At 57.5% G+C, this 56,142-nt stretch carries 59 protein-coding genes (1 of these 59 only partly in view); 31 read left to right on the top strand and 28 right to left on the bottom strand.

Annotated features, from left to right (window positions below):
• A protein-coding gene (locus AAC599_RS17260; protein ID WP_340151651.1) for an ATP-binding cassette domain-containing protein crosses the window boundary here: on the bottom strand, positions 1–421 show its start. 1,400 nt of this gene lie to the left of the window's left edge; 421 of the gene's 1,821 nt are visible here — the first part of the coding sequence; its start codon is at positions 419–421; its stop codon lies beyond the left edge, outside the window.
• Between the two features lie 187 nt (positions 422–608).
• On the opposite strand from AAC599_RS17260, the gene AAC599_RS17255 reads away from it, so the two are divergent.
• Entirely contained in the window at positions 609–1,271 is a 663-nt protein-coding gene (locus tag AAC599_RS17255; protein WP_340151650.1) for a hypothetical protein, read from the top strand.
• A 115-nt stretch (positions 1,272–1,386) separates the two neighbouring features.
• Here AAC599_RS17255 and AAC599_RS17250 read toward each other — a convergent pair whose 3' ends face one another.
• Entirely contained in the window at positions 1,387–1,929 is a 543-nt protein-coding gene (locus AAC599_RS17250) for an ATP-binding protein (RefSeq protein ID WP_340151649.1), read from the bottom strand.
• A gap of 321 nt (positions 1,930–2,250) precedes the next feature.
• Here AAC599_RS17250 and AAC599_RS17245 point away from each other — a divergent pair, with 321 nt between their 5' ends.
• From AAC599_RS17245 to AAC599_RS17200, 10 genes are all read left to right on the top strand, one after another.
• Positions 2,251–2,724 (top strand): SUF system Fe-S cluster assembly regulator, encoded by a 474-nt coding sequence (locus tag AAC599_RS17245; RefSeq protein ID WP_340151648.1) that lies wholly within the window; start codon positions 2,251–2,253, stop codon positions 2,722–2,724.
• Between the two features lie 4 nt (positions 2,725–2,728).
• Complete coding sequence (gene sufB, locus AAC599_RS17240) at positions 2,729–4,198, top strand: Fe-S cluster assembly protein SufB (protein ID WP_340151647.1); 1,470 nt, start codon at positions 2,729–2,731, stop codon at positions 4,196–4,198.
• A 5-nt stretch (positions 4,199–4,203) separates the two neighbouring features.
• The gene (gene sufC / locus AAC599_RS17235; RefSeq protein ID WP_340151646.1) at positions 4,204–4,962 is read left to right on the top strand and encodes a Fe-S cluster assembly ATPase SufC; all 759 of its coding nucleotides are present in this window, start codon (positions 4,204–4,206) and stop codon (positions 4,960–4,962) included.
• 11 nt (positions 4,963–4,973) lie between these two features.
• Entirely contained in the window at positions 4,974–6,272 is a 1,299-nt protein-coding gene (sufD, locus tag AAC599_RS17230) for a Fe-S cluster assembly protein SufD (protein ID WP_340151645.1), read from the top strand.
• A 12-nt stretch (positions 6,273–6,284) separates the two neighbouring features.
• The gene (locus tag AAC599_RS17225) at positions 6,285–7,508 is read left to right on the top strand and encodes a cysteine desulfurase (protein WP_340151735.1); all 1,224 of its coding nucleotides are present in this window, start codon (positions 6,285–6,287) and stop codon (positions 7,506–7,508) included.
• An 11-nt stretch (positions 7,509–7,519) separates the two neighbouring features.
• Positions 7,520–7,975 (top strand): Fe-S cluster assembly sulfur transfer protein SufU, encoded by a 456-nt coding sequence (gene sufU / locus AAC599_RS17220; RefSeq protein WP_340151644.1) that lies wholly within the window; start codon positions 7,520–7,522, stop codon positions 7,973–7,975.
• Positions 7,976–7,978: 3 nt separating this feature from the next.
• The gene (locus AAC599_RS17215; RefSeq protein WP_340151643.1) at positions 7,979–8,347 is read left to right on the top strand and encodes an SUF system Fe-S cluster assembly protein; all 369 of its coding nucleotides are present in this window, start codon (positions 7,979–7,981) and stop codon (positions 8,345–8,347) included.
• Positions 8,348–8,378: 31 nt separating this feature from the next.
• Entirely contained in the window at positions 8,379–8,717 is a 339-nt protein-coding gene (locus AAC599_RS17210) for an iron-sulfur cluster assembly accessory protein (protein WP_340151642.1), read from the top strand.
• On the top strand, positions 8,695–9,150 hold the full coding sequence (locus AAC599_RS17205) for a rhodanese-like domain-containing protein (RefSeq protein WP_340151641.1): 456 nt from the start codon (positions 8,695–8,697) through the stop codon (positions 9,148–9,150). Before AAC599_RS17210 ends, AAC599_RS17205 begins: the two co-directional genes overlap by 23 nt.
• Positions 9,151–9,263: 113 nt before the next feature.
• Positions 9,264–10,556 (top strand): hypothetical protein, encoded by a 1,293-nt coding sequence (locus tag AAC599_RS17200; RefSeq protein ID WP_340151640.1) that lies wholly within the window; start codon positions 9,264–9,266, stop codon positions 10,554–10,556.
• A gap of 3 nt (positions 10,557–10,559) precedes the next feature.
• Here the strand turns inward: AAC599_RS17200 and AAC599_RS17195 are convergent, their stop codons facing one another.
• Positions 10,560–10,889: an NIPSNAP family protein gene (locus AAC599_RS17195; RefSeq protein ID WP_340151639.1), complete on the bottom strand. Its 330-nt coding sequence runs from the start codon at positions 10,887–10,889 to the stop codon at positions 10,560–10,562.
• Between the two features lie 72 nt (positions 10,890–10,961).
• Here AAC599_RS17195 and AAC599_RS17190 point away from each other — a divergent pair, with 72 nt between their 5' ends.
• Positions 10,962–11,642, top strand: coding sequence for a helix-turn-helix domain-containing protein (locus tag AAC599_RS17190; RefSeq protein WP_340151638.1), 681 nt, complete (start codon positions 10,962–10,964; stop codon positions 11,640–11,642).
• 15 nt (positions 11,643–11,657) lie between these two features.
• Here AAC599_RS17190 and AAC599_RS17185 read toward each other — a convergent pair whose 3' ends face one another.
• The 4 genes from AAC599_RS17185 to AAC599_RS17170 form a co-directional block, all read right to left on the bottom strand.
• Positions 11,658–12,452, bottom strand: a complete 795-nt coding sequence (locus AAC599_RS17185; RefSeq protein ID WP_340151637.1) for a GNAT family N-acetyltransferase — start codon at positions 12,450–12,452, stop codon at positions 11,658–11,660.
• Between the two features lie 146 nt (positions 12,453–12,598).
• On the bottom strand, positions 12,599–12,994 hold the full coding sequence (locus tag AAC599_RS17180) for a Rid family hydrolase (protein WP_340151636.1): 396 nt from the start codon (positions 12,992–12,994) through the stop codon (positions 12,599–12,601).
• A gap of 171 nt (positions 12,995–13,165) precedes the next feature.
• A complete protein-coding gene (locus AAC599_RS17175) occupies positions 13,166–13,546 on the bottom strand; it encodes a VOC family protein (protein WP_340151635.1) in 381 nt (126 codons plus the stop codon).
• 204 nt (positions 13,547–13,750) lie between these two features.
• On the bottom strand, positions 13,751–14,470 hold the full coding sequence (locus AAC599_RS17170; RefSeq protein ID WP_340151634.1) for an isoprenylcysteine carboxylmethyltransferase family protein: 720 nt from the start codon (positions 14,468–14,470) through the stop codon (positions 13,751–13,753).
• A gap of 256 nt (positions 14,471–14,726) precedes the next feature.
• Between AAC599_RS17170 and AAC599_RS17165 the strand changes: the two genes are divergently transcribed.
• Positions 14,727–15,905 carry a hypothetical protein gene (locus AAC599_RS17165; RefSeq protein ID WP_340151633.1) on the top strand — a complete coding sequence of 393 codons (1,179 nt, stop codon included), beginning with the start codon at positions 14,727–14,729 and terminating at the stop codon, positions 15,903–15,905.
• 302 nt (positions 15,906–16,207) lie between these two features.
• Here AAC599_RS17165 and AAC599_RS17160 read toward each other — a convergent pair whose 3' ends face one another.
• The 5 genes from AAC599_RS17160 to AAC599_RS17140 form a co-directional block, all read right to left on the bottom strand.
• Positions 16,208–16,978 (bottom strand): hypothetical protein, encoded by a 771-nt coding sequence (locus AAC599_RS17160; RefSeq protein WP_340151632.1) that lies wholly within the window; start codon positions 16,976–16,978, stop codon positions 16,208–16,210.
• A 97-nt stretch (positions 16,979–17,075) separates the two neighbouring features.
• Positions 17,076–19,169, bottom strand: a complete 2,094-nt coding sequence (locus tag AAC599_RS17155; protein WP_340151631.1) for an ABC transporter ATP-binding protein — start codon at positions 19,167–19,169, stop codon at positions 17,076–17,078.
• A gap of 10 nt (positions 19,170–19,179) precedes the next feature.
• The gene (locus AAC599_RS17150; protein ID WP_340151630.1) at positions 19,180–20,064 is read right to left on the bottom strand and encodes an ABC transporter permease; all 885 of its coding nucleotides are present in this window, start codon (positions 20,062–20,064) and stop codon (positions 19,180–19,182) included.
• A gap of 14 nt (positions 20,065–20,078) precedes the next feature.
• Positions 20,079–21,011: an ABC transporter permease gene (locus tag AAC599_RS17145; RefSeq protein ID WP_340151629.1), complete on the bottom strand. Its 933-nt coding sequence runs from the start codon at positions 21,009–21,011 to the stop codon at positions 20,079–20,081.
• A gap of 79 nt (positions 21,012–21,090) precedes the next feature.
• On the bottom strand, positions 21,091–22,767 hold the full coding sequence (locus AAC599_RS17140; protein ID WP_340151628.1) for an ABC transporter substrate-binding protein: 1,677 nt from the start codon (positions 22,765–22,767) through the stop codon (positions 21,091–21,093).
• Positions 22,768–23,496: 729 nt separating this feature from the next.
• Between AAC599_RS17140 and AAC599_RS17135 the strand changes: the two genes are divergently transcribed.
• The 3 genes from AAC599_RS17135 to AAC599_RS17125 all read left to right on the top strand — a co-directional run bounded on the left by AAC599_RS17135 (position 23,497) and on the right by AAC599_RS17125 (position 27,259).
• A complete protein-coding gene (locus tag AAC599_RS17135; protein WP_340151627.1) occupies positions 23,497–24,567 on the top strand; it encodes a hypothetical protein in 1,071 nt (356 codons plus the stop codon).
• A 193-nt stretch (positions 24,568–24,760) separates the two neighbouring features.
• Complete coding sequence (locus AAC599_RS17130; RefSeq protein WP_340151626.1) at positions 24,761–25,918, top strand: hypothetical protein; 1,158 nt, start codon at positions 24,761–24,763, stop codon at positions 25,916–25,918.
• Positions 25,919–26,116: 198 nt separating this feature from the next.
• Positions 26,117–27,259 (top strand): acyl-CoA dehydrogenase family protein, encoded by a 1,143-nt coding sequence (locus AAC599_RS17125; RefSeq protein WP_340151625.1) that lies wholly within the window; start codon positions 26,117–26,119, stop codon positions 27,257–27,259.
• An 18-nt stretch (positions 27,260–27,277) separates the two neighbouring features.
• On the opposite strand, the gene AAC599_RS17120 is transcribed toward AAC599_RS17125, so the two are convergent.
• Both AAC599_RS17120 and AAC599_RS17115 read right to left on the bottom strand, forming a co-directional pair.
• Positions 27,278–27,739 (bottom strand): SRPBCC domain-containing protein, encoded by a 462-nt coding sequence (locus AAC599_RS17120; protein WP_340151624.1) that lies wholly within the window; start codon positions 27,737–27,739, stop codon positions 27,278–27,280.
• Positions 27,740–27,747: 8 nt separating this feature from the next.
• The gene (locus tag AAC599_RS17115; RefSeq protein WP_340151623.1) at positions 27,748–28,080 is read right to left on the bottom strand and encodes a metalloregulator ArsR/SmtB family transcription factor; all 333 of its coding nucleotides are present in this window, start codon (positions 28,078–28,080) and stop codon (positions 27,748–27,750) included.
• Positions 28,081–28,246: 166 nt separating this feature from the next.
• On the opposite strand from AAC599_RS17115, the gene AAC599_RS17110 reads away from it, so the two are divergent.
• From AAC599_RS17110 to AAC599_RS17085, 6 genes are all read left to right on the top strand, one after another.
• Entirely contained in the window at positions 28,247–28,753 is a 507-nt protein-coding gene (locus tag AAC599_RS17110) for a MarR family transcriptional regulator (RefSeq protein WP_340151622.1), read from the top strand.
• A complete protein-coding gene (locus AAC599_RS17105) occupies positions 28,746–29,429 on the top strand; it encodes a GNAT family N-acetyltransferase (protein ID WP_340151621.1) in 684 nt (227 codons plus the stop codon). The genes AAC599_RS17110 and AAC599_RS17105 overlap by 8 nt, the downstream gene beginning before the upstream one ends.
• 116 nt (positions 29,430–29,545) lie before the next feature.
• Positions 29,546–29,866, top strand: coding sequence for an SMR family transporter (locus AAC599_RS17100; protein ID WP_340151620.1), 321 nt, complete (start codon positions 29,546–29,548; stop codon positions 29,864–29,866).
• Positions 29,859–30,557, top strand: coding sequence for an RluA family pseudouridine synthase (locus AAC599_RS17095; protein WP_340151619.1), 699 nt, complete (start codon positions 29,859–29,861; stop codon positions 30,555–30,557). The genes AAC599_RS17100 and AAC599_RS17095 overlap by 8 nt, the downstream gene beginning before the upstream one ends.
• Positions 30,558–30,635: 78 nt before the next feature.
• The gene (locus tag AAC599_RS17090) at positions 30,636–31,019 is read left to right on the top strand and encodes a DUF427 domain-containing protein (RefSeq protein ID WP_340151618.1); all 384 of its coding nucleotides are present in this window, start codon (positions 30,636–30,638) and stop codon (positions 31,017–31,019) included.
• A 45-nt stretch (positions 31,020–31,064) separates the two neighbouring features.
• On the top strand, positions 31,065–32,639 hold the full coding sequence (locus AAC599_RS17085; protein ID WP_340151617.1) for a sulfatase-like hydrolase/transferase: 1,575 nt from the start codon (positions 31,065–31,067) through the stop codon (positions 32,637–32,639).
• Here the strand turns inward: AAC599_RS17085 and AAC599_RS17080 are convergent.
• Positions 32,624–33,571, bottom strand: coding sequence for a bile acid:sodium symporter family protein (locus AAC599_RS17080; protein WP_340151616.1), 948 nt, complete (start codon positions 33,569–33,571; stop codon positions 32,624–32,626). The two genes, AAC599_RS17085 and AAC599_RS17080, sit on opposite strands and share 16 nt — an antisense overlap.
• A gap of 97 nt (positions 33,572–33,668) precedes the next feature.
• Positions 33,669–33,875: a hypothetical protein gene (locus AAC599_RS17075; protein WP_340151615.1), complete on the bottom strand. Its 207-nt coding sequence runs from the start codon at positions 33,873–33,875 to the stop codon at positions 33,669–33,671.
• A gap of 107 nt (positions 33,876–33,982) precedes the next feature.
• Here AAC599_RS17075 and AAC599_RS17070 point away from each other — a divergent pair, with 107 nt between their 5' ends.
• From AAC599_RS17070 to AAC599_RS17045, 6 genes are all read left to right on the top strand, one after another.
• Positions 33,983–34,894 (top strand): BadF/BadG/BcrA/BcrD ATPase family protein, encoded by a 912-nt coding sequence (locus AAC599_RS17070; protein ID WP_340151614.1) that lies wholly within the window; start codon positions 33,983–33,985, stop codon positions 34,892–34,894.
• Complete coding sequence (gene nagA / locus AAC599_RS17065) at positions 34,891–36,024, top strand: N-acetylglucosamine-6-phosphate deacetylase (protein ID WP_340151613.1); 1,134 nt, start codon at positions 34,891–34,893, stop codon at positions 36,022–36,024. The genes AAC599_RS17070 and nagA overlap by 4 nt, the downstream gene beginning before the upstream one ends.
• A 91-nt stretch (positions 36,025–36,115) precedes the next feature.
• On the top strand, positions 36,116–37,150 hold the full coding sequence (locus AAC599_RS17060; protein WP_340151612.1) for an ABC transporter substrate-binding protein: 1,035 nt from the start codon (positions 36,116–36,118) through the stop codon (positions 37,148–37,150).
• A gap of 8 nt (positions 37,151–37,158) precedes the next feature.
• The gene (locus tag AAC599_RS17055; RefSeq protein ID WP_340151611.1) at positions 37,159–37,926 is read left to right on the top strand and encodes an ABC transporter ATP-binding protein; all 768 of its coding nucleotides are present in this window, start codon (positions 37,159–37,161) and stop codon (positions 37,924–37,926) included.
• The gene (locus tag AAC599_RS17050) at positions 37,919–38,734 is read left to right on the top strand and encodes an ABC transporter permease (RefSeq protein WP_340151610.1); all 816 of its coding nucleotides are present in this window, start codon (positions 37,919–37,921) and stop codon (positions 38,732–38,734) included. The genes AAC599_RS17055 and AAC599_RS17050 overlap by 8 nt, the downstream gene beginning before the upstream one ends.
• A gap of 109 nt (positions 38,735–38,843) precedes the next feature.
• Positions 38,844–39,554 (top strand): GntR family transcriptional regulator, encoded by a 711-nt coding sequence (locus tag AAC599_RS17045; protein ID WP_340151609.1) that lies wholly within the window; start codon positions 38,844–38,846, stop codon positions 39,552–39,554.
• Between the two features lie 17 nt (positions 39,555–39,571).
• Here the strand turns inward: AAC599_RS17045 and AAC599_RS17040 are convergent, their stop codons facing one another.
• The 3 genes from AAC599_RS17040 to AAC599_RS17030 form a co-directional block, all read right to left on the bottom strand.
• Positions 39,572–41,320, bottom strand: coding sequence for an ATP-binding protein (locus tag AAC599_RS17040; protein WP_340151608.1), 1,749 nt, complete (start codon positions 41,318–41,320; stop codon positions 39,572–39,574).
• Positions 41,321–41,566: 246 nt separating this feature from the next.
• Entirely contained in the window at positions 41,567–42,787 is a 1,221-nt protein-coding gene (locus AAC599_RS17035) for an alpha/beta fold hydrolase (protein WP_340151607.1), read from the bottom strand.
• Between the two features lie 106 nt (positions 42,788–42,893).
• Complete coding sequence (locus AAC599_RS17030) at positions 42,894–43,409, bottom strand: hypothetical protein (protein WP_340151606.1); 516 nt, start codon at positions 43,407–43,409, stop codon at positions 42,894–42,896.
• 467 nt (positions 43,410–43,876) lie between these two features.
• On the opposite strand from AAC599_RS17030, the gene AAC599_RS17025 reads away from it, so the two are divergent.
• Complete coding sequence (locus AAC599_RS17025) at positions 43,877–44,290, top strand: hypothetical protein (RefSeq protein WP_340151605.1); 414 nt, start codon at positions 43,877–43,879, stop codon at positions 44,288–44,290.
• Here AAC599_RS17025 and AAC599_RS17020 read toward each other — a convergent pair whose 3' ends face one another.
• Genes AAC599_RS17020 through AAC599_RS17010 form a run of 3 tightly spaced genes read right to left on the bottom strand, consistent with a single transcriptional unit; the run spans position 44,291 to position 46,062 of the window.
• Positions 44,291–44,734 carry a YqaA family protein gene (locus tag AAC599_RS17020; protein ID WP_340151604.1) on the bottom strand — a complete coding sequence of 148 codons (444 nt, stop codon included), beginning with the start codon at positions 44,732–44,734 and terminating at the stop codon, positions 44,291–44,293.
• A gap of 10 nt (positions 44,735–44,744) precedes the next feature.
• Positions 44,745–45,443: a glutathione S-transferase N-terminal domain-containing protein gene (locus tag AAC599_RS17015; protein WP_340151603.1), complete on the bottom strand. Its 699-nt coding sequence runs from the start codon at positions 45,441–45,443 to the stop codon at positions 44,745–44,747.
• Positions 45,444–45,447: 4 nt separating this feature from the next.
• The gene (locus AAC599_RS17010; protein ID WP_340151602.1) at positions 45,448–46,062 is read right to left on the bottom strand and encodes a 2-hydroxychromene-2-carboxylate isomerase; all 615 of its coding nucleotides are present in this window, start codon (positions 46,060–46,062) and stop codon (positions 45,448–45,450) included.
• Between the two features lie 101 nt (positions 46,063–46,163).
• Between AAC599_RS17010 and AAC599_RS17005 the strand changes: the two genes are divergently transcribed.
• The gene (locus AAC599_RS17005) at positions 46,164–47,156 is read left to right on the top strand and encodes an aldo/keto reductase (RefSeq protein WP_340151601.1); all 993 of its coding nucleotides are present in this window, start codon (positions 46,164–46,166) and stop codon (positions 47,154–47,156) included.
• A gap of 2 nt (positions 47,157–47,158) precedes the next feature.
• Here the strand turns inward: AAC599_RS17005 and AAC599_RS17000 are convergent, their stop codons facing one another.
• Positions 47,159–48,148 carry an endonuclease/exonuclease/phosphatase family protein gene (locus tag AAC599_RS17000; protein WP_340151600.1) on the bottom strand — a complete coding sequence of 330 codons (990 nt, stop codon included), beginning with the start codon at positions 48,146–48,148 and terminating at the stop codon, positions 47,159–47,161.
• A gap of 136 nt (positions 48,149–48,284) precedes the next feature.
• On the opposite strand from AAC599_RS17000, the gene AAC599_RS16995 reads away from it, so the two are divergent.
• On the top strand, positions 48,285–50,042 hold the full coding sequence (locus AAC599_RS16995; RefSeq protein ID WP_340151599.1) for a chloride channel protein: 1,758 nt from the start codon (positions 48,285–48,287) through the stop codon (positions 50,040–50,042).
• Positions 50,043–50,048: 6 nt separating this feature from the next.
• Here AAC599_RS16995 and AAC599_RS16990 read toward each other — a convergent pair whose 3' ends face one another.
• From AAC599_RS16990 to AAC599_RS16970, 5 genes are all read right to left on the bottom strand, one after another.
• Positions 50,049–51,677 (bottom strand): FMN-binding glutamate synthase family protein, encoded by a 1,629-nt coding sequence (locus AAC599_RS16990; protein ID WP_340151598.1) that lies wholly within the window; start codon positions 51,675–51,677, stop codon positions 50,049–50,051.
• Positions 51,678–51,688: 11 nt separating this feature from the next.
• Positions 51,689–52,936: a hypothetical protein gene (locus AAC599_RS16985; protein WP_340151597.1), complete on the bottom strand. Its 1,248-nt coding sequence runs from the start codon at positions 52,934–52,936 to the stop codon at positions 51,689–51,691.
• A 29-nt stretch (positions 52,937–52,965) separates the two neighbouring features.
• Positions 52,966–54,636, bottom strand: coding sequence for an NAD-dependent malic enzyme (locus AAC599_RS16980; protein WP_340151596.1), 1,671 nt, complete (start codon positions 54,634–54,636; stop codon positions 52,966–52,968).
• A gap of 210 nt (positions 54,637–54,846) precedes the next feature.
• Positions 54,847–55,011: a hypothetical protein gene (locus AAC599_RS16975; protein ID WP_339754906.1), complete on the bottom strand. Its 165-nt coding sequence runs from the start codon at positions 55,009–55,011 to the stop codon at positions 54,847–54,849.
• Positions 55,004–55,948 carry a toll/interleukin-1 receptor domain-containing protein gene (locus tag AAC599_RS16970; protein WP_339754903.1) on the bottom strand — a complete coding sequence of 315 codons (945 nt, stop codon included), beginning with the start codon at positions 55,946–55,948 and terminating at the stop codon, positions 55,004–55,006. The genes AAC599_RS16975 and AAC599_RS16970 overlap by 8 nt, the downstream gene beginning before the upstream one ends.
• Positions 55,949–56,142 lie beyond the last annotated feature (194 nt).

Raw genomic sequence — 56,142 nt, 5'->3', positions numbered from 1 at the left:
CGGAGACGAGCGCCTCGGCCAGGGACACGCGCCGCGCCTCCCCGCCGGAGAGGGTCTCCAACAGCCGGTCGCCCTTGATGCCGACGCCGTCCAGCACCTGATCGACCAGATAGCCCCGCTCCCCCGCCGCATCGCCGCCGGCAAGGCCGCTGGCCACCTGCTCCGCGACGGTGCGGCCGGGCGTGATGAGCGGCTGCTGACGGAGGTAGCTGACCTTCACGCCGCTCTGCTGGAACCGCTCCCCGCCGTCGAGATCGATATCGCCCGCCAGCGCCTTCAGCAGCGTCGACTTGCCCGAGCCGTTCCGCCCCATCAGCGCAACGCGCATCCCCGGCTCGATCCCGAGCGAGATATCTTTGAACAGATCGCCGCCACCAAAGGTGATGCGGGCGTCTTGCAGGGCCAGAATGGGTGCCGCCATGGAAATCACGTGCCAATATGCTGGAATTTTCCGATTGAGAGGCTTCTATCACTGAAGACCCCTCCTTCGCAATCGCCAGTATTAATCATTTCGAAGAAGAGCTGATAAATTAAACGTAGTCGTGGTACTAGTATTCTAAGTTAGCATTTGTATTGCAAAACCGTGAAGGTTGTTTAAGATTTAAGATATGTTTCGGATTATAGCATTTTTTGGCATCATGCTGGCCATAATCGGCTGCTCTTCAATTGGCGGCCGGGTGGAGTCTTTTGCTGATACAGAAAAACTTACAAAGGGAAAAAGTGTCGTCGTTCTTGGATTTCCTAAAGATGTGGATGAAAGCTTGGAATTTGCATCATACAGGCCGATAATCGAGCGACATTTTGCTTCCAAGGGCTTTGTTATTACGAACGACACGACTGGATCTGATCTTGTGGCATTTGTGACGTATGGTATCGATGATGGGCAGGCTTCAACGTCGATTGTTAGCACACCAATCATAGGGAAAACGGGCGGCGGCACATCTACCTTTTCTGGCAGCATTTCATCTTCTACTGGAAGGCCGGTGAGCAGTTTTTCTGGTTCGACATATTCCCCACCAACTTATGGAATTGTCGGGACTGCGACTCGTTCCGAACGAAGTGTCTTTTTTATGCGAATTTTGACGATAACCATTGCAGATCGCCGAAGCCTTCAAGAGGGGACCCCAAAGCTTTATTATCAGGGAACCATAAAGAGCGAAGGGCCGTGCGGCATATTGTCAAAAGTAATTCGTGAAATGGCGGATGGACTGTTTTCTAAGTTTCCCGATCAAAGCGGAACCATAAAGGTTCGCCGGAAAGAAAACTGTTAGACAGTTATTAGGCAAGGGTGACTACCTCAGCGTCCGTTGAGCACGATACCAGAAACCTTGCAGGGCTTCTGGTATCGTGTAAACCGATCCGCAATTCCCGGGACGGCTTCCATCGTTATTTCACATGGCGGATGACGTTGAAGCCTTCTTCCGGCATCGGCGGGATGAAGAAGCGGCTGAACATGTCGAACTCCGCATCGCTCGCCTTGAACGGATGATCGCCGGTCTTGTTCCGCGCCCGCAGACGGGATTTGCAGACCGTGTTCGGGATATCGAGATAATGCAGCTCATGCGCGACATCGGCGGCCTCGAACAGCTCCCGGCCCCAGCGGCGGCTCTCCGGCGTGTTGGCGGGAAAGTCGAGCACGACCGAGGATCCGGCCCTGAGCAGCGCGACGATATGGTCCTTCAGGGCGTATTTCAGCCGGATGGAGGAGCGGATATAGTCGCTGATGTCGTTTATCTCGCCGTTATAAAGCTCGGACAACAGGGTGTCTTCGGACAGCAGAAAGGTGCCCGGCTGCCGCGCGAGGCGGGCCGCCAGCGTCGATTTACCTGCGCCAATCTTGCCGGACAGAAGGTAAAGAACGGGCGCGTTACGCCGTCTGTCCGGCTCGCGGCCGGGCGGTGTGTTTTCCTGGGTGGTCTCTTGTAACATGGGTCGTCTCCTGATTTCGGGCCTTCGGAGACGGTGCAATAAAAAACCGCCTCGAAGGCGGTTGGGTCATTGCCGTTAGGGCATACAGACTTCCGCCATTCGGGGAATGGAGAGAATCTTCACCACAATAATGTTCGCTGTGTATGCCATGGGCGTATTTAAAAAACAGTCAGGGGGTCTTTGTCAAGAAACTTCGGCAAAATGCGCCCGAAGGCCCGAAAAATTTCCTTTACCTTGTTTAGAACTCCTCTATACAAGACCAAATTCGTCTGTTATACAGCCCTTGAAAACAGACCATTTTAGTACGATATAGATAACATCATGATCAAGCTGAGCAAAATGACCGATTATGGCGTGGTGATCATGTCCGAAATGGCGCGTCTGCCGGGACGGACGATGACGGCGCCGGATGTGTCGCTGCATACGGGACTGCCGGTACCGACGGCCGCCAAGATCCTGCGGATACTGGCGAAAAGCCCGTTCCTCACCTCCCATCGCGGGGCGCATGGCGGCTATCAACTGACATACGCGCCGGAGGATATCTCGATTGCCGAGATTGTCCGCGCCATGGAAGGGCCGGTTGCGGTCACTTCCTGCGTCGATGACAGCGTCGAGGATTGCTCGGTGCAGTCCTGCTGCCCCATGCGCGGCGGCTGGGAAAAGATCAACCGGGCGCTCAATACCGCGCTCGAAGACGTGACATTGGCCGACATGTGCGATGACACGAAGAATGTAATGACTGAACGGAGGGGGCCCGAGAGCCTGTCGCCCGCCTCCCAACTTCAAGCGGAGTAAACTTATGGCTATTGCCCGAGAAACCGTCGATCAGGTCGCCGCTGTTTCCGACAAATACAAATACGGCTTTTTCAGCGATATCGCGGCCGATACGGCGCCGATCGGCCTGAACGAGGATATCGTCCGCTTCATTTCCGCGAAAAAGGAAGAGCCGGAATGGCTGCTGGAATGGCGGCTGAAGGCCTATCGCCACTGGCTGACCATGATCGAGCCGGAATGGGCGAATGTCCATTATCCGAAGATCGATTTTCAGAATATCTACTATTATTCCGCGCCGAAGAAGAAGGACCAGCCGAAAAGCCTCGACGAGGTCGATCCGGAACTTCTGGAAGTCTACAAGAAACTCGGTATCCCGCTGAAGGAACAGGAAGTGCTGGCCGGCGTCGAGGGCGCGCACAACGTCGCCGTCGATGCGGTGTTCGACAGTGTCTCCGTCGCCACCACCTTCAAGGACCGGCTGGAGAAGGAAGGCGTGATCTTCTGCCCGATTTCCGAGGCCGTGCGCGATCATCCCGAGCTGGTGCAGAAATATATGGGCTCGGTCGTGCCCTATACGGACAATTACTATGCGGCGCTCAACTCCGCCGTCTTTACCGACGGGTCGTTCTGCTACATCCCGAAGGGCGTGCGCTGCCCGATGGAGCTCAGCACCTATTTCCGCATCAACGCGGCCCAGACCGGCCAGTTCGAACGGACCTTGATCATCGCCGAGGAAGAGAGTTATGTGAGCTATCTCGAAGGCTGCACGGCGCCGATGCGCGACGAGAACCAGCTTCACGCCGCGGTGGTCGAGCTTGTCATCATGAAGGATGCCGAGATCAAATATTCGACCGTGCAGAACTGGTATCCGGGCGATGAGAACGGCGTCGGCGGTATTTACAACTTCGTGACAAAACGCGCCGCCTGCCGCGGGGACAATGCGAAAGTCTCCTGGACGCAGGTGGAGACCGGCTCGGCGATTACCTGGAAATATCCCTCCTGCATCCTGCAGGGCGATAATTCTGTGGGTGAATTCTATTCCATCGCCATCGCCAACAACCTGCAGCAGGCGGACACCGGCACCAAGATGATCCACCTCGGCAAGAACACGTCGAGCACGATCATCTCCAAGGGGATATCGGCAGGGCGCGCGCAGAATACCTATCGCGGCCTCGTCCGCATGGGGCGGAAAGCCGAGAATGCCCGCAACCACACGGTCTGCGACAGCCTGCTCATCGGCGATAAATGCGGCGCCCATACGGTGCCCTATATCGAGAACCAGAGCCGGACCGCCAAGATCGAACATGAGGCGACAACCTCGAAAGTCAGCGAGGAGCAGCTTTTCTATTGCCAGCAGCGCGGCCTCTCGGAAGAGGAGAGCATGGCGCTGATCGTCAACGGCTTCTGCAAGGAAGTTCTGCAGAAGCTCCCCATGGAATTCGCAGTGGAAGCCCAGAAACTCGTCGGCATCAGCCTTGAAGGCAGTGTCGGCTAAGGATATTGAGAGACTATACTATGTTGGAAATCAAAAACTTACACGCCACTGTCGGGGGCAAGGAAATCCTCAAGGGCATCAATCTCACCATCAATGAGGGCGAGATTCATGCGATCATGGGGCCGAACGGCGCCGGCAAGAGTACGCTGTCTTACGTGCTGGCCGGGCGCGACGGCTATGAAGTGACCTCGGGCGAAGTCCTCTATAAGGGCGAAGACCTTCTGGAACTCTCCCCCGATGAGCGGGCCTGCCGCGGCATCTTCCTGGCCTTTCAGTATCCGGTGGAAATCCCGGGCGTCGCTTCGGCCACCTTCCTGAAAACCGCCTACAACGCGCAGCGCAAGTTCCGCGGCGAGCCGGAAGTGGACGCCATGGAATTCCTCAAGCTGGTGCGCGAAAAGACGAAGGAGCTTGAGATCAAGGACGACATGCTGAAGCGCGCCGTCAATGTCGGCTTCTCGGGCGGCGAAAAGAAACGCAACGAGGTGTTGCAGATGTCGCTGCTGGAGCCGGATCTGATGCTGCTCGACGAGACGGACTCAGGCCTTGATATCGACGCGCTCAAGATCGCGGCGGACGGCGTGAACCGTCTGCGCAGCCCCAAGCGCGCCGGGCTGATCATTACCCATTACCAGCGCCTGCTCGACTATATCGTGCCGGATTTCGTCCATGTCCTCGCCGACGGGAAAATCGTCAAGTCCGGTGACAAGAGCCTCGCGCATGAACTGGAGGAAAAAGGCTACGCGGCGCTGAGCGCGGCCTGATTGGAAGATTGATGAGTGAAATGAAAAGCTTAACGCCTTTAGCTCAGAATTACGTTGACCGCTTCGATGCGCTCAGGGCGACCCTGCCCGGCCATGGCAATCCGCTGGTGGCCAGCGCCCGGGAGGCTGGGCTTGCCCGCTTCGCCGCGCTTGATTTTCCGGGCCGCAAGGTCGAGGAATGGCGTTTTACCAACCTCACCCCGCTGACCAAAGGGATCGAGCAGGCGGAAGCCCCGGCCGCGGACAGTGTTCCCGCGCCGGAGTTTGACACACCCCATGTGATGACCTTTATCAATGGCCGGTTTTCCGCACACGACAGCCATCTTGATGATTTGCCGCAAGGCATCAGACTTGCCTCCCTCGCGGCGGAGCTGGGCGCGGGCAACAATGCCCTGCCGGACAGCGCGGCGGAAGAAAGCCGCGCCGTCGTCGCCCTCAATACCGCCTTTATGGAAGATGGTTTTGTGCTGACGGCCGAGCCCGGCGTAACGATCGAGGAGCCGATCCTGATCCGCTTCCTGAGCCAATCGGGCACGGCGGACAATGCGCGGCATATGCGCAATCTCATCCGCCTGGGCGCAGACGCCGAGGTGACCTTGCTTGAAGAGCATCGCGGGATGAGCGGCCATGCCTATTTCGCCAATCCGGTGACCGATATCGCCCTTGAAGACGGTGCCGCGCTCCATCACTACAAGCTGCAGGCCGAAAGCGATGCGGCCTTTCATCTCGCCAATGTCGATTGCGACATTCCGAAAGGCGCGACCTATGAGAATTTCAGCCTCTCTACAGGGGCACGGCTCAGCCGCAACGAGCTGGCGACGCGCATCACCGGATCGGGCGCGACCAGCATTCTCAACGGTGCCTATCTGATGCGGGGCAAGCAGCATTGCGATACCACCACCGTCACCCGCCATCTGGTGCCGGAGAATGACAGCCGCCAGATCTACAAGGGTATTCTCGATGATGACGCGCAAGGCGTCTTTCAGGGCAAGATCCATATCGCCCCGGATGCACAGAAAGTCGCCGGTGACCAGCTAAGCCGGGCGCTGCTGCTCTCCGAACGGGCGTCCGTTGCGGTCAAGCCGGAGCTTGAGATTTACGCCGATGACGTGAAATGCAGCCATGGCGCTTCCTCCGGCGAGCTTGATGCCGATGCCTATTTTTACCTGCAATCGCGCGGGATTGACGAGAAGACGGCGCGGAAAATGCTGATCGACGCCTTCCTTGCCGATGTGCTGGAGGAAGTCTCGAACGAGGCCGTGCGCAGCTATTTCGCGGATGTCACCGCCCGCTGGATGGATGAGGTATAGACCATGAATGACATGGCGACATTCGATGTGGAGAAAGTCCGCCGGGATTTCCCGGTTCTGGGCCGTGAAGTCCATGGCAAGCCCCTCGCCTTCCTCGACAGCGGCGCCTCGGCGCAGAAGCCGACCGTGGTGCTGGAGGCGGTACAGCGCGCCTATGCGGAAACCTACGCCAATGTGCATCGCGGCGTTCATTACCTGAGCCAGGCCTCAACTGATCTCTATGAAGGCGCGCGGGAGACCGTGCGGGCGCATCTCAATGCCGCCAGCGTTGACGAAATCATCTTCACCAAGAACGCGACGGAAAGCATCAATCTGGTCGCCTATTCCTGGGGCTGGACCAACTTGAAACCCGGCGATGAAATCCTGCTCTCGACGCTGGAGCATCACTCGAACATCGTGCCCTGGCAGCTGATTGCCGAAAAGACGGGCGCCGTCGTGAAGGCTGTCCCCATCGATGCGCATGGGGAATTCATGATGGAGGCCTATCATGACATGCTGGGCCCGAAGACGAAGATTGTCGCCGTCACCCATATCTCCAACGCCATTGGCACGATCACGCCGGTGAAGGAGATCATCAGTGCCGCCCATGATGCGGGCGCCGTTGTCCTGATCGACGGCAGCCAGGCCGCGCCCCATATGAAGATCGATGTGCAGGATCTGGGCGCGGATTTCTATGTCTTCACCGGTCATAAGGTCTTCGGCCCAACAGGTATCGGCGTACTTTATGGCCGCGAGGAGTTGCTGGAGGCCATGCCGCCGTTTCTCGGCGGCGGCGATATGGTCGGGCGGGTCACCTTCGAGAAGACGACCTACGCCAAGGGCCATTCGAAATTCGAGGCCGGGACACCGCCGATCGTGCAGGCCATTGGGCTCGCGACCGCGATTGACTATATCAATGACATCGGGTTCGAGAAGATCGGGGCGCATGAGCAGGCCCTGCTCGCCTACGCCACCGAACAGCTCGGCCAGATCAATAGCCTGCGCATCATCGGTCAGGCCCGGCACAAGGCGCCGATCATCTCCTTCACGCTCGACGGGGTGCATCCGCATGATATCGGAACCATCGTCGATCGCGGCGGGGTGGCCATTCGCGTCGGCCATCACTGTGCCCAGCCGCTGATGGATCATTTCGATGTGCCGGCGACGGCCCGCGCCTCAATGGCGCTTTACAACAACCGCGCCGATATCGATGCCCTGGTGGAGTCGGTGAAATCGGTACAAGAGATTTTTGGCTAGGACAGATCGCTATGATGGATGAACTAAGAGAGCTTTATCAGGAAGTGATCCTTGATCACAGCAAGAACCCCCGCAACTTCCGCCATCCCGAAGATGCGAACCATGAGGCCCATGGCTATAACCCGCTCTGCGGCGATACGGTGAATGTCTATCTCAAGATGGGCCATAACGGCCTGATCGAGGATGCGGCGTTCGAGGGCAAGGGCTGCGCCATCTCGCTCGCCTCCGCCTCGATGATGACGGATATCATCAAGGGCAAGACCGAGGCCGAGGCGCGGGAAATTTTCAGCGGCTTCAAAAAGCTGGTGACCGGCGAGGAAAATGATTTCGACGCCGGAGAGGATACGGACCGGCTGATGATGCTGGCGGGGGTCAAGGAATTTCCCATGCGCGTCAAATGCGCAACCCTGCCCTGGCACGCCATGACCTCGGCCATGGATGACAAGCCGGAAATCTCGACGGAGTAACAAATGACGGCAATGGATAAAATAGAGCGCCCCGTCGCTACCGGCCCTTTTGAGGAAGGCACGACCGGCTCCCCGCTGGAAGAGCCCATCGTGGCGGCGCTGCGCGAAGTGTATGATCCGGAAATCCCGGTCAATATCTTCGATCTCGGCCTCATCTATGTGATCGATATCGGCGAGGACGGCGATGTTTTCGTCGGCATGACCCTGACCGCGCCGGGCTGTCCTGTCGCCGGGGAAATCCCGATCTGGGTCCGCGATGCCGTGATGCCGGTCGAGGGCGTGAAGAATGTCGAGGTGGAAATCCTCTGGGATCCGCCCTGGACACCTGATAATATGTCCGAGGCGGCGAAACTCGACCTTGGAATGTTTTAAGTCGTTATTATATATGGTCTATAGGTGATATATGACTGATACACAGATTATGACATTGACGGACAGCGCCGCGAAGCGCGTGAAATCCCTGCTCGGCAAGGCGAGTGAGAAACCGCTTGGCCTGCGCATCGGGATCACCAACACCGGCTGCAACGGCCTGACCTATACCATGGATTACGCGACGGACCGGAAACCGGACGATGCGATCGTGGACACGGGCGATATTACCCTGCTGATCGACCATGACGCCGTGCAATATGTCGCGGGCACCGAGATGGACTGGCTCGAAGAAGGGCTGCAATCGCGCTTTACCTTCGAAAACCCGAACGAGAAAGGCCGCTGCGGCTGTGGCTCCTCCTTCCACGTCTAGGAATTCCAAAAAAACAGGTCTGGTTCTGGCCGGGATCGTGCTGGCAGCCCTGTCGTCGGCCCTGATTGCCATGACCCTCGTTCAGGCGAACGACAGCTATAAGGAGTTTGGATACCGTATGATTACCCCGCTTGAGACCGAGGCGCTTTTGAAACAGCAGCCGGACGTCGTCGTCCTTGATATCCGCACACCAGGAGAATTCAACGCGGGCCATATCGCGGGCGCCGTCAATATCGATTATTATGCCGATGATTACGAGGCGCGGATTGCCGCACTCGATCCCTCCAAAACCTATATCCTGCATTGCAAGTCCGGTGGCCGCAGTGACCGCTCCCTCCCAATTATGCGCGCCAACAATATTACCAACGTGCACCATCTGGAGGCCGGATTTGACGGCTGGAAAGCCGCCGGTCTGCCGATCTCACGCCCCTGAACAGCCGGCTTCCCGCCTTTTGATTGCCGCCCAAAAATCCCGTTCGTGACATAAAGTGGCCGAATTGCTAGTCTTATCTCTCACTTCAGCACAAGAACGGGGATTGAGACAAGATGCAGGACCGGTACGGTAACGAGGTCAGCACAGGATCGCGGGCGGCGCTTGACGCCTATATCGAGGGGGTGGATCATTTTCTGGCCGCCCAGGTCGCGGCGGAAGAGGCACTGAAGCGCGCTGTGGCGCATGATCCGTCCTTCGCCCTCGCCCATGCCGCCCTCGCCCGCTATTACCAGATGACCGCCCAGCCGACGGAGGCGCTGAAATCCATGATCTCGGCGCGGGAACTCGGCGCCGGTTTCACCCCGCGCGAACGCGCCCATGTGGCGATTGTCGGCCAGCTTATCGATGGCAATGGCGCGGCGGCCTACGCGGACATCAAGCAGCATGTTGCCGATCATCCCCGCGATGTGATGATGCTGCAGCCCTGCGCCGGGGTGTTCAGCCTGATCGCCTTCAGCGGGCGGCCCTCGCGCGATGCGGAAACCTTCGCCTTCTTCGACAATCTCAAGCAGCATTATGACAAGGACTGGTGGTTCGACTGCGTGATGGCCTTTGCGCTCTCCGAGATCGGTCGGCTCGAGGAAGCGAAACCGATCATCGAGCGTTCGTTCGACAACAATCCCGCCAATGCCAACGCCGCCCATTACAAGGCGCATTTCCTCTATGAATGCGGGGCGCATGAGGAAGGCCGCAGCTTTATCCATGACTGGCTGAAAGGCTATCACCGCAGCAGCCTGATGCATTGCCATATCAGCTGGCATGATGCCCTCTGGTCACTGGAGCTTGGCAAGCGCGAGGAGGCCTGGGCTATTTTCGAGGAAGCCGTGCGCCCGGGCGGCGCCTGGGGTCCGCCCATCAATGTGCTGACCGATATGGTGTCTTTCCTGCTCCGGGCGGAGATTGCCGGGGAAGAACGGCGGCGCGACCTCTGGCAGGAGGCCAGCAACTACGCCAGCATCCATTTCCCTGGTCCGGGGATCAGCTTCGTCGATGCCCATTCCGTTATCGCCCATGCCATGGCCGGGGAAGACGAACTGCTCACGGAACTGGGGGAGACTTCCTCGGGGACGGCAAGCGACATGGTCAACGCCCTCGCCGGTGTCTATCGCGCCTATGCCGCGGGCAAGTGGCAGGCGGTGATCGACCGGCTGCTCCCCGTGATGAGCAATCATGAACGCCTCGGCGGCAGCCGGGCGCAGCGCGACCTTCTGGAATTCACCCTGCTGCATGCCCTGCTCAAGCTTGGCAAGCGGGAGGAAGCGGAACGCCTTTTCCTCCTCCGCCGTCCGACCCTCGCGAAAGACGGCCTGCCCCCGTCCCTGTTCCCGGAGACGGTCGACGCCTGAGTTCTAGAATTTCACAAGCTTTCCGTGCGGGCCGGAGGCAAGGGTGAGAAACGTCCGGTCCTCGCGCAGGAGAAACTTCTCCCGCATCGCGAATTCGTAGTTCTCCCGCCCCAGCGGATCCTCTTTGAGTCGCGCGCGATAGGCCTCATAGGCCGCCAAGCTTTCGATATGATAGACGCCATAGGCGAGCGTGCTCGATCCCTCATGCGGCGCGAAATAGCCGACAAGATCGGCGCCCGAGCGCGGGATCGCCTCCCCCCAGTTCCGCGCATATTGCACGAACTGCTCCCTTTTCGTCGGGTCGATATGGTAACGGATGAAACAGGTAATCATGATTGTCTCCTTTGGCTGAGCGCGCGGAGAATAGCCATTGCGTGGCGTTAATGCTTCGACTACAATCGAACTATGAAAGAAGGACCGGATATCACCCTTTTGGGCTCGCTGATCGGCGATCCGGCGCGGGCCAATATGCTGACGGCGCTGCTCTCAGGGAAAGCGCTGACGGCGAGCGAGCTTGCGGCGGAGGCCGGGGTCACGGTCCAGACAGCTAGCTCTCATCTATCGAAAATGCAGTCCGGCGGCCTTCTCATGCAGCGCAAGCAGGGGCGGCACCGCTATTTCGCCCTCGCCGATGAGGAGGTCGGTGCCGTGCTGGAGGCGATGATGGGCCTCGCCGCGAAGAAGGGGCATCTACGCACCCGGACCGGGCCGAAGGACCCGGCGCTCCGCCGCGCCCGTGTCTGCTACAATCATCTCGCGGGCGATCTCGGCGTGCAGATGATGGACAGCCTGCTCGCAAAAGGCTTCCTCACGCCGGAGAATGAGGGGCTCGGCCTCACTATTGACGGCCGCCGCTTTTTCGAGGGCTTCGCGATTGATCTTGGCCCCCTTGAAAAGCTCCGCCGTCCGCTCTGCAAATCCTGCCTCGACTGGAGCAACCGCCGCAGCCACCTCGCCGGCTCCCTCGGCTCCGCCCTCCTCACCCGCTTCTACGACCTCGGCTGGGCCCACCGCGTTGAGAACTCCCGCATCGTGAGCTTCAACACCCCCGGCGAGAAGGAATTTATGCGGATGTTCGCGGTGTGAGGGCTTTGGCGGAGCTCAACTGGTAAAGCGCCCGTTTCCGCCAACCATGGCGATGCCGCATTTCAACGCCGGGTCAAGTCGAAGGCCGCTGCCTTCCACCATCTTTCGGGACGGCATGTTCGAGGCGGCGACCAATTCATGAATGCAATCCGCGTCGAGCCGGGCGAAACACTCGGACACCATTTTCGCATTGACGAATTTACCCAAACCCATCCCCCGATGCCTGGGGGAGACGGCAACAAGGCCTCCCCATGCCCATTTTTTATAGGGGCTGTACTGATTATAGGGGAAGTAGCTGTGCGCCGCGGCCGCGAGGGTATTGCTCTCATCCGCAATCGCCACAGTGACGACCGGACCCTCCAGCCCCGCCAGTCTTGTTCCGGAAAAGGGCGCAATCCCCTGCTCCGCCATGAAGGATTGAAGCGCCACCATGTCCGCGCTTTCGGCGTCCTTAAATTCCGGACAATAGCGATAGCCCGCGGGCAATCCGGCGGCGAGAATGCCGGTTGACGCCGGGACGGCCTCTTCGCGGGTCGCCACGAAGACATCCCAGAAATCGATTTTACAATTCTTCTCCTGAAGCCGTTGAGAGATTGCCTCCGTCTCTTCGGACGGGATCAGCCGAAAACCGAACACCCCGTCGCGCTTCAGGATGTCGAACAGCGTGTCCCAGCCCAGCAAGTCCGGATTATCCGTGCCCAGAAACCGCCCGGGATCACAGGCACCCGGCGTGTTTAGCGTCCAGTCACGAGCCTTTTCCGCGGCCGCCTGCAAGGCCATCTGCTGTTCGGTCCCAAAAAATCCCGCCATCCATCCTCCCCGCTTAACCTGTCATGGGACACCATACAGATGCCGGGCACGAAAGTCACCAAAAGGCGCTGCGCATTGACGGCTCCCGCATCGTGAGCTTCAACGCCCCCGGCGAGACGGAATTTATGCGGATGTTTGCGGTTTGATCAGCCGTCCTCGGCGACGACCGCGTCCGCCTCGATTTCCACCAGCCATTCGGGATTAACAAAACGGGTGACCTGCATGATGGTATCGACGGGCTTGGCCTCCTTGCAGTATTTCGCCCGCACATCGATCACGGCTTTCCAGTCGTCGATATTGGTCAGAATGACCCGCGTACGCACCACATCGGCCCAGCCCGACCCGGCCCGCTGAAGGGCGTCGCCGATAATCTCGAAGCACCGCTCCGCCTGCTTGGCGGCGTTGCCGATGCCGACGGTCTGTCCTTTCGCATCCACCGGCGCGGTGCCGCCGATGGTGATATAGGGGCCGACCCGCACCGCGCGCGCAAAGCCGACAATTTCCTCCATCGGATTGCCGTTCAGAACAAGTGATCGCTTCATGTTGCTCCCTCCCTTTGTTGGAAGCGTAGCAGATGGGCGCGAAGTTGTCGCGTGGCGCATTGACGGCTCATTTGCGAGTTGTAATACGACCGGGAAAAGGTGTTTATGCGGATGTTTGCGGTTTGACGAGCGTTTAAACTCGGTATAGGGGACCCCTGCTGCCTGAGTGAACTAACCCATACGGTGCAGAGCGCAAATTTTATTGCCCGATGGATCCCGTAGATAGGCAAGATAAAGATTCCCGTTGGCCCCTTCGCGAACTCCGGGAGGATCCTCGCAAGTAACGCCGCCATTTGCCAAACCGGCAGCATGCCACCTGTCCGCAGCTTGAGGATCAGATGCCGCAAAACCGATCGTACTGCCGTTACCGTGACAGGCAGGCTCCCCGTCAATAGGTTTGCTGATCGAGAATACGCCCGTTGGCGTGCGGTAAAAACAGCGGCCTTTAGCGTCAATCACGCCCGGCTTATGCCCGAGTGCGCCAAGGACGGCGTCGTAAAAGACTTTTGCTGCCTCAACATCGTCCGCGCCAACCATAATATGACTAAACATTCTAACTCCTGATAATGATGTATATGAAAATGGCCTGTTCGGCGGTCATGATATCCTGAGTACGGGGCGAATACAAACGACAACCCGGCAGACGATATTAAAATCCACCTTATCCGCCAGCAGCCTCGGCTGGGCCCGCCGTATCGACGGTTCCCGCATCGTGAGCTTCAACACCACCGGCGAGACGGAATTTATGCGGATGTCTCAGTAAATCCCGGGAAACAACCGATAGCGCACGCGCGCCGCATACGCGCGGTAGCCCGGCAGTTCCGCCTGCAATGTCCGGTCCTCGAGTGTCGTCCGGATTACCGTGATGATCAGCGCCACCGCCGCCGGCACAAGGGTCCAGAGCGAGCTGAGCGCCAGCACAATCCCGAGCAACGGCAGGATATTGCCCGCATAGCCCGGATGGCGCACAATCCGGTAGGGGCCGCTGTCGCACACCACATGCCCGCGATCGAGGGCAATGCGCACCACGCTCAGGAAAAAGCGGTTCTCCGCCAGGGCCCAGACTGCAAAGGCGTATCCGGCCGCGATCAGCACGAAACCGACAAGGACAACCCACAGCGGAAAGTCGGGGGACCAGCCGTAGCGATGATCGAGCCCCGCCACAATAACGAGCGGATAGCCGATGCTGAGCGCCATCAGCGGCGCCAGCAGCTTGTCCCAGTCTTTCGCGTCCCGGAAATTCTCAATGCTCTGCCGCTCGGCCATCAGGCCCGGATGCCGCCACTCCGCCCAGAGGCGCCCGCCAATGCCCGCGGTACCGATCAGCAGCGAATAAAGCCATGCCTGCCACCAGCCGAAATCCCCGCCGGAGGCCATCAACACCAGCGGGATGGAGAGATACACCGCAAAGATCCCGGCCCAGCGGCGCAAACTGCCGGTTAAACCTCCCTCGGGACGATCCATCTCGGATGACATGCCACCCCTCAACTCTCGCTTTTTGCCCGGCGCTCAGGATACCGCCGCCGCCGTTCCTGCGCCAGCTTCTTTAAACGTGGTTGGGTCAACTGCATTGACGACTCCCGCATCGTGAGCTTCAACACCCCCGGCGAGAAGGAATTTATGCGGATGTTCGCGGTTTGATCAGCAACGGTTACGTTGCCTATGAGCCTCTCAGACTTAATATGATATTTGATGTACAATAATATGGAGCGGTTTATTTAAATTTGATATAATGTTATCAGAGGTAGAATTTGATTTAGAATTGAAAAAATTGCTTATTACAAATATTGAAAGAATATTCGCAAAAGATGTAGAAAAATTCGCTTGGAATGGTTTGTCTTTATATGCAAACCGAGAGCTATGTTTCAATCAACTTCAGAAATTACATAGTCCTCCTGAAAAGCAAAAGAGAAATGTTAGGAAACAAGCGGAACACATACGCCAAGCAATTCTCTTGGCGAAAGAATATTATGAAACCTCAAAAGTAGCGAGCCTGGCCACTAGACCTGTTCTTCTTTATTATAGCTGTATGTCGTTAGCTTTGGCGGAAATCTTATTAAAACAAGATGGTAGATCTAGTCTTGATTTAGCAAGGAACGACCATAATCATCACGGCCTTGTATTTTCTTCCTCAATAACATTTGATCTTGATTTCTTAAAGACATCAAAGATGTTGAAATCCAAACCGATGAAAGTGGGGAAAAACTATAAAGGAACCTTCGAGTTATGGAGACGCTCGGCTCGCCATTTACCAATTGTAGGAACTGAAACGCAAACTTTTCCAAGAGGTCTAAGTACTACAGCCGTGAACCCTTTGTTGTTTGAAAATGATAGCGAATTAGTCAATATTGACGATCGGGGGGTTACTTTGATTGAGTGTTTTATGAGACTACCATTTATGGAGCGTACATTAAGAGTAAATGGGTGCCCTTCATTTTTTGTGAGAGGCGAAGCATCAAAAACTTTTGATATCAAAGGTGTCCAATATTTTAATCTGTTGATTCATCCAGCCTCAAGCCAATCACTAGAGAAGTTATTAAATATAATTGTGGCTAGTCCCGAAATGGTAAATTTTTTGGAAATAGATGAATATGAAAGAGGGTTACTTATTAGATGGTTGCAAAATGAATATTCTTTAGGATTAGCATTTCACTTCCCATCTGGATTAAATTTAAACACAAAAATGGTTTATTTTGGCACCGATTCAATGCGTATGAATGAATTTGGTAATATATATCTGTCGTTATTTATGTTGAGTAATTTATCGCGTTATTATCCGGATATTTGGATTAAACACATAGAAAATCATACTTCTTTTTCATTGGTTGTTTCAGAGTTTTGTGAAAAAGCGGCGGAAAGAATGGCGCTAATGGCCTATTCGGAGCTATCTCGCACGCTGTATATTGAGTAGTTAGTATAACTTATTTACTCAAAAATCTTGCATTCCACGCAATATTTTGATATAATTACGCCTTCACGTTGCAGGAAGGGATTTCCTGTGGGGCGTGTTACAGGGGCGGCTGCCCCTTCAGCCAGATTCCATATATATGCGAAATAAGGATACCCGTTGATCTTGCAGCGCGCGCGTTTGCGGCGTCTGTTACGGGTATTTGCGGTCCGGTAAGCCGGGCGGCGCTGTCCGGGGTGAGATTGGCCCTATAAAAGCGGGGAGCGGCGAGCCTGCCATTGCGTGCAGCTTGCCAGAGTCCTCCTTCAGAGGCAGCGTTTCAGGATGGCCCCGGAAGTATCGGCGGAGAATTCGCCGAGACGGCTCATGGTGCCGATTATCTGCATACGATCCGCAGAAATCAGGTCCATCATACGGATAGAGCCGTCAATCTGGACCAGGCCGTAGCGCTGGCCGGTCTGCCAGACGGAAGTCAGCGGTGTTCGGGCGTCTCCCTCCACATTGTGCGACAGATCCTGCGCGCCGAGGACAATTGCCCCTCCGTCTGTATTGCAAGCCGTGCTCCAGGGTCCGCGAAGGCGGAGGGGCACGGTATCATAGTCCCGCACACGCCCGTACGGGACATTGATGACCTCAGTAAAGCGTGCACGCAAATTGACGGGCTTGACAATGGGAGCGATCGGGGTCGGTCGTTTGTTTAACGCCAGCCCCGGTCCTTTCCCGTCATCGGCCATCGAGGCATAGGGAGTGACAAGGCTGTAGACAGTCAGAAAGAGCGCCAGCATCACACCGCCGAGGGCCATGCTGCCAAGCGCGAACTTGGTGTTCTTGAACAGGCGGGTTTCGCGTAAGCGCGGGGCCTCGCGGATATCCACGCGGTGATAGACATTGCGGTCCTTCTCGGGCGAGAAATAGCCGCCGAGGATGCGGACACGCGCGGCGCCCCATTCGCCGATCAGCCTGCGCGAAATCTCCTGCGCGGGATTTTCGTCGTCATAGCGGTCGAAACTGCGCCATTTCGTATCGAAAAGCGTCTGCACGACATAATGCGAGAAATGCTGGGTTGCCGGTGTCATGGTCCTGTCTCGGGGCTCGCCAAAATGGGTCTGCGCCCGAGATTAGGAAAACAGGATAAATAAACCGTTAATTTCGCACGATTTTTTATCCGCGCGCCTAGGTGACCGCGGCAACCTTGCCGTCCTCATGCATGACGATAACCGGCTCCATGCTCTCAAACACATCATCATCGAGATGGCAGAGGATCCGGTGGCCCTCCTGAAACTCCTTCAGCGGCGGCATTTCGGTCTCGCAGATGCTGCCGATCTTGCGCGGACAGCGGGTCTGGAACGGGCAGCCCGGTGGCGGATTGACCGCCGAGGGGATATCGCCCTCCAGGATGATCTGCTTCTGCTCGACCGAGGTGTCGGCAATCGGCACGGCGGATAAAAGCGCCTCCGTATAGGGGTGATAGGGCGGCGAGAACACCTCATCCGTCGTCCCCTGCTCCACGATATGGCCAAGATACATAACCACAACGCGATCAGAGAGATAGCGGACGACGCTCAAATCATGACTGATGAACAGCAGCGTTGAGCGGAGCTCGTTCTGGATTTCCGTGAGCAGCCCCGTCACCGCCGCCTGGACCGAGACGTCAAGGGCCGAGACCGGCTCATCCGCGACCACCACCGCCGGATTGCCGGCGAAGGCGCGGGCGATGCCGATGCGCTGTTTCTGGCCGCCGGAAAGCTGGCGCGGCCGCCGGTGGGCGAAGTCGCGCGGCAGTTTCACCAGATCGAGCAGGTCATTGACCTTGGCGCGGACCTTTTCCGGATCCTTCTCGACACCGAACTTGCGGATCACGCGGGCAATCTGGCTGCCGACGGAATGGGACGGATTGAGGGTGTCGAACGGGTTCTGGAACACCATCTGCAGATGACCGACGGTCTGCGCCTTGCGTTTTTGCACAGTGACATTGGCGAGGTCCTCCCCGTTGAGGATTACCTCCCCCGCCGTTGCTTCCTCCAGCCCCATCAGGACCTTGGCGAAGGTCGACTTGCCGCAGCCGCTCTCGCCGACAATGGCGACGGTTTCCGCCTCGCGCGCATCGAAGTTGATATCCTCGTTCGCTTTCACGGTCTTCACCGCATCGCCGCGGATCATGGCAATGACGGAACTCGATTTGATCTCGTAATATTTCTTCATATTCCGGACCTCGAGCACGACCTTGCCCGATTTTACGGACTTGACGGAGACCGCCTGATGATCGCCCTCGGCCCAGTCAATCTCCTCGAACCGGGCGCAGCGGACCATATGCCGCTCCTCATTCGGGACGGGGCGCATGTCGATCTTGTCCGTATTGCAGACACCCTCGGTGAAGAAAGCGCAGCGCGGCCCGAAGAAACACCCCTTGGGGCGCTGATGCGGCAGCGGCAGCTGGCCCGGAATGGGCACCAGCGGGCGCTCGTTCTTGTCGGCGCCGGGCAGCGGGATCGAGGCGAACAGGCCGCTCGTATAGGGGTGCTTCATGTCGTCGAAGACCTCATGCACGGTGCCGTCCTCCACCGCCTCGCCGGAATACATGACGGTCACCCGGTCACAGGTATCCAGGATCAGCCCGAGGTTATGGGAGATATAGATCATCGCCGTGCCGAATTCGGCCGAGATTTCCTTCACCAGCTCGACAATGCCGCGTTCCACCGTCACATCAAGCGCAGTCGTCGGCTCGTCCAGCAGCAGGAGGTCCGGCTTGGACAAGAGCGCCATGGCGATTACCACGCGCTGTTGCTGACCGCCGGAAATCTGATGCGGATAGCTGTCCATGATCCGTTTCGGATCGGGGAGCTTCACCGCCTCCAGCAGGGCCAGGGCGCGTTCCTTGGCTTCCGTCACGGTGACATCCTCATGAAAGAGCGGCACTTCGGCGAGCTGGTCCCCGATCTTCATGGACGGGTTGAGGGAGGCCATCGGTTCCTGATAGATCATGGCGATCTTGGAGCCGCGGAGCGCCCGCAATTCATCCTCCGACATGGTACGCATATCGCGGCCATGGAAGAGGATTTCCCCGCTCTTGATATAGCCGTTGGAGCCGAGATACTGCATGACGGCAAGCGCGACCGTGGACTTGCCGCAGCCGCTCTCTCCGACGATGCCGACGCCCTGCCCCGGCATCACCTTGATGTTGAAGTCGATGACCGCCGGGATTTCCCCGCCGCGCGTATCGTAGGAGATGCAGAGATTGCGGCATTCCAGAATGGGTGTCTGTTCCATTACAACTCTCCTAATCCTTCATCGATATTTCACGCAGACCGTCGGCCAGCAGGTTGAAGCCGAGCACCAGCGACGAGATGGCCGCGGCCGGCACAACCGCCATATGCCCTGCGAAACTTCCCAAAGGCTGGGTTTCCGCAATCATCTTGCCCCAGTCCGGATCGGGTGGCGGCAGCCCGAGGCCGAGATAGCCGAGCATGGCGATGGTGATGGTGGTATAGCCAAGGCGCAGGCAGGCATCGACGATGAGCGGCCCGCGGGCATTCGGCAGCAGTTCCACCAGCATGATATACATCGAGCTTTCGCCCCGCGTCTGGGCAGCGAAAATATAGTCCCGCGTTCGGAGATCGAGCACCAGCCCGCGCACGATACGCATGATGCCGGGCGCCGAGGCGAAGGTTACGGCGAGCACGATGTTGAAGCCCGTGGCGCCGAGATAGGTGATGATGATGATATAGAGCACGATCACCGGGAAGGAGAGCAGCACGTTGGAGATGAAGGAGATCACCTCGTCATACCAGCCGCCGAGATACCCCGCGACAACGCCCATGAACATGCCGACGATATAGGCGACCACCGTCGCCGTTGTCGCCCAGACCAGAACCTGCTGCGCACCAAAGATAACGCGCGAGAGAATATCCCGCCCCTTATGGTCGGTGCCAAGCCAGTAGAGGCCGCCGTCCCGCGCCTCCGACAGCGGCATCTTGAACGGCTCCAGCGGCGCATTCGGATCGTAGAGCGGCAAGACCGGCGCGAGGATGGCGAGGATCACCCAGAACAGGATCAGCGAGAGGCCGAAGATAGCGATCGGGCTTTCCCGCAGGAGGCTGATGGACTTGACCATCTTGCCGAGCGCGGAGGGCGACGTGTCGTTTGATTGAATTTCTGCCGTCATATCAACGCCCTCCCTTATGTAAACCGGATCCGCGGATTAAGCAGCGTATAGCCGATATCCGAGATGAATTGCGAGAACACGGCGACGAACACCGCGACCAGGGTACAGGCCTCGATCACATAGATGTCGCCGAACAGGGCGCCGTCGAGCAGCAGCTTCCCGAAGCCCTTATAGGCGAAGAAGACCTCGACCACGATCACGCCGGAGAGCAGCCAGTTGAGCTGCAGAATGATCACCGTGAAGGGCGCAATCAGCGCGTTACGGAGCGCATGCTTCATGATCACCCGCCGGTACGGAATGCCTTTCAGGACCGCCGTCCGGATATAGTGGGAGGTCATCACCTCCGCCATGGAGGCGCGGGTCATGCGGGCGGTATAGCCGAAGCCATACATCACCAGCACGAAGACGGGCAGGAATATCTCGGCCCAGCTGAACCCACTGGTCATCGCCGAGGTGCCGGGAAGCCACCCCAGCCAGAAGACGAATATAGCGGTAAAGAAAGTGGCCGAGGCAAATTCCGGAACAGATGTCGTCAGCACCGATCCCACCGAAACCACCCGGTCCTGCAACGATCCTTCCTTCATGCCGGCGATGACCCCGAGGGTGAGTGAGAGCGGGATCATGAAGGCCATATAGAGCCCCGCGAGAATGGCGGTATTGCCAAGACGCGGCCACAGGATTTCGGAGACCGGTACCTTGAACTGGATGGAATCGCCGAAATCGCCAACAAGGGCGTTCCCCACCCATGTGATATAACGCTCCAGGAACGGTTCGTTATAGCCGTTATTTTCAAGCCAGAGTTCGCGCTGTTCCGTGCTTGAATAGGGCCCGAGCACCTTGCCGGCAACCGCCAGCTTGTCGGTTTCGAATATGGCAAAAAGGGTAAAGGAGACGATGACCATAATCAGGGCCATGGAGATAAATCGACGGAATGCCAGTATCAGCATGAAATTGCTCCCCCCGGGGCAAAAATGTCGCTAAAAAAAGATAAGGGCGAAGTGATCGCCCTTATCAATAGTTCCCTGATTAGCTGTCAATCCAGACTTTAAAGAACTGGTGATATTGCGTCGGATGGGCCTTGAGGTTCTTGACCTTGTTATTGGCAAGGAACATTTTCGGTTGCCAGACGGGCTGCACGATAATCGCATCGCGCTGAAGGATTTCCTCCACCGTCTTCATGGCCTCTTTGCGTTTCTCCGCATCGACGATAGCTTCCGCCTTGTCCAGGGCCGCCTCGAATTCCGGATTATCATAGGCCGTTTCGTTCCATGGAACGCCCGCACGATAAGCCAGGCTCAAGACCATGGTGCCAAGCGGACGATGGGTCCAGGCAGTAAAGCCAAATGGCGCCGTCTGCCAGGTTTCCCAATATTTGGAGGCCGGCATCAGGTTGAGGTTCAGAGTGATGCCTGCAGGCGCGAGCTGTTCTTTCAGGATTTCGCATACCTGCTGCTGCCAGGGGCCGTTGGTGTTGCCAAGGTCAATCGTGATTTCAAGTCCGTCGTCATAACCTGCTTCGGCCAGCAGGAGCTTCGCTTTCTCGATATCCGGCTCCATCCGGTTAAGTCCATAATACTCAGGGTGTATGGGAGCGACATGATGATGTTCGCCAACATCGCCGCGCCCGCCAAAGACCAGCTCGTTATATTTCTCCGGATCGCAACAGAGCATGATCGCCTGACGCACCCGAATGTCGTCAAACGGCTTCTTGTCCGTGCGGAACCGCATCACACCGGTTTGCGCGGTCCGGACGTCGTAAATGGTGAAGCCCGGAATGGATTGCGCCATGCCGAGGGAGGCGATATCGAACTCATAGTTCATGTCCACCTGGTTGGAGGCAACGGCCGCAAGCTGTGCGGCGGAGGCGGCGCCGTGATCGTAGTAATCAATGCCGTCGAGGTAGACTTCACCGTCCCAATAGGGCTGGTCCACCCGGCGGAGGATAGCTTTCTCGCCAACCACGAATTCCGTCAGAGTAAACGGTCCGGTGCCGTTCGGCTCTTTCGACAGGTCGCCCTTGAAACCGCGATGCACGATGGCGGTTGGATAATTGTAGAAATTCTCTGGAATGGAGAGAACCGCGTTGTTGAGGTTGAGGCGAACCGTATGGTCATCGACCTTTTCAACCGCACCTGGTGTCATGGATTTCTTGGCGTTCTCCCCTTCCCCTTCAGTCGTCACCATGGAGGCAAACAGGCCGATGTTGGAGGAGCCGACCGCCGGATCGAGCCAGCGGGTAATATTGAACACAACGTCATCGGCGTTGAAGTCATCGCCGTTATGCCATTTCACGCCCTGGCGCAGCTTGAAGGTCCAGGTCTTGAGATCGTCCGAGGCGGTCCAGCTTTCCGCAAGATACGGGCGCGTCACGTTATCCGGACCGGTGATCGTCAGATATTCAATAATCTGGCGGGCAATGTTGGATTTTTCGTTCCATGAGTAGGTTGCCGGATCGGCCATTTCCTGAACCGGCATGGAGCATTTGAGGATACCGCCCTTTTTTGGTTCGGCCGCTTTTGCCTCCAGAGTCGGGTCGGCAACTCCGACGATTGAGTATGCCGCCGCGGCGGAGAGGCCCAGCAATGTCGAGGTTCTGAGAAACTCGCGGCGGTCCATCTTGCCATTCTTGAACTGTTCGGTTACGTCCTTGATTTTGGGATGAACGCGCCCCGGCGCTTCATGATCCATTTTCTTGCCTGTCATCTTGGGTAACTCCCTATCCGTTGTTTTATCGCATCTTGTTTACTTGCCAAAACTTGTCTCACTCGGTTGATTTTCGCATTTTTTCAGCGGCCTTTTTGTTCATTTTACGACCATATTTTTCCTGCCGAATTCAAATAATGCCGCAATTTCAACTATTTTGTCCTTCTTTAGTCTTAAGCATAGTGAAACTCCGGCCGTGTCGTCAATGAGAATGGAGAAAAATATTATATACCTGAATAATCATAGTATAAATTCACTGAAGGCAAATATATCCAAGTAAATAAAATATATAACAAATCCAAAATATTTTCTGATACTTAATTATGGCTGCCGGTACTAGGCATGTTTTTTCGTTGCATAATTCCGATCATGGAAAATCCGGAATTCCATGTTTGTTTATTTCAATTTAGTTAAATTTTGCGGCATCCGGCCGCTGCGCTCCCTTCGCAAACATGCTCCGGAAGAAGACCGCCTCCGTACCTTCTCCCTTCCTGAAGGATAAGAGGAGAAGACGCGAAGTCAAATGCCGCCGGACAGGATAGACCGGCATTCATAAAAAAAGCGGCGAGTCACCGGGCGGCCTCATGCCTGAAAATATGAGGCTTTCTAAAATATTTAGATAGTAATTTTCTATTTATATTTTATCTAAATAAATAATTGAAATTAATTATCTCAATAATATTTAATTTTATATAATAAATATTTAAATTTTTAATTGGATATAAAATAATGAAAGCATTTTTATTGAACTATTTTTCGAAACGTTTGGGTAAAACACCGCGGATTAATCCGCTCCAGTTTTACCGGGCAGATTTTGTGAAGCCATTTTCCATCATTGCCCATAGCAAGAATTTTGAGCCGGAGAATTTCCGCCTGCTCGACAGCCGCACGCCCGATCGTAAGGGGTGGCTGGATATCTACGGACATTCCGCCAAAACCGGCAATGTTGAAGATATAGAAAAATTGTTTCCATACCCGGACGATGTCGACTTGTGCAGCGTACTCGTTTTCCTTGATAAGGCCGATAATGAAGGGGATAAAGTTCTGGATAAACAGCCGGAAGTACTGCACCCGATGTCGGTCGACGACATCATGGACATGTTCAACGAAAACTATGACGATCTGGAAAAAAAGATCGGCGCCGAAAAAATTTCGGAGATTAAACCGGAAGTCGCGGCGGCGAAGTTACTGGGCAAGAATATCCGGTTTGGAACATGCGCGGCCGCTACTTACAGCAAAGAGCACGGAAAGTATCTCCTGCAGGAACTCGCGAACCGGCTTGGTGTCTATATTATGGGGGCGACCCACAATACCTATGTAAAAGAAAAGCAGTTTCTCCCAAATCCTGACAAGCAAAAGGGGGATCTGTACGTTGCCCCCTATTTCGGGGACTGGGTGTTGTTCAAGCCCGGTGGCGACCCGTTTGCCGACAAGCCATACAGGGTTTTGGGCTACCGGAACTCCGCGAACGAGCAAGTGACAAAAACAGGAATGGTCGTCAATAAAGCATACTCGGAACCGGATTGGCCCGAACTATGGCTGAATGTCTGCACGGATCACGCAGAAGAGCTTATCGCGCAGGATCAGGAAGAGGAAAAGAAGGCGAAAATGAACAAGATCGTCAGCAGCTTTGGTGGTCTGTTTGAGTCCGATTACGTAATCGCGCCCGATCCGGATAACCTGGAAATCAAGGTCGTGGCTGACCCGGACGATGATGACATGCCTGAGAAGGATGAGAAATCCGCGGCAAAGGAAACGCCGAAGGAAAAAGATCAGTCCACAAAAAACACTGACAAGTAATCCGGCGCAAAATCTGTCCAATCCGTGCGGGTCGGTGCGACCTCGCTGAAGGGATTTTTTGCAAATTTACAGTGCACTCTGAAAAATGACCACGACATAATTCCCTGATTTGGGAAATGAGTAAATCGGGTATTGGTACCCTTGGCTTCGCTTAATTTTATTTTATCAAAATATTCAAAAGAAGGATTTTAAGATGAAAGCTTTTTTACTAAGTTATATGAAGAAACAATCTTTAAATAAGGCTGGCACTATTGCGCCGGCTTTCCTGAGGTTTACAGCGGCAAAGCCGTTTTCAATCGTCGCCTTCAGCAAAAGAGTGCCGGAGGACAGTGCCCATCTCTACAACAGCAATGTGGATGAGCGAGACAAATGGCTGGATATATGTGGTCATAGCATCGCGCTTGGCAGTTATTATCTGGATCCCCTATATCCTTTGAAACCATTGCCAAATGATTATGACCTGCTGAATGTATTAATGTTCTACAGCGAAGAACATTATGAAGACGGACCGGAAATCGAAAAGAAGAACGTCGTGGTTAATCCTATGTCCGTTGATGATATCGTTGATATTTTCAACGGGAATATTGACGATCTCAAAAAAAAGGTTGGCGAGAAAAAAGCGACTGAGATATCCGGCGAGGCGGCAAAAGTGATGATCGAGGGGCGTCACCTCAGAATAGCAACCTGTGCCCCGGCAGTATTCAGCAAGACTCACCAGAGGCACCTGCTGCAGGATCTCGCCAACAAGCTCAATCGCTACATAATCGCGCCAAATTTTTATACTCACACTGGCATGAAAGGCCTTCCCAAATACACTTTCCGGACGCCCTCAGTGCAGCGCAATCCTAAGGAAAATGTGCAGGATGCCTACCTTTACATAAATGAATTCTTGGGTGACTGGGTTCTCTACAGGCCCGGTGGAGATCCAACTGCAGCCCGGCCCTACCGAATATTGGGCTATAGAGATGAATTTGGCAATCCGACCGACAAAAGCGGCACACGGATCAACCCGGCGAATGAAACGGGCGTCAATGAATATCTGGAAATCTGTACGGACCATGCCGAAATGCTGATCGAGCAGGATAGAACTGGCGTTAGCGAAGAGCTTGAGAATAAGCAGAAAGAAGCCCTTGCGGAAGTCATGAGTTACATTGATAAGTTAATTGCGTCCGACAAAAAGCAGAATATGGTGAAAAAGCGGAATAAAATGATGGACGAACTGGCCTCTCTTGATGACTATGCGGACTATATCCAGTTCAAAGATGATGACGAAAGTGACATTGGCGTAAAAATCGAACCGTTAGTGACGCTCGAAAAGCAGGACATGAGCAAGATGGATGATTTGGAATAAGTGATCCGGCTGTATCGACACTCATATTTACAAAAACGAACAGCCCGGCATCTGCCGGGCTTTCAGTTTATTTCGTTCTTATCCAAAAAATGCCTATCGCCAGCAAGCCTGTGACGCCGTGAATTTACATTATCAAAGCGAGCCGGTATAACAGGCTCAACACGCTTGAAAAAACAACAAGAACAAGATGGAGCCGTTATGCAGCGCGAACTTTTCAGTGAAGAACATGAGCTTTTCCGGGCCTCCGCCCGCCGCTTTGTCGAGGAGCGGATCGTCCCCTTCCATGCCCAGTGGGAAAAGGACGGGCAGGTCAGCCGCGAGGTCTGGCTGGAAGCCGGAGAAGCCGGTTTCCTCTGTACATCGGTGCCGGAAGAATATGGCGGCGTTGGTGGCGATTTCCTGTTCGGCGCGATCTTCCTGGAGGAGCTGGCGCGCGCCGGAACCAGCGGCCCCTCCTTCCATCTGCATTCGGAGATTGTCGCGCCCTATCTCATCCATTACGGCACGGAAGAACAGAAAAAGCATTGGCTGCCAAAGCTGGTGAAGGGCGAGGTTATCGTTGCCGTCGGCATGACGGAGCCCGGCGCGGGGTCCGATCTTCAGAATATCCGCACCACGGCCATTGCCGATGGCGATGACTATGTCATCAACGGCCAGAAGGTCTTTATCAGCAACGGACAGATTGCCGATCTCGTGGTGCTCGCCTGCAAGACGGACCCGGCCGCGGGCGGCAAGGGTGTTTCCCTCGTGCTGGTCGAAGGGGATCGCGAGGGCTTTTCCCGCGGCCGCAACCTCGAGAAAGCCGGATACAAGGCGCAGGATACGTCGGAGCTCTTCTTCAACGATGTCCGGGTACCGAAATCCAACCTCCTCGGGGAAGAGGGGCGCGGCTTCAGGCAGCTCATGCAGATGCTGCCGCAGGAACGGCTCGTGATCGCCGTGCGCTCCGCCACTAGCATCGAGACCGCGCTCGACTGGACCGTTGAATACACGAAAGAGCGCAAGGCCTTCGGCCAGAGCGTCGCCGATTTCCAGAATACCCGCTTCAAGCTGGCCGAGATCAAGGCCAAGGCGGTGATGATGCGCGCCTTTGTCGATCGCTGCGTCGCCGCGCATCTGAAGGGCGAACTCGATGCGGTCACCGCCGCCATGGCGAAGATGCAATCGACGGAGATCCTCTGGGAGGTTCTCGATGACTGTGTGCAGCTGCATGGCGGTTACGGCTATATGTGGGAATATCCGGTCTGCCGCGCCTGGGCCGACAACCGCATGGCCCGCATCGCCGGTGGCACGACCGAGATCATGAAAGAGATCATCAGCCGCGATCTTCTCGCGGACTGATCGCACGGCCCGGCAGGATCAACCGTCAACAACCTCAGTGAACCGGTCGAGCATGAGCGCCCAGCCGCCTTCATGTTCTTTGCGCATATTCATGCCGCCGAACCAGGCCGCCTGTTCGTGACAGATAAGAAGAGTGCCGCTGCCCTCCGGCCGGAATTCGATCGTATGCAGGGAACAGGACATAACCGCCCCGCCCACGCTGACCATAACCGTAGAAATGATCCGCTGTTCCTCAAGGACATCGAGATAGCGGATCTCAAAGGCGGCGACGATGGCGCCGTCCTGTCGCATTTCGCTATGCTCGACACCGCCGGCGCGAAAATCGAAATTTTCATAGACCATCTCCATTCCTTCGGGCGTGGGTTCCCATTTCTTGCGGGATTCCGTATCCGTCCAGGCGGCAAACACGCGCGCGGGCGCCGCTTTCAGGACGCGGCTGACGGAAATGGTATCATGATGGGCAATTGGTAGTTCTGTCATTTGTTTCCCTAGCTTAGCTGTTGGTTGTCGAGGTAATTTTCGAGGGCGTCGAGACGTTTCTCCCACAGGGTGCGGCGGTCGGAGAGCCACTCCTCGATCATCTTGAATGCGTCCGGCCGGAGATAACAGGTCCGCACGCGCCCGACCTTCTTGCTGGTAATGATGTTGCCCTTCTCCAGTATGGAGAGGTGCTGCAAGAAGGACGGCAGCGCCATCTGAAAGGGTGTCGCCAGTTCCGCGACCGTTGCCGGCCCCTCGCACAGGCGATCGACCACGGCCCGCCGCGTTGGATCGGCAAGCGTGCGGAAGATGTTATCGATATGATCGTCATAGTTAGGCATAAGGCTAACTAATATCTTTTTCGTAGCCCTGTCAAGATCAGTTAGGTTTTTCCCTAACTTTTTAATCCATCAATTTTCATCCCTTTTCATCCGGCAGTTTATTTTCACCTTGATTTAAACATAACATGTTATATATCTTGTTATGTAAATAACAGCGGGAGGCATCATGGTTGAAGATTTTGTCCGCCATAAGGGGTATCTCACCCTCGGTACACGGCTGAAACGCATCGGCGATATGTTGCAGGCGGATGTCCAGCAACTTCTCGACAGCGAGAGTGTCGCCATCCAGACCGGGCAGTATCCGCTGATCGCGGCGCTTGACGAGTTCGGGCCGCTGACCGTCGGCGAGCTTGCGGAGGCCCTTGGTGTCAGTCAGCCCGGCATCACCCGGAGTGTCGGCCAGCTTGTGAAACAGGGCGTCGTGACGGTGGAGCGCGGCGAGAAGGACCAGCGCACCAAGGTCGTTACCCTCGCCCCGGCGGGTCAGGCCATGGTCGATCGCGGCAAGCGCGACCTGTGGCAGGTGATTGACCGCAGCCTCGCCGATATCTGCGGAGAGGACACCACGCCACTGCTCGACGAGCTTGACCGGCTGGAGACAGCGCTCGCCTATAAATCCCTCTACCGCCGCATGCGGGAGACGGCGCCAAGGAAGGAGACGGTCAATGACTGAGCATATCCTCGACCGGCCGATCTGGAACAGCCTGACCACCCTGCATGCCCGCTTTGCCACCGGCGACGGCGCCGCCCGGCGCTTTAAGGAGACTATCAGCATCTTCGCAGGACAGAAGGATGAGAGCGCGGAAAGTTTAGACGCCCTCGCCCGGCTTGTGCCGCCGGACGGCAACCTTTTCCTGATCCAGGTGGCGCCGGTGGTGCTGCCCGATGGTATCCAATCCGCCATGACCGGCGAAGGATGCCAGATGCTGCTGGAAACGCTGAACGCACCCAAGGTGAAGGCCCATCGGATCGAGCGGCTCGGCGCGGCGGACGCGAAAGAAATGTATGACCTTGCCATGCTGACAAAGCCCGGGCCGTATCTTATGGATACCCGCCTGCTCGGCGATTTCTGGGGGGTCAAGGAAGGCGGCAAGCTTATCGCCATGGCCGGGGAGCGTTTCCGCCACAAGGGTTTTGCGGAGATCAGCGGCGTCTGCACCCATCCCGATCATCTCGGACGCGGCCTCGCCCATGAGCTCTGCGTTCATGTCGCGGAGCAAATTCTCGCGCGCGGGGAGCATCCATATCTGCAGGTGTTCGCCACCAACACCCGCGCCATCCGGGTCTATGAGAACCTGGGTTTCCGGACGCGGGCGCGGGTCAATGCGGTGATGCTGGAGAAGGCCTGAATTTTGCGCCGCCCTCTTGCCCTTTCTCGCCCTCTATATTATCTAGGGGGCAAGAGGGACGACCCTTTCCGCTGGATTTTTTCCGGGACGACCCGGCCATTATGAGGAGACAGGAAATGGCCTGGTTTTATCTCGTTGCGGCGGGACTTCTTGAAATTGTTTGGGCCTATTCAATGAAGCAATCCGCAGGTTTTTCACGCCTGACGCCCAGTATCATCACCCTTGTGACCATGACCGCAAGTTTCGGATTGCTCGCCCTAGCCATGCGGTCCCTCCCCCTCGGCACCAGCTATATGGTCTGGACCGGGATCGGCGCGATCGGCGCGTTCTTGGTCGGCATCTTCGTGCTGGGGGAACTGATCACCCCGATGCGGACGGCGGCGGCGCTGCTGATCGTCTCCGGCCTCGTCCTGATGCAGCTTTCCAGCAATGGCTAGTCTCCTGCAACCGCCCGGACCCTACAGCCCGCCACCGGTGCGGCCGGAAGATATCGTCTATGAGGATGAGTATCTGCTGGCCCTCAACAAGCCGAGCGGGCTGCTCTCGGTGCCGGGTCGCGGCGGGGATCTCGCGGATTGCGCCGAAGCGCGGGCGAAGGCGCAGGATCGCAACGCGCGGACGGTGCACCGCCTCGATATGGACACCTCCGGCCTCCTGCTGTTCGGCAAGGGGGCGGAGATGCACCGGCGCTTAAGCAAGATGTTCGCCGCCCGCGACGTTGAAAAGCGCTATCTCGCCTGGGTGCAGGGTGTGATGGTGGCGGAGGCTGGCGAGATCGACCTGCCGCTCGCCGTGGACTGGCCGAACCGGCCGAAACAGAAGATTGATGCCGAGGGCGGCAAACCCTCCCTCACCCGCTGGCAATTGCTGGAAAGCTCAAAGGATGCCAGCCTGCTCGCGCTTACCCCCGAAACCGGGCGGACGCATCAGCTCCGCCTGCATTGCGCCGCCATCGGTCATCCGATCCTGGGCGACCGGATCTATGCAACAAACGAGGCATTCGCCCGCGCCCCGCGCTTGCAGCTGCATGCCGAGCGGCTTGTTTTTCATCATCCGGAGACGGGGGCGGAGATGAGGCTGACGGCACCCTCTCCGCTCACCGGGCCAACTGCCCCGGACGCCTCCTGAAAAACAGCCTTGAAATCCTGCCCCCCTCGGTCATACTGCTGTATTGTCCCGACATCTTGAGAAAGAGGGAGATGACATATGGAAACGGAAACCGCCACCGCAGCCGACCCCGCCCCCGGTTTCGCCAAGAACCCGGCCTATAAAATCATCCTTGAGCGTCCGGCGCGGGAATATGTCGCGATGCTTCAGGGGGACGTCATTGCAAAAAGCAGCAAGGTCATCCTCTTGAAGGAAGGCACCTATCCGCCTGTCGTCTATTTCCCGCCCGAGGATGTCCGCCTCGATCAGGCGACGATGACCGAGAAGGACACCTATTGTCCCTATAAGGGCATTGCCAGCTACTGGAATTTCGGGCGCGAGAAGAATATCGCCTGGTCCTATGAGGAGCCGTTCCGTGAAATGCTGGACATCAAGGGCTATCTCGCCTTTTATACCGACCGGCTGGACGATCCGCTGAACTAGGCTGTCCGCCGTATTTCAACAAAAACAAGAAAAGAGCCGTCAGTCATGGGTCAGGTCCGGAATATCCTTTTCATCATGTGTGACCAGCTGCGCGCGGACTATCTCCGCTGCACCGGTCATCCGACGATCAACACCCCGCATATCGACGCGCTCGCCAATGACGGCGCCGTCTTTACCCATGCCTATTGTCAGGCGCCGGTCTGCGGCTCGTCGCGCATGTCTTTCTATACGGGGCGCTATGTGCAGTCCCATGGCGCGACCTATAACGGCGTCCCGCTCCGCGTCGGGGAACAGACCCTCGGCGATCATATGCGCGATCTCGGCGTGACCACCGGGCTGATCGGCAAGACCCATATGGCGGCGGATCAGGAGGGGATGAAACGCCTCGGCCTCAGCCGCGAGACGATCGAGGGGACCCGCGCCGCTGAATGCGGGTTCGAGCCGTGGGAGCGCGACGACGGCCTGCATCCCGATAGCGGCACCGATCCCAACCTCGCCTATAATGTATATCTCCGCGAGCAGGGCTATGAGGGGGATAATCCGTGGCATACATACGCCAATTCCGGCCTTGATGAGAACGGCGAGGTGGCGAGCGGCTGGCTGCTCCGCAATGCGCATCTGCCCGCCCGGGTGAAGCCGGAGCATTCGGAAACCGCCTATATGACGGACCGGGCGATTGCGAAGATTTCCGATCTTGGCGAGACGCCCTGGTGCCTGCATCTCAGCTATATCAAGCCGCACTGGCCCTATATCGTGCCCGCCCCCTATCACAATATGTATTCAGAGGCGGACGTGATCGTCGCCAATCGCGGCGAGAAGGAACGGCAGGACCCGCATCCGGTGGTCGAGGCCTTCATGGGCCATGAGGAAAGCCGCAATTTCTCCGATGAGGAAAAGCGCCGCCATGTCATCCCCGCCTATATGGGGCTGATCACGGAGATTGACGATAATATCGGCCGCCTGATGGCCTTCCTTGAGAAGGAAGGACGGTGCGAGGATACGCTGATCGTGCTGACCAGCGACCATGGCGATTATCTTGGCGATCACTGGCTTGGCGAGAAGGAACTCTTTCACGAGGAAAGCGTGCGCATCCCGCTCATCGTCCGGCATCCGGGCGATGAATGCAACCGCACCCGCGGCAGCCAGATCAATGCGCTGACCGAGGCGATCGACCTGATCCCGACCTTTGTCGAGGCTCTGGGCGGCACGCCGAAATCCCATGTACTGGAGGGGAAATCCTTCCTGCCGCTGCTGAAGGGCGGCAACCCGTCGGAATGGCGCGACATGGTGGTGAGCGAGGTGGACTATGCCTGGCGCGGGGCGCGGCTCGCCCTCAAGCTCAAGCCGGATGAAACCCGCGGCTATATGCTGCGCACGGAGCGCTGGAAATATATCTCCTATGACAATTTCCGCCCGCAGCTTTTCGATCTGGTGAAGGACCCGAACGAGCTGATCGACCTCGGCACCAGCAATCTGCATGCGGAAATCCGCACCCAGATGGAAGAGGCGCTGAATGCCTGGCTGCGCCAGCGGCGCAACCGCACCACCGTTGCCTTGGAGGATATCGAGAAAAAGACCGATAACGCCAAGGTGCGCGGCATCATCTATGGGGAATGGTAAGGGCTTTCCGGCACTTCTTCCGCATTTCTCCGAGCGCTCCAAAAGCCGGCCAGTAAAGCGCCGGAGACGATATGCCATATGCTGAAGAGCGCGCCCGGCAAGGCGGAAAGCGGCGAGAAATAGATCACCGCGAGCGCAACGCTGAGGCCGGAATTCTGCATCCCGACCTCAAACGAAAGGGTGCGGCAGGTTTTCTGGTCGAACCCCAGCAGCCGCGGTATCCAGAATCCGCAGACAAGGCCGCAGCCGTTGTGCAGAATCACGGCAACGAGGATCATCAGACCCGCCGTTGCCAGGCTGTCGCGGTTCAGGGCGACGACAATGGCGATGCCGACAAGAATCGCCGCACAGGCAATTGCCGGTAGCGCCACCTTCACCGGTGCCAGAAATCGTTCGAAATACCGGTTGATCAGGACGCCGAGGGCGATCGGCAGGAGCACGATCTGAGCAAGGCTGAACAGCATGCCGCTGGCATCGACAGGAACGGTTCGGCCAATCAGAAGCCAGGTCAAAGCCGGCGTCGCCAGCACGGCAAGCAGGGTCGAGACGATCGTCATGCTTACCGACAGGGCGACATCGGCCCTCGCGAGGAAGGCCATGACGTTGGAAGCCGTGCCTCCGGGACTGGCCCCGAGCAGCACCATACCGGCAATCAATTCACCTGGCATGTCCAGCGCATATCCGATGACAAAAGCCGCGAGCGGCATGATGCCATATTGCAGGAGCATGCCGAGGCCGATACTTTTTGGGCGGGTCAGAACGCGGCGAAAATCCTCTGGCTTCAGAGTCAGTCCCATTGAGAACATGATGATGACAAGCAAGGGGACAATTCCGCCGCGATATGGCGCGAAGACTTCGGGCCAGACATAAGCTACGATCGCGGTGACCACCGCCAGCAAGGGAAAAAGAAACGAAATCCTGCTTATGACCATAGGCTCCGAAAGTTGATGTCAGGGCTGGCAAAGCATAGGCGATCGATCTGCGGATAGCAATCCGTTCGATGCAGGATTTGGTGGGGGTGCGTCCAGTCTATCCGGCTTCTTCATCCGGCAATCCGACATACTGCTCGGCGGTGAAATCGGTGCGGATGCAACCGAGGACATGGTCGGAGCAGACATGATGGAGAATGATGTTGCTGGTCCCCTGTTTGTTCAGCAGCTGTCCGAGCAGAAGGCCCGGGGAATTGCACCCGACAACTGCAACTTGCGTTTTATAATTATTTCCCGCTGACGGCATTGCCGCTTGTCTGCGGGCCCGATTGGAGGGATAGTATCCCGAACCCCGGCCCGGATCGGGGACAAGAAAGACAGTAATATTCTCATGCGCGGGATCAGCGGCCTGTTATGACGAAATCCGATGAAACGCCGGTCTATCTGGCGGCGGACTGCGGCGGCAGCCATTGCCGCGTCCGGCTCTATGACGAGGATGGCAACCGGCTGGCCGAGGGGTTTGGGGGGCCGTCCAACGCCGCGCTTGGTCTTGATGCGGCGCTGAGCGAGATTTTCCGCGCCACCCGCGAGGCGCTCGGCACCCTTGAGGGGGTGACGATCCCCCTCTCCCGCCTGCATGCCGGTTTCGCCATGGCCGGACTGATCGAGCCGACCTTGCGTGAGGAGTTTACCCATATCCCCCATCCCTTCGCCTCGATGACGGCGGAGACGGACGCCTTCGTTGCCCAGCTTGGCGCCTTTGCGGGCGGCGATGGCGGTCTGTTGATCACGGGCACCGGCTCCTGCGCCTTTGCCTCGGTGGGCGCGGATAAATACTATATCGGCGGCTGGGGCTTCGGTGTCTCGGATCAGGGGTCCGGCGCCCGCCTTGGCCATCTGTCGGTGCGCCGCGCGCTTCAGGCCTATGACGAGATTCTGCCGCCCTCCCCCTTCTGCGAGGAGATTATGGACAAGCTCGGCGGCACGCCGGCGGAGGTCTCAAGCTGGTCGCTGACGGCCCGGCCCGCTGATTACGCGACGCTTGCCGCCCTCGCCTTTGATTATGCGGCGCGGGAGGATGAGGTTGCCGTCTATCTGGTCAAGGAGATCGCAGGGGAAGTGGAACAGCTTATCCGCGCCCTCATCAAGCGCGGCGTCAGCGGCATCCGCCATGTCGGTGGTCTTGCCGACCCGATCCGGCCCTGGCTTGATGACAGCCACCAGAGTTGTTTCGTGACGGCGAAGGGCGATGTATTTGACGGGGCGCTCCGCCTGATCAACAACCGCACAGGACTGATCAACAAATCGGGCAAGGGGCGGCAATGAAAAAAGCGCTTGTGAATGCCCGCCTGCTGCAGGGGGAGGACTGGCAGACGGGGCAGGCCCTGCTGATCGATGGCGAGACGATCAAGGGAATCTGGCCCGAGACGGACATCCCCGATGGCTATCAGCGGCAGGATCTCGGCGGCGGCTATCTCCTCCCCGGCTTTATCGATGTGCAGGTGAACGGCGGCGGTGGTGTCCTCTTGAATGACGCGACGGAGCTTGCCGATCTTGAACGGATAGTCAGCGCGCATCGGACCTTCGGCACGACCGCCCTGCTCCCGACCCTGATCACCACCTCATGGCAGCGGATGCAGGAGGTGGCGGCGCTGATCCGCGAGGCGCGGGCCGCCAATATGCCGGGGATCGCGGGCATCCATTTCGAAGGTCCCTATCTTAACAGCGCGCGCAAGGGCGTTCATAACGCGGCACATATACGCGAGCTGGAGGATCAGTTTATCGCGCTTGCGGGTGCCGGCGATCTCGGCACCGTTGTCGTCACCCTCGCCCCGGAGAAAACCCAAACCGCGCGCATTGAGCGGCTGGTCGACGCGGGCGTTATCGTCTCCGCCGGGCACAGCATGGCAAGCTATGAGGAGATGACGGCGGCGATTGACGCGGGACTTTCCGGCGTCACCCATCTTTATAACGCCATGCCGCCGATGGAGAGCCGCGCGCCGGGCCTGATCGGGGCGGCGTTTAATTCCAGGGAATGCTACTGCGGCTTCATCAATGACGGGCATCATGTACACCCGGCAACATTGAAGGCCGCGATTGCCGCCAAGGGAGCGGACCGCATGATGCTGGTGACCGATGCGATGGCCACCGTCGGCACGGAGAGGACAGAATTCCGCCTCGATGAGCAAGAAATTCACCTCACGGAAGGACGGCTGACGACGGTGGAGGGCACGCTTGCCGGTTCCGCCCTCGATATGGCGGCGGCGGTCCGCAATGCCGTCACCCTGCTGGATCAGCCGCTCATCACCGCGATCCATATGGCGAGCAGCGTTCCCGCGGCCTTCCTGAAGCAGGCAGAACAGCGCGGAACGATTGCGCCGGGCCTTGCTGCCGATCTCGTCCTGCTGGATGGTAATATGGACGTTAAAAGATGCTGGATCGCGGGCCGCGAATAGCGCCGTTATTTGTTTGACGGGGGCTATCGCAGCCCGTAAAAATCATGCCAGCAAAGAACAAACATTTCTGGCCCAACGGGAGGATATTTCCATGATTTCGATTACAAGACGGTCATTGCATAAAACGGTTCTGGGCGGCCTTGCGGCGCTGATGGCCGTCACCGGCGGCGCGGTGAGCAGCTTCGCCGCCGACAAGATCACGGTCGGCGCGCTCCGCTTCACCTCCCACGCGCCGAGCTTCGTCGCCTATGAGAAGGGCTATTTCACCGATGAAGGGCTGGAGGTCGAGTTTAAATTCTTCCAGGCCGCGCAGCCGATGGCCGTTGCCATTGCCTCCGGGGACGTGGATTTCGGCATCACGGCGATTTCCGGCGGGTTGATCAATCTCGCCGAGAAAGGCGCGATTAAAGTGATCGGCGGCGCGCTGCAGGAGGAACCCGGCATCGACGGGCAGATCATCCTTGTCTCCAAGGCCGCCTATGATGACGGCGTGACCAGTCCGGCCATGCTCAAGGGCCGGAGCTTCGGCATTACCCAGGCCGGTTCCTCCTTCCATTATATGGCGTCCAAAATTGCTGAAAAAGAAGGGTTTTCGACCGCCGACATGAAGCTCGTGCCGCTGCAGAAGGTCGGCGCGATCATCGGCGCGCTCAAATCCGGTCAGGTCGACAGCTGGTCCATCGTGCCGCATATCGCCAAGGCAATCTCCGCCGGTCCCGAGATCATGCAGATCGGCATGGTCGCCGACTATATCCCGGATTATCAGGTCACGACGGTCTTCACCTCGACCGAGAATGCCGAGAACAAGCCCGACCTCGTGAAGCGGTTCCTTGCCGCCTTCTCCAAGGGCGCCGATGACTTCAACGCCGCCCTTGTCGACAACACCGAGGGCGAAGATGGCGCCGCGGCGATGGTCGAGCTGATCCATAAATATGTCTACACGGACCGCCCGCTTGAAAAGGCGGCCCCGTCGATCAAGAACGGGGCGATGCGCGTCAACAAGAATGCCGCGCTCAACCTCACCAACGTGCAGGACCAGCTTGACTGGTTCAAGGCGGAAGGGCTGGTCAAGGAAGACATCACGATCGAGACGCTGGTCAACACCGATTACGTCGAGACCTTCTAAGCGAGACCATGGACCTCAGCCTTCGCCATATTTCCCATCGTTATGACGAGGTTGAGGTCCTTCGCGACATCAGTCTTGAGATTGGCCAGGGCCAGATCGTCTGCATCATCGGCCCGTCGGGCTGCGGCAAGTCAACGCTGCTCCGCATGATCGGCGGGCTGGAGCGCCCGACAAGCGGCGAGGTGCTGCAACTTGGCGAGCCACCCGCCGGATGCCTCAACCCGCTTACCTATATCTTTCAGGATTTCGCCCTGCTTCCCTGGCGGACGGTGGAAGGAAACATCAGCCTCGTGCTGGAAGATCATGCGCTTGATGGTGCGGCGCGGGAGAAAATCATTGCCGATGTGCTCGCCCGCACGAAACTCAGCGATTTCCGAAAAGCCTATCCCCGGCAGCTTTCCGGCGGCATGAAACAGCGCGTCGCCATTGCCCGCGCGCTTTCCGTGCGGCCCGCTGTCCTGCTGATGGATGAGCCTTTGTCGGCGCTCGACAGCCAGACACGGGAGCTGCTCATGGATGACCTCGTGGAGCTTTGGGAGAAGGAGAATTACACCGCCGCCTACGTCACCCATAACCTTGCAGAAGCCGTGCGGCTCGGTCACAAGATCGTCGTCCTCTCGCGCCGGCCGGGGGAGATTCGCGATATCGTCGAGATTGACATGCCGCTTTCCGCGCGGACCGGGGAGAATGCGGAGCTGGAGGCCATCCAGAAGCGGCTTTGGACCCTGATGCGCGATGAGGCGCGCGCGGCGGATATGGAGCTGCTGGATGAGTGACAGGGCAAGCGACAGTCAGGGGACAGGCAAGCCGGTTCCCTTTCGCGGCGGCGGGTTCCTGCCGAAGCCGAAGAAAATCATTGCGCCGATTGTCTTTATCGTGCTGATCGGCCTGTGGGAGCTGGGCACCCGGACCGGGATGATCAGCCCGCTGATCCTGCCCGCCCCGTCGGAGGCATTCGGCGCCTTTATGGATCTGGTGAATTCCGGGCTCCTTTGGCAGCATCTCGCGGCCTCCCTGCAGCGGCTGCTGATCGGCTGGTTCTCGGGCACAATGCTTGGCATTCTTGTGGGCACGCTGATTGGGCTTTTCTCCATTGCCCGGTCCGGGATGCAGCCGCTGGTCTCCGCCATCTTTCCGATCCCGAAGATTGCACTGCTGCCGCTCTTTGTCATCTGGTTCGGGATTGGCGAGGGGTCGAAGGTCGCGACCATCCTGTTCGGCACCTTCTTTCCGACGGTTATCGCCACCTATGGCGGGATCGACAATGTGGATCGCGGGTTGATCCGCATGGGGCAGTCCTTCGGGCTTTCGCGCCTCTCGATCATCTGGAAGATCATCCTGCCGGGCGCCCTGCCCGCCATCCTCTCCGGCGCGCGGATTTCTGCGGCAATTGCCATTATCCTGCTGGTCGCAGCGGAAATGATCGCGGCGGAGTTCGGCATCGGCGCCTATATCCTGCTGGCGGGCAGCCTGATGGCGACGGACCAGCTGATCGCCGGGGTGGCCATCCTGTCCTGTCTCGGGCTTGTTTTTGCCTGGCTGATCGGGCGGGCGGAGAAATATTTCCTGAAGTGGCGCGCCTGAGGCGGGCATAGCCGCCTTTTTCCAAAAATGAAAAAATTTATCCAAATGCGCCGGAACGCGTGCGTGATTAACCTTTTGGCAACCATCGCGGTGGCAATATGCCCCTATTATGACAACCGCCCTGCAGTATAAAGCGCGCCCGACCCCCAAGCGCAAGAAGCAATCGCTGACCGAAATGGCCTATTCCGCCATCAAGGCAGAGATCAATGCCGGGAAAATCGCGCTCGACAGCTTTATCGACATTCCGGAGATCGAACGGCAGCTCAATATGAGCCGCACCCCGATCCGCGAGGCGATGCTGCGGTTGCAGACGGAGAAGGTCGTGGAAATCGTGCCCAAGCGCGGCATCCGCATTCTTGCTCTTTCCGCCGACGAGCTGGCTGAATTTCATCAGGTGATTGTCGGGCTGGAACTGCAGGCGATCGGCAATATCTGCGCCCGTGGCCTGACCCGGACCGATATCATGCCGCTACTCTATGCACTCTCTGCCGAGGAGAATGCGTTGCGGGCCAGTAACGATGACGCCTGGGCCGAGGCGGACGAGAAATTTCACCGCAGCCTGTTTGTCCTGAATGGCAACAATAAGCTGATGGAAACCGGCCTTTCTTTCCGGGACGTGATCCAGCGGGCGAATATCGCGGCACTCCGCCATATCACGCTTTCCGACAAGGAACGCTGCCTGCGCGATCATAACGATGTGAAGGAACTGATGCTGGCCGGAAACGAAAGCAGTGCCCGGGCCAGCTACCTTGCGCATAGCAACTGGCTCCGGACCCAAGTCGCCGAGACGCTTGAGCAAAAGGACGTGACGCGCCTCTAGGCGTCAGGGGCCTCCTCTCAGGCAGTTTCCGACTGGATCGACACCACATTCCCGGACTGCTGCGTCATCGGAATGCGCACCACGAAATCCGACCCGATCCCCGCATAGGACGTACAGGTGATCTCGCCGCCGAGATTGCGTAAAGTCTCCTGCACCGCATAGAGACCGATGCCGAGGCCGCCACACATCTGGGCGGCATTCTTCATGCGCACGCCGCGTTCGAAAATGCGCGGGATATCCTCCTCCTCGATGCCGATGCCCGTATCCTCGACCTTGAGGATCAGATGCTCGCCCTCCAGCGAGGTGGTCATCTTGATGGCGCCGTCTGGCTTGGTGTAGCTCACGGCGTTGCTCATGAGGTTGTCGAGAATACGTTTGAGCTGCGCCGGAAAATCAACTTCCCGCCCCTCCGGTACGCTGTTGACCCAGTTGAACATCAGCTTCTTTTCGCGCACCGGCTTTTCGAATTTTTCAAGCGCGGCGGAAATGGCGGTATTGAATTTCTCCGAGACCGGGCCGTCCAGATTAACCCCGAGCCGCCCTTCCGTCACCGGGTTGGACAGCGAGATAAAATCGGTCACATGGGATTTCAGCGCCTCGGCAATTTTCTGCGCCCGTTCGGCGAAGCCCTTCTCGTCCTTGCCGATATGGCGGACGAAGTCGGTGACCAGCTCGTTGAACTTCTGGATTTCCCGGCGGATGGAGAGGCTGCCGTCGATGGTGTCGTTGGCCAGCTTGTGCTCGGCCTCATAGAGGATACGCTCGCGGAGTTTCAGCTCGGATCTCTGGTCGAACAGCGCGACAATCCGCATGGTTCCATCCCGGTTGGCGGAGAAATCGGCGCGAACCGGAATTTTCCGTCCGCTTTGCAGCTCGAGATGCGTGCGGACACTGCGCGCGCGTCCGCTTTCCAGCGACTGCATGTCGCTGGGTGGCAACTCCGCTTCGATAATCTGCGAGAGGGAGGCGCCGACCAGATTGCCGGGTTTGGTCTCCAGCAGCTTGGCGGCGGCGCGGTTGCAATGGCGGATGATCTTGTCGGAGCCCGCCACCAGGAAGGGTACGGTCGAATAATCAAGGAAGCTTTCGAGCAGGGATTTCGTCGATGACTGCTGCTGCATGGCCTGGCGTTTCAGATATTCAAAGCGCAGGCCCATGACCACGGCGACGGCCAGCAGCAGCCCGATGGCAAGCAACGTCGTATAGAGCGATTGCAGGTTCTCGCTGTCCTTTTCCATTGCATTGATGACGAGGGTGCGGATACGGTCCTTCTCTTTCTCATACATGGTGAGGATTTCGCGAAAGGCGGTGAAGGCGGCCTCGTCATTGATGGAGATGGTGCTGTCGATCTCGGCGATGGATTTCCCCTCCTCACGGAGCTGGTCAATCCGGTTGATGCTGACGAAATACTCCCGCAGCGTATTGTCGATGGCGGCGATCTGCTTTTCGGCGGCGTCACCGAAATGGGCACGGACAATATCGAGCTCCTCGCGGGCATGTTCAAATTCGATAAAGAACCCCGCCTTGTCCTTCTGTTCGCCCCGCAAGAGATAATCCTTAAAGTTGTGGATCATCCCGTGAAAGCCGACAAGGCTCATCACCTGTTCGCTATTGTTCGTGGTTTCGTCGAACTGCTGATCGGCGGCCATCCACTGGGCCGGGGCATTCAGGGAATAGACCTGATAGGTCCAGAAGAACAACAGCGCAAAAAGCGAGGCAAGAAACGCCAGTATAACCCCGAAATTCTTATGAAAATTTTCAACCACGAGAATTCACCTCTACATCGATACTCACTACAAAACGATGGATACAATAGTCCTGTAGATAATCTCTCAGTAGAGTCTTAATATTTCGTTAAGATCATATAAGGGGAGGTGTAGAATTCTTCAGGGAGGTCAAAATCTGTGTCTTTTAGATATCATTTTGGTAAATTTTTATCCAATTTTATAATTATCTAATACAATCATGGCGAAACTATGATTGAATCAGGGCAGTGTCGATTTTTTGCCGATTCACGCCAGCTCTGTCGTTATTTTTACCTCTGAATGCAGGGTTTTATGCACCGGACACATATCGGCGATCTCCAGCAGCCGATCGCGCTGTTCTTCCGTGAGGTCACCGGAAAATTCAATTTCCCGAGTGATCAGGTCGATTTTTCCGTCTTTACTCTCGCAATCGGCGCAGTCCTCGGCGTGAATTTTTGAATGCTTGAGTCGCACCGCCACATGCTCCAGCGGCCATTTCTTGCGATCGGCATACATGCGGATGGTCATGGAGGTGCAGGCCCCAAGCGCGGAGACCAGCAGGTCATAGGGGCTAGGCCCGCGATTGAGGCCGCCGACGGAAAACGGCTCATCCGCCAGCAGGGCATGGCCGTTGCTCTCAACCTGTTGCAGGAACTTGCCCGCCCCCGTCTCGCTAACCAGCGTTTCCCCCTCGCCTGCTTTCAGCTTCGTCGTCGCGGTCTTTTCCGTGAGATCGGGAATATAGCGCTTGGCCCAGCTGCTGATGACATCGGCGACATAGGCGGCATCGTCGCGGTTGCTGAGGAGATGATCCGCCTTATCGAGAGTGATGAAACTTTTCGGGTGTTTCGCGGCGATAAAGATATTGGTGGCGTTGTTGATACCGACAACGTCATCGAGCGGCGCATGAAAGACAAGCAGCGCTTTTCGCAGTTTTTTGATGCGCTCGGCCTGTTGCTGATCCTCGATATCCTCCAGGAACTGGCGACTTACCTTAAAGGGACGGCCGCCGATATCCACCTCAACCGTACCTTCCGCGCGGATTTTCTCATGCTGGCCGACGAAATGCTGGCCGGCATGGGCCGGATCGAAGGGCGCGCCGATGGTTGCCACCGCTTTCGCCCCGGGGATCTGTTCCGCCGCCGCCAGCACCGCCGCACCGCCGAGGCTGTGCCCGATCAGCAGGCTGGGCGCGGCATGGTTTTCCTTAAGGTAGTTCGCCGCATGGACGAGATCGGTGATGTTGGAGGTGAAGTTGGTATTCTCGAACTCGCCGTCGCTCTGGCCGAGACCTGTAAAGTCAAAGCGCAGGGTCGCAATGCCGAGCCCGGCAAGCGCCGAGGAGACCCGCGCCGCCGCGAACACATCCTTAGAACAGGTAAAACAATGGGCGAATAGCGCATAGGTCAGCGGCGCCCCGGTCGGCAGGTCCAGCCGTGCCGCCAGTTGTCCCGCCTCCCCGTCAAAGGTAACTTTTTCCGACCGCATTGATTGTCTCTCCTGCTGATGACTGAAGGCTGGGGCTTACCTTATATAGTAACGGCAAGGCAGCCGGTTCAACAGGGGAAGTTTGGAGGAGCTGGTTTTAAGTGTATCAGCTTTCGTCGCTGGTGATCAGCGAGCGGAGCGCCTCATCAATGGCCGCCGAGACATCGACCGCATCAATGGACACGGGATCGGACGGCGGCAGGGCGCTCCCGTCCATCCAGGCGGGCTTGCTGTAGTCCTGAACATCCATCTCCGAATAGCCTTGCACCTGGATTGTGTCGAACAGGAGATCGAGATCAAGCTGGCTCTCGGCAACCTCGGGCAGCATGCCGTCAAGATCGGCCTCCGCGACAGGCATGTGGGGCGTGGCTTCCGCGGCCTCAACAATCGCGGAGACATCGAAATTATCGTCGCTATAGACGGGGTCCGCTGCGGGCGCTTCGAAATCACCCACCGTTGCGGCGGTCTCAATCACGAACTCTTCCCCCTCTTCGCCGAGCATGGGGGTGAACTCGTTAATAACCTCTTGTGTCGCCTGGTCGTGCGCGCGCGTCGGGAAGAGGAGTATGTCACTCTCGTCTTCCGTAAACAGAATTTCCTGTTCTGGTGTTTCTTTCGACATCCGCTTGTCCAGTTTCAACGCCGGGCGTCACCGTCATACGGCACCCGGGCCACTTCAATACTCTGCAACATAGATCAACTGAAACGGCTTTGCATACCCCATTTAGGGGATAAACAGTAATTATTGATGTAGATAAAATTATATTAAAATCAAATCATTACCGTCTATTCATCGATTCTTTCCTTAAATTGCGAAATCTGGCCTTCAAACGTCCGGATCTGTCTTTTATCGGGCATAATATTACTGCGAAAGGAATAAAAATAAACATAGGGGCGGTCGCGATATTTTCGGTTCCCCCGCCCCGTAACCGCTTCATTCTCTAAAGAAAGCGCCCGCGGGAATATTTGCCTGCCACCTTCCTGGTGCGGCTTAACTTTTGATTAACCTATCTTAACAACCGTTTTTTAAGAACTCTTGTTGATCATTTGAAATTCTCGATTTAGATTACTTATCCGATGAGGTGTATTGTGAGCTATTTACCGGATTCCGTTGCCGCGATGAAAGCAACCAAAGCAGTAAAATCTGTTCTTCATGTTGGCGTTTTGGCGACAGTGTTGTCCCTCTCCGTCTCCTCTTTTGCCCCCCTTGCCCAGGCCAATTCAGACGATCCGGATTATTTCCGCGTCAAAATGGACAAGGGCGGTACGCTGAATGTCCGAAAGAACCCGTCCCTCAAGGCACAGAAAGTCGGCGCCCTGCAGGCGGAGACAAACGGCATCGTCAATCTCGGCTGCCATATTGGCATGCCCTATCTGGAATGGCGTAATTCGACCACCGCGATCCGCAAGGTGGAAACCCGCCGCAAATGGTGCAATATCGAATATAACGGCATGACCGGCTGGACCGCCGGCCAGTATCTCGAAGCCGACCTGCCAGAATAATCAGTCCAAAAGGATCAGCGCGGCCGCCTGCATCACAAACAGGTACCGCGCGCCCTTGCCGATCGTCACCAGCAGCAGGAAGAAGCCGAAATGCACCCGCATGGCCCCGGCGACGATGGTGAGCGGGTCGCCAAAGAACGGCACCCAGGCGAGCAACAGCGTCCATTTTCCGTATTTATCGAACCATCCCACGGCGCGGTCATACTGCGCCTCCTTGATGGGGAACCATTTCCGGTCCCGATAATTGGTGAAAAACCGGCCGAGGAACCAGTTGAGGACGGACCCCAGCACATTGCCGAGCGTTGCCACCAGCAACAGTATCGCGGGTGCCCCGGTTTCCTCATTCAGCATCAGCGTCAGCGCCGCCTCCGACGTGCCGGGGAGGATCGTCGCCGAGACAAAGGCACTGAAAAACAGGCTTACATAAGCGGCGAGATCGCTCATCCGGCAGATGTCATGATTTGGTGGGCTGGCGTTGTGCCGTCAGATGTTTGCGCGATTCATCGGACCATTGCCCGGTCGGCTTTCCGAACTCCCGCCCGACTTCATAGCCACGCCGGAGCGCCGGGCGGCTCTTGAGATTGTCGTACCAGCGGCGGATATTGGGAAACTCGCCGAGGTCGATCTCCTGCCGCTTGTAGGTGATGATCCAGGGCCAGCAGGCCATGTCGGCAATCGAATAATCGCCGCAGATATAGTCCCGCCCCTCAAGGCGCTTGTTCAGCACATCGAAGAGCCGGAGCGCCTCGGTCGAGTAGCGTTCCTGCGCATACGGGATTTTCTCTGGCGCGTAGAATTTGAAATGCCCGTTCTGGCCGAGCATCGGGCCAAGCCCGCCCATCTGCCACATCAGCCATTCGATGACCTCCTTGCGCCCGCGGAGATCGGCGGGCAGGAATTTACCGGTTTTCTCGGCAAGATAGATCAGGATCGCCCCAGTCTCGAAAACGGAGATCGGCTCGCCGCCGTCCGCCGGGTTCTGATCGATAATCGCCGGCATGCGGTTATTGGGGCTGATTTTCAGGAAGTCCGGCTCGAACTGCTCCCCCTTGCCGATATTGACCGGGATCACCTTGTACTCAAGACCCATTTCCTCAAGCGCGATGGAGATTTTCCATCCATTCGGTGTCGGCCAGTAATAAAGATCGATCATGCGCCTATTTCCAGCCGATCTTCGCTTCGATGAGCGGGAAGCGGTCGTTGCCGAAATACATATCGCCGCCATCGAGGAACATGGTTGGCGTGCCGAAGCCGCCCCTCTCGATCACAGCCGTCGTATTGTCTTTCAGCTTGTCCTTATAGACGGGATCGTTGATCTTTTCGAAGAAGCTCTCCTTATCGAGCCCGACATCGGCCACGATACCCTCCAGCACGTCTGTTTGCGAGATATCGCCGCCCTCACTCCAATAGCGCTCGAACACCCGACGGGCGTAAGGCACGATACAGCCCTCCTCGATCGCAACGAAGGCGCCGCGCATGGCCTTGACGCTGTTGACCGGAAAGACGGGAAGCTCCGACATATGAATGATCTTGATACCGACGAATTCAGCCCAGTCCTGAAGGTCCTTTTTGGCGTAGCGCTGTTTCGGGATCACCGGGTTTTCCCGCGAGGCATAGACCGACGGATTGACCGTGTTGAAGACACCGCCGACAAGGAATGGATGATAGCTGATTTCAAGGTCGGGATGACGGGCGGCCATCTGCTGCAGGGATTCAAAGCCAAGATATGTCCAGGGGCTGGAGCAATCAAAGAAAAATTCAAGTTTATGCATCGGGTCAGGTCCTTCTATTCTTTTTTTACCTGTTGCGTCGTCTCCCTAACATAGTAACATTATTGGGAAAAAAACAAGTTTCAGAAAAAGGAAAAGAGTTCATGCAGACACGACCGCTTGGAAAAAACGGACCGCAGGTTGGCGCGGTCGGATTGGGATGCATGAGTTTTGCGGGCTTTTACGGCAAAACCGATATCCAGGAGAGCCATGCGACCCTCGCGAAGGCCATGGACCTCGGTGTTGATTTTCTCGACACATCCAACGTTTACGGCGCGGGCAAGTCCGAGGAGATCATCGGCGCCTTCATCAAGGACCATCCGAATTTCTTCAAGATCGCAACCAAGGGCGGCATCAAGCGCGAACCGGGCGCGACGGAACGCACCTTTGATAACAGTGAAGCCTATTTGCGCGGTGAACTTGAAAAATCACTGAAGCGGCTCGGGGTCGAGCAGGTCGCGCTTTACTATATCCACCGGCAAGATCCGAGCCTCCCGGTGGAGGAGGTCGTCGAGACTCTGGTCAAGTTCAAGAACGAGGGCAAGATCGGTGGTTTCGGATTCTCCGAGATTGCACCGACGACGCTCCGCCGGGCCCATGCGGTGCATCCGGTGATGGCCGTGCAGAGCGAATATTCCCTCTGGACCCGGATGCCGGAACTCGGCATGGTGCAGGCCTGCATCGAGCTTGGGACGACCTTTGTGCCCTTCTCGCCGGTCGGGCGCGGCATCTTCAGCAGCAAGCCGCTCGATCCGTCGACCTTTGCGGACACGGATTTCAGGAAGAATAACCCGCGCTTTGTCGAACCCAATTTCTCGCTCAACATGAAGGCGCTTGAGCCGTTCAACCAGATGGCCGCGGACAAGGGGGTGACGCCCGCAACTCTGGCCATTGCCTGGGTTCTCGCACAGGATGGCGATATGGTGCCGATCCCCGGCACCCGGAGCGCCGGACATCTTGAGGAATGCGCCGCCGCGGCGGACATGAACCTCACGGCGGCCGACCTTGCGGAGATCGAGAAAATCCTCCCCGTCGGCTGGGCCCATGGCGCCCGCTATACCCATAACCAGCTCTGGGGCACAGCGGTCTACGGCTAAACTCAGCTCCGGCAGTTGAACTCCGCCCAGAGCGGATAGTGATCGGACAGGCGGTGCTGTTTCGTGGCCTTGGTGAAATCCGTTTCGGTATAGATCAGCGGCACGAAATCGAAACTGCCTGCCGTCACATAGTCGAGGTTCAGCTGCCGCTTGCCGCCGCTTTCGAACCAGGCCACCTGATCGTAGTATTTCTTCAGCTGCGGGTCGTTGTCTTGCGCGAAGATGGAGCGTTTGACCCCGTGCAGCTCCGCCGGGACCGTCAGCCCCGTGCTGGTGAAGGCCTGCCAGAGATCGTCGCCATGGCGGTCGATGTTGAAATCGCCGAGCGCGATGAAATTCTGGCCGTATGCATTCGCCTGCCCCGCCCATTCATAGAGCCATTCGGCAATGCCCTGAAGCTCCGGGATGCGCCCCATCGAATCCGATCCGAAATCCACATGCAGGGTGGTCAGGATAAAGGTATCCTTGCCCGCGAGGAAGCTGACCGCATAGGGCGTGCGGGCAAACTGGCGTTGCAGCGCGCCGGAGCCAATCACGCCATCCTCCGGGATGACCAGTTCCCCTGCGAGCCCCGAGAGCCGGACGCGGCGGCTGTCAAAAATAAAGCCCATCCGCTCGTTATTGCCTGCATCGCCGCGTGTGACATCGGTCATCAGGAACTGCCAGTCCGGCCCCAGCGTCTTCATCATGGTGCGGAGTGCCTTGAGGTCGCCCTTGATCTCCTGCAATGCAATGACATCAAAGCGGGAGATAATCTCGGTAATCGCCCAGAGGCCGCGATAGTCCCGCTTCGGACTGTCGTCATCCTCCGCCAGCCATTTCTCGGTGAGAGAGGAAAAGGCCTTGATGTTCCAGGTCGCGATCAGCAGATTGCGGCTCACATCCCGCTTGGCCGGTACATCAAGGTCGAGCTTCTGGCGCAGGGCCTCCATCTCACTCTGGACCGGATTGGGCGCCGCCGGGTCGCGCCAGGATGGCAGGGGTTCAGACATCTTTTTCCTCCTTCATGGCCAGGATCTCCTCCGCATGGTGCGGAAATTTAAGGAAAATTCAACAGAAAGGCGAAGCCCCGCCTGAGAATTCTTTCTGCGGTACGCATAATTGCTTTATCCCTTTCGCAAAAACACTATGATGGCCGAAATTGAGAGTTCTGAGGGGAACCGGATGCCGGAGACGGAAAATCGCAACATTGTGCTGCTGTGTGTGCTCGCCGTTTTTATCGGTGTTATCGGTGGCATCGGGGCCTGGGTCTTCCGTCTGCTGATCGGCTTTTTCCACAACCTACTGTTCCTCGGGCAGTTCAGCCTACATTATGACGCCAATATCCATACGCCAACCAATGTCTGGGGCCCGGGAATCATCCTGGTGCCGGTTATCGGCGCGGTCGGTGTGGCCTGGCTCGTGAAAACCTTCGCGCCGGAGGCCAAGGGTCATGGTGTGCCCGAGGTGATGGACGCCATCTATTATAACGAGGGGCGCATCCGTCCCGTGGTCGTGATCGTCAAGTCCCTCGCCTCGGCCCTTTCCATCGGCAGCGGCGGCGCCATAGGGCGGGAGGGACCGATCATCCAGATCGGCGCGACCTTCGGCTCCGTCATGGGCAGCTGGGTCGCCATGCCGACGCGCCAGCGGGTCATCCTGATGGCGGCGGGCGCCGGGGCCGGGATTGCGGCCACCTTCAACGCACCGCTCGGCGGGATCCTCTTCGCGGTCGAGCTGCTGCTGGTGTCGATCAGCGCGCAAAGCATTTTCCTTGTCGCTACCTCGACCATCATGGCGACCTATATCGGCCGCCAGCTCCTCGGCACCAGCCCGAGCTTCGACGTGCCCGCCTTGCAGATCCCGGCCTTCGGGGTCGGCGATAACTGGGGCCTGATCCTGTTCCTGCCCTTCGGCCTGCTCTGCGGCCTCGCGGGCACCGCCTTTGTGCGGGCGATCTACTGGGCGGAGGACAAGTTCGATGCGATGCCCGGCAACTATTACAGCCGCCATATGATCGGCATGGCGCTCGTCGGGGTCATGATCTATCTGATGCAGCTCTATGCCGGGCATTTCTATGTGCAGGGCGTCGGCTATGCCACGATCCTCGATGTGCTGGTGGGGGCGCTGTCAGACCCATGGTTCCTGCTGTTGCTGTTCGGGCTCAAGATGGTGGCGACCTGCCTCACCCTCGGCTCCGGCGCGTCCGGCGGCGTGTTCTCGCCCTCCCTCTTCATGGGGGCGACTTTGGGGGCAGCGTTCGGCAGCATTATGCATATGATCTTTCCGGCGCTTGAAGTTGGCATTCCGGTCTTTGCCATTGCCGGGATGGCGGCGATGATCGGCTCGACCACCGGCGCGATTTTCACAAGCGTCGTGATGCTGGCCGAAATGACCGGGGATTACGATACGGTGCTGCCGACGGTGCTGGCGACGGCGGTCGCCTATGCGGTGCGGCGGAAACTCTCCCCGGCCAGCATCTATACGCTGAAGCTGAACCGGCGCGGCCATTCGGTGCCGGAAGGGCTGAGTTCCGCCCTGCTGGCGGCGCGGCGCATCCGCGATATCATGACGCATAACTTCACGGTGCTGAAGGAGGGAGAGGCCCTCCCCGACACCCCCGGCACCGTTATCTGGACGGCGAACGGCAGCGTCATAAAGACCGAGCAGCGCTTTGCCGAGCGGAACAATCCCGAAGCTGCCCTGACCGTCGGTACGCCGGTGAATTTTGCCTTTATTGCCGAGGATGCGAGCCTGATCGAGGCCTTGCAGACGCTGGAGCAGCAGGGCGCCGATGTGGCGCTTGTCTCCACCGCGCCGCAAGGGAAGACGGCGGCGGATATCGTCGGCGTGGTAACGGAAACGGAGCTTTCCCGTGCGCTCAAGAATGTGGCGGCGCTGCACTAGGCGCGCTTAGAAAGCCTCCGCCCGGGCCCGCTCCCAATCGCGCTGATAGCTGGGCCGGATCGTATCCGAGAGCAGTTCCTTGTCATCGAGGAATTCATACAGCTCACGGCTGGAGCGTTCCGTCTGATCGGCAACGCGCTGATAGATATGATCCGGGGTCAGATCTTCCGGATCATCCAGGCCGATCGCGCCGACCAGTTCGCGGAAACTCTCGATCGTGGCGCCGTGGAAATTCGCGACATGCTGCATGCGGAGTTCGACATCGATCGCGCGGGCGCGCACCTTGTCCTGCGTCGCAATCCCCGTCGGGCAGGTGTTGGTATTGCAGCGGAGCGACTGGATACAGCCAAGCGCGAACATCATCGGCCGGGCGACATTGCACATATCCGCGCCAAGGGCGATTTTCTCCATCAGGTCGAAGCCGGTGACGACCTTGCCACTTGCAATAATGCGGATATCTTTTCTAAGCCCGGTGCCGACAAGGCAGTTATGGACAAAGGTCAACCCCTCGTCGATGGGCACGCCGAGGCGGTTGGTGAATTCCAGCGGCGCCGCGCCGGTGCCGCCCTCCGCCCCGTCAACGGTGATGAAATCGGGGGTAATGCCGGTTTTCAGCATCGCCTTGCAGATACCCATGAATTCGCTGCGATTGCCGATGCAGAGCTTGAAGCCGACCGGCTTGCCGTCCGTGAGCTCGCGAATCTGCTCGACGTATTCAAGCAGCCCCTCCGGTGTCGAGAAGGCGGAATGGGCGGGCGGGGAAATAACAGTCTTGCCGACCGGGACACCACGGATTTTGGCAATTTCCTCATCCACCTTGGCCGCCGGCAGAACGCCGCCATGGGCGGGCTTGGCCCCCTGGCTGAGCTTGATCTCGATCATCTTGACGATATCGCGGTTGGCGTTGACCTTGAATTTCTCCGCGTCGAAATTTCCCTCACCCGTACGGCAACCGAAGTAGCCGGTGCCGATCTGCCAGATGATGTCGCCACCGCCCGCCAGGTGATAGGGGCTGAGACCGCCCTCCCCCGTGTTATGGGCGAAACCGCCGATCTTCGCGCCGCCATTCAGGGCATGGATGGCATTCGGGCTGAGCGCGCCGAAACTCATGGCCGAGATATTGAGGCGCGAGGCGCTATAGGGCCGCTTGCATTGCGGTCCGCCGACCGTTACCCGCGCCTTCTCCGCATCCACATGCTTGGGCGCGAGGGAATGGCTGGCCCGTTGATAGCCGACTTCGAGGATATCCCACTGGGTGCCAAAGGGCTGCGTATCGAGGCCCTTGTTCGCCCGCGCATAGACAAGGTTGCGCTGCATCCGGTTATAGGGACGCCCGCTCTCGTTCGTCTCGATGAAATACTGCTGGATTTCCGGGCTGATGAATTCAAGCGCATAGCGCAGATGGCCGATGACCGGATAATTGCGGAGCACGTTATGCTCGGCGAAATGCATGTCATAGAGGCCAAGGGCGATATAGGGCAGCAGCAGCCACAGGAACCAGACGACGGGTGGCCAGAAGAAATGGATGACAAAGACCAGCAGCAGGCCGATGCCGGAAATGGCGAAGAAAATCTGCCGCGCGAGAGTTCCCTTATCGCCGCTGAAAAACGATTTGCCGATGGTTCGTATGATCATCCGGAGTATCCCTAGTCAAAGACCTGCCCATGCTTGAACTGTTCATCCTGTCCCGCCGCCTCGGTGAGGGCCGCGACATTATCCTTGGTGAAGAAGCCGTCGAAGCCGTGGCAGCGCTCGACATATTCGGTGATCAGGATGGTATTCTTCGAATGTTTCGAGAAAATCTGCTTGAGGTTCGGCTCGTCCTTGCATTCGCCGACCACATGGGCCAGGAACGGCACGCCCTTCTCCTTCAGCGCCCCGACGACGAAATCGACATTCTTCTCACCCGCCGCATGGTCGCCGTCCTGCACCTCTATCGCGATATGATGCATCCGCCGTCCGTAGTTGCGTACGAAGGTTTCCGTCGGCATCGGCCGGTTCTCGAAGCTATTGACGAAGGACGGGGTATTGTTGGCGGTAAACACCTTCGCCGGGGACAGCTTGTCATCCATGATCGACCCGTTGCGGTTGACGTTGGTCGAGGAGTTCATGTCCGCGATGTTATAGGCACCCCAGAAATAATAGGGCACCTGGGTCAGGAATTCGAGAATGGCGTCTTCCCGGTCCGCCGCAAGGATACGGGTCGCCATATGGTCGATCCCGAGCAGCAACTCGCCAACGCCGGAGCTTTCGGCGAAGTCCGCCGCGGCATCGAGCAGCGCCTGCTCCGCCGGAGTCAGCTCAAAACGGCCGCCAAGGCCAAGGCTGTCCGGATCATTGAAATCAAGCGGGCTGTAGCCGACCCGGTTGCCGGTAAAGTCAGAGGGCATGGTGAAAAGGAAGCCATCCTCGGTGTAGAACGGGTTCTCGACCTCGCCCTGATATTCAAAGCGGACAGCCTGATCCTCCAGCGTTCCCCGCACCGCTTCATTATTGGCGCATTGGTAGATTTCCCCGACATAGCGGCTATGGGGCGTTGCGCGGGACAAGGGATACATCCGGTTGACGCGGGTGATATATTCCTCAAATCCCTCGCTCAAGGGTTCCATCAGGATGAGGGCGGGAAAGGCCGGGCGGCTGTGCAGTACATGGAAGCGATGCGTTGCGCCAATATAGCTGGCGCTGTGACGATAGGGCGTCATCTCATACAGCTCGACCATGGTCGCGATGCTGGTGCCGGGGTCCACCTGAAGGACGACGGCGCGCATGTTGCCGACCAGATCCTCGATGCCGCTTGCCTTGCGGCGCTCATAGATTTGCGGGCGAAAGTCGTTGAAGAAATCGGAATTCTTCTTGTCCCCTTTCGGCTCATACCCCTCGTAATCAAATGCCATGCCTTCTTCCCCTCATGTTCTGTTACGTCTTAGCACAAATCCGGATAAGTCGGGGTCCAGAATTGCGCCGCGAGCCGTTCGTCGATTTCCGCCTCGCTAAGCTCCGGCGCCACCTTGTCGGCCACCGCCTGCAGCGCGACGGCGCGGGCAACGGCGCGGCTCACGGCCCGGATGTCGGCAATCGGCGGCAACAGTGCCGCCGTCGGGTCCTGCAAGGCGGGCGACATATCGGCCAAGGCACGGGCGGCGGCCATGAACATATTGTCCGTCACCCGCGTCGCCTCACCGGCGATCACGCCAAGGCCGACGCCCGGAAAGATATAGGTGTTGTTGCTCTGGGCGATATGATGCGATGCGCCCTTGTAGGTGACCGGTTCGAACGGGCTGCCCGTCCCGATCAGGGCGCGGCCATCGGTCCATTCGAGAATATCCTCCGGCACCGCTTCCGCCTTTGAGGTCGGGTTGGAGAGCGGGAAGATAATCGGCCGTTCCGTATTCTTCGCCATTTCGCGGATGATTTCCTCGGTGAACAGGCCGTGCTGTCCCGACACGCCGATCAGGATGCCCGGCATGCCCTTTTTAACTACATCCATCAGGCTGATGCTGCCGTCCTCTGCGCTCGACCAGGCGGCGACATGCCCGTGATCCTGCACCAGCCGCTGCTGGAATTCCATCAGCCCGTCCATATCGCTATGCAGCAGGCCGTAACGATCCACCATATAGATGCGCGCGCGGGCCTCCGCTTCGCTCAAGCCCTCATCCATCATGATCCGGATCAGCTGCTCGGCAATGCCCGCGCCCGCCGATCCCGCCCCGAGGAAGGCGATATAATGATCCTTGAGAGGCTTATCCAGCAGCTTGCAGGCCGCGAGCAGCGTGCCCGCCGCGACCGCCGCCGTGCCCTGGATATCATCGTTATAGGTGCAGAGCTGGTCGCGGTATTTTTCCAGCAACGGTTCCGCATGGGGCTGGGCAAAATCCTCGAACTGCAACAGAACGCTCGGCCATTTGCGCTTCACCGCCTGCACGAACTGATCGACAAAGTCGAAATAGGCCTCGCCGGTGACGCGCTTCTCCCGCCAGCCGATATACATCGGATCATCCAGCCGTTCCTGATTGTTGGTTCCCGCATCGAGGATGATGGGCAGTGTTACGCTTGGATCAACCCCGCCTGCCGCCGTATAGAGCGCCAGCTTGCCGATGGGAATGCCCATGCCGCCCGCACCCTGATCGCCGAGGCCGAGGATACGCTCGCCGTCCGTGACGACGATCGCTTCCACCGTCTCGTTCAAGGCATTGTCGAGAATGCTGTCGATGTCATGGCGGTGCGGATAGGAAATGAACAGGCCGCGCGGCCGCCGGTAGATCTCGCTGAACTGCTCGCAAGCCTCGCCCACCACCGGGGTGTAGATCAGCGGCATCATCTCCTCGATATGGGCGATGACGAGGCTGTAGAAGAGGGTTTCATTGGTGTCCTGAAGCGCCCTTAAGTAGATATGCCGCTCAAGGTCCGTGTCCTTCGCCTGGATGGCCTGATAGGCGCGCTCCGTCTGTTCTTCCAGCGTCTCGATATGCGGCGGCAGCAGGCCGAGCAGACCAAACGCCTCCCGCTCCTTCAGGGTAAAGGCCGTGCCCTTGTTCAGGATCGGCTCGCTGAGAAGCGCCAGCCCGACCGGGTTCTTCGCTGGAATTTCCGTCATCACACCCTCGCCCCTCACACCTGCCGGAAGTCATCCCGCCCCCGGTTTTGCCACGGCCATACTATAGCCGCGTCAAATTACGATACGCAAGCTGGCAGCGAAGAAAAGGGGATGGGAAAGATGTATGTCGCGGCCAGAGAATGCCGATACACTTCAAATCAAAGGCTGAAATCTATCTTCGGTAGTCCCCGGGGCAAATATATCTGATTGTCAATCCCAGCCGCGGCGGTAGTCGATGCGATGGCATTTGGGACAATGTAAACTACTGGTTGAACGGTTCTGGCGACGCGCCTCACGGCGCTCATCTTCATTCAGCACTTCGGTTTCAAATCGATGGCCGCAATTGTTGCAGCGGAAGCGAACCCTTTCAGGCATGGGTAATTCCTGCTTGTTCAATGAACTGGTTCCATAGGTATTCTGCCGCCTGCCCGGGGTTCAGGCGATCCGGTTCGTTTCCGAACATCGACATGGTCACGGTCAAGAACTGTTCATACTCGTCCGATGACACATTAAAACCACCATTCGCCGTGTTCTCCGCAGCGTTCTCGTTGAAGGAATAGTAGATGTCACTTAATGCGTAATCCGAGTTTCGACAGTGCACCGTTATATGTGCGGTTCCACTCTGCCGACCTTGATTGACGACCGTGCTGCCAAATGAGTTCGCTCTACGGTCTACAAAGCGACCACGCAATCCATCCATAGCATTTATCTCTTCGGTCGCCCGTCGGAAATAATCCTTTATTGTAACGAAGGCCGTGTCCCGATACTCGCTGCGATCAATGTCGTCGAAGTCGCGCTGCACCCGGTAGCGAGGGACGTCTCGTCGCGGAGCAGCCGGAGCAGGATCATTTTCGTTAGATTTGGGGGCATCCGTTTCGCTTGCGTCGACAATTCTACGAATTTCCTGTACGACATTCAGATAAGCATTGTTCGCGTTCGTCCATTCAGAGATTGGATCTCCGTCCTCGGGCACTGCCTTCAACCGGCGAAGCTCTGATATCTCCTTCCATTCGCATGGCTCGACGATGATTGGCACAATCCGAGCTTCTCCCGCGTCATGCCGCTCCAAGGCACGCCGCATCTCTCGTTCTACGCAATAGTTTGAATTGATAAAGTCTGGACTGACTAGCAGCAGAAAAAGGTCGGCTGCCTCTAGCTCCCGGCTGATTTCGTCGTCCAAAACATCCCCCGCCAAAATTTCCCGATCGTACCACATATCTACCCGACCTTCCCTACGGAGGTTAGCAAGGTGAACATGCAGTCGGTTGAGCACATCTGCATCTTGGTGGGAATATGAAATAAATACCCGCATCTATCCGCTATTTATCTTATATGTTGCTATTTTGTTCTCAAAATATCCCTTCAAATGAGAATAGTCAATAATTTTTTTAACGCTATGGTGTGACGATTAAACACAAACGCCGCTATATGATTGATATAGCGGCGTTAATTTGGTTGCGGGGGCAGGATTTTGCTTCGCTGTCCTTGGGCCTGTTTCGCAATGCG

Source organism: uncultured Sneathiella sp., from assembly GCF_963976355.1.
Lineage (GTDB): Bacteria > Pseudomonadota > Alphaproteobacteria > Sneathiellales > Sneathiellaceae > Sneathiella.
This window is presented reverse-complemented; position numbering and strand designations above follow the sequence as displayed.

Coding starts and splice junctions, on each gene's coding strand:
- AAC599_RS17255 (WP_340151650.1), top strand. CDS start 609: ATGTTTCGGATTATAGCATTTTTTGGCATCATGCTGGCCATAATCGGC.
- AAC599_RS17250 (WP_340151649.1), bottom strand. CDS start 1,929: ATGTTACAAGAGACCACCCAGGAAAACACACCGCCCGGCCGCGAGCCG.
- AAC599_RS17245 (WP_340151648.1), top strand. CDS start 2,251: ATGATCAAGCTGAGCAAAATGACCGATTATGGCGTGGTGATCATGTCC.
- sufB (WP_340151647.1), top strand. CDS start 2,729: ATGGCTATTGCCCGAGAAACCGTCGATCAGGTCGCCGCTGTTTCCGAC.
- sufD (WP_340151645.1), top strand. CDS start 4,974: ATGAGTGAAATGAAAAGCTTAACGCCTTTAGCTCAGAATTACGTTGAC.
- AAC599_RS17225 (WP_340151735.1), top strand. CDS start 6,285: ATGGCGACATTCGATGTGGAGAAAGTCCGCCGGGATTTCCCGGTTCTG.
- sufU (WP_340151644.1), top strand. CDS start 7,520: ATGATGGATGAACTAAGAGAGCTTTATCAGGAAGTGATCCTTGATCAC.
- AAC599_RS17215 (WP_340151643.1), top strand. CDS start 7,979: ATGACGGCAATGGATAAAATAGAGCGCCCCGTCGCTACCGGCCCTTTT.
- AAC599_RS17210 (WP_340151642.1), top strand. CDS start 8,379: ATGACTGATACACAGATTATGACATTGACGGACAGCGCCGCGAAGCGC.
- AAC599_RS17200 (WP_340151640.1), top strand. CDS start 9,264: ATGCAGGACCGGTACGGTAACGAGGTCAGCACAGGATCGCGGGCGGCG.
- AAC599_RS17195 (WP_340151639.1), bottom strand. CDS start 10,889: ATGATTACCTGTTTCATCCGTTACCATATCGACCCGACGAAAAGGGAG.
- AAC599_RS17190 (WP_340151638.1), top strand. CDS start 10,962: ATGAAAGAAGGACCGGATATCACCCTTTTGGGCTCGCTGATCGGCGAT.
- AAC599_RS17185 (WP_340151637.1), bottom strand. CDS start 12,452: ATGGCGGGATTTTTTGGGACCGAACAGCAGATGGCCTTGCAGGCGGCC.
- AAC599_RS17180 (WP_340151636.1), bottom strand. CDS start 12,994: ATGAAGCGATCACTTGTTCTGAACGGCAATCCGATGGAGGAAATTGTC.
- AAC599_RS17175 (WP_340151635.1), bottom strand. CDS start 13,546: ATGTTTAGTCATATTATGGTTGGCGCGGACGATGTTGAGGCAGCAAAA.
- AAC599_RS17170 (WP_340151634.1), bottom strand. CDS start 14,470: ATGTCATCCGAGATGGATCGTCCCGAGGGAGGTTTAACCGGCAGTTTG.
- AAC599_RS17165 (WP_340151633.1), top strand. CDS start 14,727: ATGTTATCAGAGGTAGAATTTGATTTAGAATTGAAAAAATTGCTTATT.
- AAC599_RS17160 (WP_340151632.1), bottom strand. CDS start 16,978: ATGACACCGGCAACCCAGCATTTCTCGCATTATGTCGTGCAGACGCTT.
- AAC599_RS17155 (WP_340151631.1), bottom strand. CDS start 19,169: ATGGAACAGACACCCATTCTGGAATGCCGCAATCTCTGCATCTCCTAC.
- AAC599_RS17150 (WP_340151630.1), bottom strand. CDS start 20,064: ATGACGGCAGAAATTCAATCAAACGACACGTCGCCCTCCGCGCTCGGC.
- AAC599_RS17145 (WP_340151629.1), bottom strand. CDS start 21,011: ATGCTGATACTGGCATTCCGTCGATTTATCTCCATGGCCCTGATTATG.
- AAC599_RS17140 (WP_340151628.1), bottom strand. CDS start 22,767: ATGACAGGCAAGAAAATGGATCATGAAGCGCCGGGGCGCGTTCATCCC.
- AAC599_RS17135 (WP_340151627.1), top strand. CDS start 23,497: ATGAAAGCATTTTTATTGAACTATTTTTCGAAACGTTTGGGTAAAACA.
- AAC599_RS17130 (WP_340151626.1), top strand. CDS start 24,761: ATGAAAGCTTTTTTACTAAGTTATATGAAGAAACAATCTTTAAATAAG.
- AAC599_RS17125 (WP_340151625.1), top strand. CDS start 26,117: ATGCAGCGCGAACTTTTCAGTGAAGAACATGAGCTTTTCCGGGCCTCC.
- AAC599_RS17120 (WP_340151624.1), bottom strand. CDS start 27,739: ATGACAGAACTACCAATTGCCCATCATGATACCATTTCCGTCAGCCGC.
- AAC599_RS17115 (WP_340151623.1), bottom strand. CDS start 28,080: ATGCCTAACTATGACGATCATATCGATAACATCTTCCGCACGCTTGCC.
- AAC599_RS17110 (WP_340151622.1), top strand. CDS start 28,247: ATGGTTGAAGATTTTGTCCGCCATAAGGGGTATCTCACCCTCGGTACA.
- AAC599_RS17105 (WP_340151621.1), top strand. CDS start 28,746: ATGACTGAGCATATCCTCGACCGGCCGATCTGGAACAGCCTGACCACC.
- AAC599_RS17100 (WP_340151620.1), top strand. CDS start 29,546: ATGGCCTGGTTTTATCTCGTTGCGGCGGGACTTCTTGAAATTGTTTGG.
- AAC599_RS17095 (WP_340151619.1), top strand. CDS start 29,859: ATGGCTAGTCTCCTGCAACCGCCCGGACCCTACAGCCCGCCACCGGTG.
- AAC599_RS17090 (WP_340151618.1), top strand. CDS start 30,636: ATGGAAACGGAAACCGCCACCGCAGCCGACCCCGCCCCCGGTTTCGCC.
- AAC599_RS17085 (WP_340151617.1), top strand. CDS start 31,065: ATGGGTCAGGTCCGGAATATCCTTTTCATCATGTGTGACCAGCTGCGC.
- AAC599_RS17080 (WP_340151616.1), bottom strand. CDS start 33,571: ATGGTCATAAGCAGGATTTCGTTTCTTTTTCCCTTGCTGGCGGTGGTC.
- AAC599_RS17075 (WP_340151615.1), bottom strand. CDS start 33,875: ATGCCGTCAGCGGGAAATAATTATAAAACGCAAGTTGCAGTTGTCGGG.
- AAC599_RS17070 (WP_340151614.1), top strand. CDS start 33,983: ATGACGAAATCCGATGAAACGCCGGTCTATCTGGCGGCGGACTGCGGC.
- nagA (WP_340151613.1), top strand. CDS start 34,891: ATGAAAAAAGCGCTTGTGAATGCCCGCCTGCTGCAGGGGGAGGACTGG.
- AAC599_RS17060 (WP_340151612.1), top strand. CDS start 36,116: ATGATTTCGATTACAAGACGGTCATTGCATAAAACGGTTCTGGGCGGC.
- AAC599_RS17055 (WP_340151611.1), top strand. CDS start 37,159: ATGGACCTCAGCCTTCGCCATATTTCCCATCGTTATGACGAGGTTGAG.
- AAC599_RS17050 (WP_340151610.1), top strand. CDS start 37,919: ATGAGTGACAGGGCAAGCGACAGTCAGGGGACAGGCAAGCCGGTTCCC.
- AAC599_RS17045 (WP_340151609.1), top strand. CDS start 38,844: ATGACAACCGCCCTGCAGTATAAAGCGCGCCCGACCCCCAAGCGCAAG.
- AAC599_RS17035 (WP_340151607.1), bottom strand. CDS start 42,787: ATGCGGTCGGAAAAAGTTACCTTTGACGGGGAGGCGGGACAACTGGCG.
- AAC599_RS17030 (WP_340151606.1), bottom strand. CDS start 43,409: ATGTCGAAAGAAACACCAGAACAGGAAATTCTGTTTACGGAAGACGAG.
- AAC599_RS17020 (WP_340151604.1), bottom strand. CDS start 44,734: ATGAGCGATCTCGCCGCTTATGTAAGCCTGTTTTTCAGTGCCTTTGTC.
- AAC599_RS17015 (WP_340151603.1), bottom strand. CDS start 45,443: ATGATCGATCTTTATTACTGGCCGACACCGAATGGATGGAAAATCTCC.
- AAC599_RS17010 (WP_340151602.1), bottom strand. CDS start 46,062: ATGCATAAACTTGAATTTTTCTTTGATTGCTCCAGCCCCTGGACATAT.
- AAC599_RS17005 (WP_340151601.1), top strand. CDS start 46,164: ATGCAGACACGACCGCTTGGAAAAAACGGACCGCAGGTTGGCGCGGTC.
- AAC599_RS17000 (WP_340151600.1), bottom strand. CDS start 48,148: ATGTCTGAACCCCTGCCATCCTGGCGCGACCCGGCGGCGCCCAATCCG.
- AAC599_RS16995 (WP_340151599.1), top strand. CDS start 48,285: ATGATGGCCGAAATTGAGAGTTCTGAGGGGAACCGGATGCCGGAGACG.
- AAC599_RS16990 (WP_340151598.1), bottom strand. CDS start 51,677: ATGATCATACGAACCATCGGCAAATCGTTTTTCAGCGGCGATAAGGGA.
- AAC599_RS16985 (WP_340151597.1), bottom strand. CDS start 52,936: ATGGCATTTGATTACGAGGGGTATGAGCCGAAAGGGGACAAGAAGAAT.
- AAC599_RS16980 (WP_340151596.1), bottom strand. CDS start 54,636: ATGACGGAAATTCCAGCGAAGAACCCGGTCGGGCTGGCGCTTCTCAGC.
- AAC599_RS16975 (WP_339754906.1), bottom strand. CDS start 55,011: ATGCCTGAAAGGGTTCGCTTCCGCTGCAACAATTGCGGCCATCGATTT.
- AAC599_RS16970 (WP_339754903.1), bottom strand. CDS start 55,948: ATGCGGGTATTTATTTCATATTCCCACCAAGATGCAGATGTGCTCAAC.